Annotated in this window: 42 protein-coding genes, 1 tRNA gene and 1 pseudogene (1 of these 44 cut by a window edge); 17 read left to right on the top strand and 27 right to left on the bottom strand. The window is 68.7% G+C overall.

Annotated features, from left to right (window positions below; genetic code table 11):
- Positions 1-165 precede the first annotated feature (165 nt).
- The 3 genes from DEJ47_RS36485 to DEJ47_RS20790 are packed head-to-tail and all read left to right on the top strand — an operon-like array spanning position 166 to position 3094.
- Positions 166-588, top strand: coding sequence for a hypothetical protein (locus tag DEJ47_RS36485; protein ID WP_190415483.1), 423 nt, complete (start codon positions 166-168; stop codon positions 586-588).
- A complete protein-coding gene (locus DEJ47_RS20795; RefSeq protein ID WP_150170492.1) occupies positions 585-1694 on the top strand; it encodes a long-chain fatty acid--CoA ligase in 1110 nt (369 codons plus the stop codon). The genes DEJ47_RS36485 and DEJ47_RS20795 overlap by 4 nt, the downstream gene beginning before the upstream one ends.
- Positions 1694-3094 carry an aldehyde dehydrogenase family protein gene (locus tag DEJ47_RS20790; RefSeq protein ID WP_150170490.1) on the top strand — a complete coding sequence of 467 codons (1401 nt, stop codon included), beginning with the start codon at positions 1694-1696 and terminating at the stop codon, positions 3092-3094. Before DEJ47_RS20795 ends, DEJ47_RS20790 begins: the two co-directional genes overlap by 1 nt.
- A gap of 19 nt (positions 3095-3113) precedes the next feature.
- Here the strand turns inward: DEJ47_RS20790 and DEJ47_RS20785 are convergent, their stop codons facing one another.
- Positions 3114-4304 carry a ParB/RepB/Spo0J family partition protein gene (locus DEJ47_RS20785; RefSeq protein ID WP_150170488.1) on the bottom strand — a complete coding sequence of 397 codons (1191 nt, stop codon included), beginning with the start codon at positions 4302-4304 and terminating at the stop codon, positions 3114-3116.
- A gap of 334 nt (positions 4305-4638) precedes the next feature.
- Between DEJ47_RS20785 and DEJ47_RS20780 the strand changes: the two genes are divergently transcribed.
- The 4 genes from DEJ47_RS20780 to DEJ47_RS20765 all read left to right on the top strand — a co-directional run bounded on the left by DEJ47_RS20780 (position 4639) and on the right by DEJ47_RS20765 (position 7957).
- Complete coding sequence (locus DEJ47_RS20780) at positions 4639-5556, top strand: LysR family transcriptional regulator (protein ID WP_150170486.1); 918 nt, start codon at positions 4639-4641, stop codon at positions 5554-5556.
- Positions 5557-6000: 444 nt separating this feature from the next.
- Positions 6001-6210, top strand: a complete 210-nt coding sequence (locus DEJ47_RS20775; protein WP_150170484.1) for a hypothetical protein — start codon at positions 6001-6003, stop codon at positions 6208-6210.
- Positions 6211-6530: 320 nt separating this feature from the next.
- Complete coding sequence (locus DEJ47_RS20770; protein ID WP_150170481.1) at positions 6531-7466, top strand: DUF6192 family protein; 936 nt, start codon at positions 6531-6533, stop codon at positions 7464-7466.
- Positions 7467-7468: 2 nt separating this feature from the next.
- The gene (locus DEJ47_RS20765; RefSeq protein WP_150170479.1) at positions 7469-7957 is read left to right on the top strand and encodes a hypothetical protein; all 489 of its coding nucleotides are present in this window, start codon (positions 7469-7471) and stop codon (positions 7955-7957) included.
- A 174-nt stretch (positions 7958-8131) separates the two neighbouring features.
- On the opposite strand, the gene DEJ47_RS20760 is transcribed toward DEJ47_RS20765, so the two are convergent.
- Positions 8132-9196, bottom strand: coding sequence for a hypothetical protein (locus DEJ47_RS20760; RefSeq protein WP_150170477.1), 1065 nt, complete (start codon positions 9194-9196; stop codon positions 8132-8134).
- A gap of 1402 nt (positions 9197-10598) precedes the next feature.
- On the opposite strand from DEJ47_RS20760, the gene DEJ47_RS20755 reads away from it, so the two are divergent.
- From DEJ47_RS20755 to DEJ47_RS20740, 4 genes are all read left to right on the top strand, one after another.
- Positions 10599-12113: a type I restriction-modification system subunit M gene (locus DEJ47_RS20755; RefSeq protein ID WP_223828427.1), complete on the top strand. Its 1515-nt coding sequence runs from the start codon at positions 10599-10601 to the stop codon at positions 12111-12113.
- Positions 12106-13311: a restriction endonuclease subunit S gene (locus DEJ47_RS20750; RefSeq protein ID WP_150170473.1), complete on the top strand. Its 1206-nt coding sequence runs from the start codon at positions 12106-12108 to the stop codon at positions 13309-13311. The genes DEJ47_RS20755 and DEJ47_RS20750 overlap by 8 nt, the downstream gene beginning before the upstream one ends.
- Before the next feature lies 1 nt (position 13312).
- A complete protein-coding gene (locus tag DEJ47_RS20745; protein WP_150170472.1) occupies positions 13313-16387 on the top strand; it encodes a type I restriction endonuclease subunit R in 3075 nt (1024 codons plus the stop codon).
- 227 nt (positions 16388-16614) lie between these two features.
- Entirely contained in the window at positions 16615-17178 is a 564-nt protein-coding gene (locus DEJ47_RS20740) for an HD domain-containing protein (RefSeq protein ID WP_150170470.1), read from the top strand.
- Here DEJ47_RS20740 and DEJ47_RS20735 read toward each other — a convergent pair.
- From DEJ47_RS20735 to DEJ47_RS20720, 4 genes and pseudogenes are all read right to left on the bottom strand, one after another.
- Positions 17166-17633, bottom strand: coding sequence for an NUDIX hydrolase (locus tag DEJ47_RS20735; protein WP_150170468.1), 468 nt, complete (start codon positions 17631-17633; stop codon positions 17166-17168). The two genes, DEJ47_RS20740 and DEJ47_RS20735, sit on opposite strands and share 13 nt — an antisense overlap.
- A pseudogene (locus DEJ47_RS20730) lies at positions 17620-18032 on the bottom strand (XRE family transcriptional regulator); the annotation flags it as partial. The pseudogene DEJ47_RS20730 and the gene DEJ47_RS20735, both read right to left, overlap by 14 nt.
- Before the next feature lie 98 nt (positions 18033-18130).
- On the bottom strand, positions 18131-19147 hold the full coding sequence (locus DEJ47_RS20725; protein ID WP_150170466.1) for an NAD-dependent epimerase/dehydratase family protein: 1017 nt from the start codon (positions 19145-19147) through the stop codon (positions 18131-18133).
- A gap of 12 nt (positions 19148-19159) precedes the next feature.
- Complete coding sequence (locus DEJ47_RS20720; protein WP_150170464.1) at positions 19160-20455, bottom strand: nucleotide sugar dehydrogenase; 1296 nt, start codon at positions 20453-20455, stop codon at positions 19160-19162.
- Between the two features lie 341 nt (positions 20456-20796).
- Between DEJ47_RS20720 and metG the strand changes: the two genes are divergently transcribed.
- On the top strand, positions 20797-22518 hold the full coding sequence (gene metG / locus DEJ47_RS20715) for a methionine--tRNA ligase (RefSeq protein ID WP_150170462.1): 1722 nt from the start codon (positions 20797-20799) through the stop codon (positions 22516-22518).
- A 32-nt stretch (positions 22519-22550) separates the two neighbouring features.
- Here metG and DEJ47_RS20710 read toward each other — a convergent pair whose 3' ends face one another.
- Genes DEJ47_RS20710 through DEJ47_RS20685 form a run of 6 tightly spaced genes read right to left on the bottom strand, consistent with a single transcriptional unit; the run spans position 22551 to position 28352 of the window.
- The gene (locus tag DEJ47_RS20710) at positions 22551-23189 is read right to left on the bottom strand and encodes a histidine phosphatase family protein (RefSeq protein ID WP_150170460.1); all 639 of its coding nucleotides are present in this window, start codon (positions 23187-23189) and stop codon (positions 22551-22553) included.
- 20 nt (positions 23190-23209) lie between these two features.
- Positions 23210-23764 (bottom strand): FkbM family methyltransferase, encoded by a 555-nt coding sequence (locus tag DEJ47_RS20705; RefSeq protein WP_150170458.1) that lies wholly within the window; start codon positions 23762-23764, stop codon positions 23210-23212.
- Complete coding sequence (locus DEJ47_RS20700; RefSeq protein ID WP_150170456.1) at positions 23716-25308, bottom strand: hypothetical protein; 1593 nt, start codon at positions 25306-25308, stop codon at positions 23716-23718. Before DEJ47_RS20700 ends, DEJ47_RS20705 begins: the two co-directional genes overlap by 49 nt.
- Positions 25309-25312: 4 nt before the next feature.
- Complete coding sequence (locus DEJ47_RS20695) at positions 25313-26455, bottom strand: glycosyltransferase family protein (protein ID WP_223828426.1); 1143 nt, start codon at positions 26453-26455, stop codon at positions 25313-25315.
- Positions 26456-26469: 14 nt separating this feature from the next.
- A complete protein-coding gene (locus DEJ47_RS20690) occupies positions 26470-27786 on the bottom strand; it encodes a N,N-dimethylformamidase beta subunit family domain-containing protein (RefSeq protein WP_150170452.1) in 1317 nt (438 codons plus the stop codon).
- Positions 27783-28352 (bottom strand): class I SAM-dependent methyltransferase, encoded by a 570-nt coding sequence (locus tag DEJ47_RS20685; protein WP_150175762.1) that lies wholly within the window; start codon positions 28350-28352, stop codon positions 27783-27785. Before DEJ47_RS20685 ends, DEJ47_RS20690 begins: the two co-directional genes overlap by 4 nt.
- A gap of 375 nt (positions 28353-28727) precedes the next feature.
- Between DEJ47_RS20685 and DEJ47_RS20680 the strand changes: the two genes are divergently transcribed.
- The 3 genes from DEJ47_RS20680 (at position 28728) to DEJ47_RS20670 (ending at position 34831) form a co-directional block, all read left to right on the top strand.
- Positions 28728-32255, top strand: coding sequence for an NB-ARC domain-containing protein (locus DEJ47_RS20680; RefSeq protein ID WP_150170449.1), 3528 nt, complete (start codon positions 28728-28730; stop codon positions 32253-32255).
- A gap of 25 nt (positions 32256-32280) precedes the next feature.
- The gene (locus DEJ47_RS20675; protein WP_150170447.1) at positions 32281-33507 is read left to right on the top strand and encodes a damage-control phosphatase ARMT1 family protein; all 1227 of its coding nucleotides are present in this window, start codon (positions 32281-32283) and stop codon (positions 33505-33507) included.
- Between the two features lie 502 nt (positions 33508-34009).
- Complete coding sequence (locus DEJ47_RS20670) at positions 34010-34831, top strand: DUF317 domain-containing protein (RefSeq protein ID WP_150170445.1); 822 nt, start codon at positions 34010-34012, stop codon at positions 34829-34831.
- Between the two features lie 114 nt (positions 34832-34945).
- Here DEJ47_RS20670 and DEJ47_RS20665 read toward each other — a convergent pair whose 3' ends face one another.
- The 6 genes from DEJ47_RS20665 to DEJ47_RS20640 all read right to left on the bottom strand — a co-directional run bounded on the left by DEJ47_RS20665 (position 34946) and on the right by DEJ47_RS20640 (position 41431).
- Positions 34946-35326 (bottom strand): hypothetical protein, encoded by a 381-nt coding sequence (locus DEJ47_RS20665; protein WP_150170443.1) that lies wholly within the window; start codon positions 35324-35326, stop codon positions 34946-34948.
- Positions 35327-35638: 312 nt separating this feature from the next.
- Positions 35639-37345: a relaxase/mobilization nuclease domain-containing protein gene (locus tag DEJ47_RS20660; RefSeq protein ID WP_150170441.1), complete on the bottom strand. Its 1707-nt coding sequence runs from the start codon at positions 37343-37345 to the stop codon at positions 35639-35641.
- A complete protein-coding gene (locus tag DEJ47_RS20655) occupies positions 37345-37992 on the bottom strand; it encodes a plasmid mobilization relaxosome protein MobC (RefSeq protein WP_223828425.1) in 648 nt (215 codons plus the stop codon). Before DEJ47_RS20655 ends, DEJ47_RS20660 begins: the two co-directional genes overlap by 1 nt.
- A 358-nt stretch (positions 37993-38350) precedes the next feature.
- Positions 38351-39151, bottom strand: a complete 801-nt coding sequence (locus tag DEJ47_RS20650; RefSeq protein WP_150170439.1) for a DUF2637 domain-containing protein — start codon at positions 39149-39151, stop codon at positions 38351-38353.
- Positions 39152-39701: 550 nt separating this feature from the next.
- Positions 39702-40973, bottom strand: coding sequence for a DUF3631 domain-containing protein (locus DEJ47_RS20645; RefSeq protein WP_150170436.1), 1272 nt, complete (start codon positions 40971-40973; stop codon positions 39702-39704).
- 227 nt (positions 40974-41200) lie between these two features.
- Positions 41201-41431, bottom strand: coding sequence for a hypothetical protein (locus DEJ47_RS20640; protein WP_190415481.1), 231 nt, complete (start codon positions 41429-41431; stop codon positions 41201-41203).
- A gap of 95 nt (positions 41432-41526) precedes the next feature.
- Between DEJ47_RS20640 and DEJ47_RS20635 the strand changes: the two genes are divergently transcribed.
- Both DEJ47_RS20635 and DEJ47_RS20630 read left to right on the top strand, forming a co-directional pair.
- Complete coding sequence (locus tag DEJ47_RS20635; protein ID WP_150170434.1) at positions 41527-42213, top strand: helix-turn-helix domain-containing protein; 687 nt, start codon at positions 41527-41529, stop codon at positions 42211-42213.
- Positions 42210-43811 carry a tyrosine-type recombinase/integrase gene (locus tag DEJ47_RS20630; RefSeq protein ID WP_150170432.1) on the top strand — a complete coding sequence of 534 codons (1602 nt, stop codon included), beginning with the start codon at positions 42210-42212 and terminating at the stop codon, positions 43809-43811. Before DEJ47_RS20635 ends, DEJ47_RS20630 begins: the two co-directional genes overlap by 4 nt.
- 128 nt (positions 43812-43939) lie before the next feature.
- Here DEJ47_RS20630 and DEJ47_RS20625 read toward each other — a convergent pair.
- The 9 genes from DEJ47_RS20625 to DEJ47_RS20585 all read right to left on the bottom strand — a co-directional run.
- A tRNA-Thr gene (locus DEJ47_RS20625) sits at positions 43940-44013 on the bottom strand.
- A gap of 84 nt (positions 44014-44097) precedes the next feature.
- The gene (locus tag DEJ47_RS20620) at positions 44098-45705 is read right to left on the bottom strand and encodes an alpha/beta hydrolase (RefSeq protein WP_150170430.1); all 1608 of its coding nucleotides are present in this window, start codon (positions 45703-45705) and stop codon (positions 44098-44100) included.
- Between the two features lie 94 nt (positions 45706-45799).
- Complete coding sequence (locus DEJ47_RS20615; RefSeq protein ID WP_150170428.1) at positions 45800-47005, bottom strand: DNA polymerase III subunit delta'; 1206 nt, start codon at positions 47003-47005, stop codon at positions 45800-45802.
- Between the two features lie 196 nt (positions 47006-47201).
- Positions 47202-50453: a dTMP kinase gene (gene tmk, locus DEJ47_RS20610; RefSeq protein WP_150170426.1), complete on the bottom strand. Its 3252-nt coding sequence runs from the start codon at positions 50451-50453 to the stop codon at positions 47202-47204.
- 92 nt (positions 50454-50545) lie between these two features.
- Positions 50546-53368, bottom strand: a complete 2823-nt coding sequence (gene topA, locus DEJ47_RS20605; RefSeq protein ID WP_150170424.1) for a type I DNA topoisomerase — start codon at positions 53366-53368, stop codon at positions 50546-50548.
- 374 nt (positions 53369-53742) lie between these two features.
- The gene (locus DEJ47_RS20600; RefSeq protein WP_150170421.1) at positions 53743-53940 is read right to left on the bottom strand and encodes a hypothetical protein; all 198 of its coding nucleotides are present in this window, start codon (positions 53938-53940) and stop codon (positions 53743-53745) included.
- Positions 53941-54093: 153 nt separating this feature from the next.
- Entirely contained in the window at positions 54094-55608 is a 1515-nt protein-coding gene (locus tag DEJ47_RS20595; RefSeq protein WP_150170419.1) for a methyltransferase, read from the bottom strand.
- A gap of 124 nt (positions 55609-55732) precedes the next feature.
- Positions 55733-56320, bottom strand: a complete 588-nt coding sequence (locus tag DEJ47_RS20590; protein WP_150170417.1) for a small secreted protein — start codon at positions 56318-56320, stop codon at positions 55733-55735.
- A 239-nt stretch (positions 56321-56559) separates the two neighbouring features.
- Positions 56560-57671: the end of a sodium-translocating pyrophosphatase gene (locus tag DEJ47_RS20585; RefSeq protein ID WP_150170415.1), read on the bottom strand. Its footprint extends 1291 nt past the window's final position; the window shows 1112 of its 2403 coding nt (coding positions 1292-2403); its start codon lies off the right edge, out of view; it ends in the stop codon at positions 56560-56562.

The raw sequence follows: 57671 nt of genomic DNA, 5'->3' as shown, positions 1-57671 counted from the left end.
TCTCGGCCCGTGTCCTCACCGCGCCCCTCCCGACCACCCACCGCAGACGGAGGCACCCATGCACAGTCACGCACCGCGCACGAACCGTCACGTCCTGCGAGTGCTGCCATGAGGGTGGACGTCGCCTGGTGGCACCTGGACGGCACCCCGCAGACGATCGACTCCATGCGCGAGCACCTGCGCGACCACACCCTCGACCGGTGGACCCAAGTGCCGGGCCTGCGGCTGAAGATCTACTTCGCGGACCGGGAGCGGAACCGGTGGGGCGCGGTGATGCTCTGGGAAACGGACGAGCGCCCGCCGCTCGACGAGCTGCCCCCGAACGCCGCCCTCGCCCTGATCGGCAGGCAACCCGACGTACGCGCCACGTTCGAAGCGGAAGGAACGGTGGAGGGGCTGCACGATCTCGCCTCGCTGCAGGCGCTCGGCCCCGCGTTCGACGGGACGGCCGGAGCGGTGTTGACACCGCGGAAAGGCGCCGGTTCCAATGCGACGGTTATTCCGAGAGGGCCGGGAGAGACACGAGAGTCATCAGGTCTACGAGAGAAATCGCCGGGCGGCACGTCGGAAAGGAAAGCGACAACATGACGTCGAACACGTCGAATACCTGGGAAATCCTCGACCTCCCGCCCGGCGTCCGGCCCGACCCGGACGAATACATCAAGGCCGCGATGGAGTGGCACTTCGGCCCCGACACCGGCTCCCCCTACTGGCTGGAACGCGCGAAGTCCCTGGACTTCGACCCGCGGACCGAGATCACCTCGCTGGCGGCCCTCGTACGCTTCCCGAACGTCGCCTCCGAACTGCGCACCGTCCGCGCCGAGGACCTGATCCCGCGCGGCTACGGCGAAAACCCGGACGTACGCGGCGTGTTCGAGAGCGGCGGCACCACCGGCGCCCCCAAGCGAGTCGTCCTGCACGGCGACTGGCGCCGCCGGCTGCTCCACTGGACCGGCGAGCAACTGGACGCCCACGGCTTCCCGCGGGGCGCAAACTGGCTGGGAATCGTTCCCAGCGGCCCGCACATCGTCGGCGAGTTCTTCCGGGGTTCGGCAACGACGCACGGCCGCCACGGGTTCACCATCGACCTCGACCCGCGCTGGGTGAAGCGGCTGATATCCGGGGGCCGCGGCGGCGAGGCCGACGACTACGCCGAGCACGTCGTCGACCAGGCCGCCGACGTACTGCGCTCCCAGGACATCGGCATCCTCACCGTCACCCCGCCGATCCTGGACCGCATCGCGCGCCGCGACGAACTCGTCGAGCTCATCAACGACAAGGTCAGGGCGATCCGTTGGGGCGGCACGCAGCTCGACCCCGACTCCCGCCAGGTGTACCGGACGGAGATCTTCCCCGACACCGTCTTCTCCGGGAACTACGGCAGCACGATGATCCTCGGCTTCGCCGGTGAGCGCCCCGGCCTCGGCGACGACGACCCCTGCGTCTTCGACACGCTCAGCCCGTACGTCACCTTCTCCGTCGTCGACCCGGAAACGATGCGGCCGGTCCCGTACGGGGAGCGCGGCCGGGTCGTGGCCAGCCACGTCAGCAAGTCGTTCCTGCTCCCCAACAACCTCGAACGCGACCTCGCCACGCGCGTCGAACCGCTCGACGGCGGCCCCGGCGACTCCGTGGCGGACATCGCGCCGGTCAGCAGATTCGAGAACGAGGACGTGGTGGAGGGGGTGTACTGATGCCCGCCTCTGCCTCCGAGGAGCCGGTTCAGCAGCCCCTCCAGCTGGACGCCCTGGGGCCGCGCGGCGAGTTCCGCGCCAGGAACCGCCAGGTGGTCCCGGACGTGACGGGCGCACCCGCCGCCGAACTGAGCCTCGTACCACCGCCGTTCGTGAGCCGCGCCCACTCGGCGCTGCGCCGCGCGGAACCCGCTCCGCCGGACGAGCGCGTACGCCGGATCGCCGCCGCGGCCGGCCTCTTCGCGACCGGCACCGTCGCGGGGCTGGGCGTGGCGGAGTACCGCCTCCTCGTCAGCCGCGTCGGCGGCGTCCCCCTCACGGAGGTCGCCTCGGCGGTCGACCGCATCGCGGAACGGCTCCGTGACATCGGCACGGGCCTGGACCGGGCGCGGCCCGCGGGCGCGGTCACCGACTGGCGCGACCCGCTGGTCCGGAGCGGCCGGGCCGCCCACACGCGGCGTGGCGACGTCTTCGCCGTGCACGCGGCGGGCAACCATCCCGGCACCCACAGCCTGTGGCCCGAGGCGCTCGCGCTCGGCTTCCGCGTCGCCGTACGCCCCTCGCGCCGTGAACCGTTCACCCCGCACCGGCTCGTCTCGGCGCTGCGCCTCGCGGGCTTCGGGAACGACGAGATCGCGCTGCTGCCCACGGACCACGCGGGAGCCGACGCGGTCCTGCGGGGCGCCGACCTCGGCCTCGTGTACGGCGGCGAGGACGTGGTCCGCAAGTACGGCGCGGACCCGACCGTCCTGCTCCAGGGCCCCGGCCGCTCCAAGGTCCTCCTCACGGCCGACGTGGACTGGCGCGACCACCTCGACACGATCGTGGACTCCGTCGCCGGGCGCGGCGGCACGGGCTGCGTGAACGCGACGGCCGTGCTGGTGGAGGGCGACCCGACGCCGCTGTGCGAGGCGCTCGCGGAGCGGTTCTCGGCGCTGCCGAGCCTGCCGCCGGAGCACCCGAAGGCGGTGCTGCCGGTGCAGCCCGCGGCGGGCGCGCGGGCACTCGCCGAGTACGTGGGGCGCCGCGCCGAGGGGACCCGGCCGTGGCTGGGCGCGGACACGGTCGCCGACGAACTGGGTGACGGGAGCGCGGTCCTTCGCCCGGCCGTCCACCAGCTCGCCCGCGCCGACGCGCCGCAGCTCGGCGCGGAACTCCCCTTCCCCTGCGTATGGGTGGCGCCGTGGACACCGTCGGACGGCCTGACCCCCCTCCGCGACACCCTGGTCCTGACCGCCCTGACCCACCGGGAACCCCTACTGGACCGCCTCCTCGCCGATCCCACGATCGCGAACCTGTACGTCGGCGACCACCCGACGCACTGGATGCGCCCCGGGCTGCCGCACGACGGCTACCTGTCGGACTTCCTGATGCGCACGAAGACGCTGATACGCACCTGACGCCACGCGGCCGGCCCCGTCACCGCTGGGCGGCCCGACTGTCCACTTCCTGCGCGACGTTGAGCCAGACCTCTCCGCAGGCGCGCGCCACGTTCGCCACCATGTCGACGCAGTGGGCCGGCACGCTCTCGATGAGCCGGCTCCACTCGTCCGGCGGCAGCGTGGCGGCGTCGAGGAGCCGCAGGAGCAGCCGTCCGGAGTCGGTGAAGCGGATGGAGGGATCCCGCTTCAGGATGGGGATGAGGTCGGCGGCGCTGCCGGTTTCGGCGGGGGTGGTGGTCGTCGTCCGCGCCCCTGACGACACGGTCGCATCGGTCGTATGGGCAGTGTCGACCGCTGCGGCCGCGTCGGCCGTGACCCGGGCGGACACGGATACGGTGAGGGCGCTCCTGGCTGCTGTGGAAGCCCCCACCGGCGCCTCACCGACGACCGAGAGACCGGGTGCGCCGGACGCGTCGGGTGCGCCGGGCACACCCTTAGGCTGCCGCTGCGACTGCGGCTGCAAGTGCCGACCGGCACCGGCCCTCACCCCCGCCACAACGGCCGCCCCGTCCCCCGTCTCCCCCTCCGCCAGCCTCCTGCGCACGTCGCGCGCGGTGGACCGGGAGACTCCGGCGGCCCCGGCGATCTGCCGCAGGGTCGCGTCGGGATGGGTCCGGATGAACTCGCCGGTCGCGGCCCGCGCCACACTGCTGTCGACCGGCCGCGTACGTCCGTCACGCCCGATCCGCACCGGCGCGGCGGGCAGATCGTCGCCGAGCCGGCGCCGGATGCTCCCGACCGTCTTGGGCGAGAGCCCGGCGAACGAGGCGATCATGCGGTCGGACCACTGCGGATGGGACTGGATGATCCGCGTCGCCGCGGCGTTGCGGTCGGCCCGTGTCAGGGGCAGCCCGTGGGTGGTGTTGGCCTGAACGGCCACGACGAAGACGTCGGACTCGTACCCGTCGAGGAACCGGACGGCGATCTCGCGCTCGCCGCGCAGCACGGTGGCCCGCAGCCGGTGCATTCCGTCGATGACGCGCATGGTCGGCCGGTGGACGAGGATCGGCGGCAGATCGGATCCGGCCTCGGCCAGGACCCGTATGTGGTCGGCGTTCTCACCGACGAGACGCGGCGAGTCGGCCGACCACAACTGGTCGACGGCTATCCGCTCGACCGGCAGAGAATGCGGCCGAATTTCCCAAGGTTTCTTCTCTTTCGCATACATATGAACCCGTCGCCCCCTGTTCAGAGTTCGCCCGCACGCGGAGGTAATCCCTCGCCCCCGCAAAGCGGAATCAAAAATTCCCACCGCCGCACCCAGCCGTAAACGGAACTCGCAACGACACCGGAAACAGGAATAGTTGTTTACTTAAATTACCGCCCAGGTACCCCCTGGGGCCACTGTGACAGCGACCACGCACGCCAGACTCACACATGATCAAGCCAAATCCAGCAAAGAACTTGACACGCCGCTACTGGACGGATCCTCGACGCCCCCTCAACCGGAATTCAACCAGAAGCAACACACCTGACCGCCCGCCTTACTAGAATTAAGAGCCATGGAACTAAGGCAGCTCGAATACTTCGTGGCGGTGGCCGAAGAGGAGAACTTCACGCGCGCCGCGGAGCGCGTGCACATCAGCCAGTCCGGAGTGAGCGCCCAGATCCGGCAGTTGGAACACGATCTCGGCACGTCCCTTTTCGACCGCTCGGGCCGCAGCACGAAACTCACCCCGGCCGGCCGCGCCGCCCTGCGCCACGCCCGCTCGGCCCTGGCCGCCGTGGACGCCGTGCGACAGGCGGTGGACGAGGTGAACGGTCTGATCCGCGGCAGGCTCGTCGTCGGCATGGTGACGGCGTGCACGGTCACCCCGCTCTTCGACGCCCTGTCAGCCTTCCACCACCAGTACCCCGGCGTGGAGATCACCCTCCTCGAGGACACCTCCGACCGCCTCATGGAACGCCTGCGCGCGGGCACGGCCGACCTGGCCCTGATCAGCACCGCGGGCACACCCCCGCCGAGCCTGGAGTCCTACGAGATCATCCGCGAACCCCTGGTCGCGGCCATGCCCCCGGCCCACCCCCTCTGCGCCGAACCCGAGGTGACCCTCGCGGACCTGACCCAGCACTCGGTGGTGAGCCTCCCGACGGGCACCGGAGTGCGGAAGGTCTTCGACGAGGCGTGCGCGGCGGCGGGGGTCCACATGGAGATCGCGTTCCAGGCCGGCGCCCCCAGCGCGATCGCGGACCTGGCGATCCGTGGCCTCGGAGTGGCGATCCTCTCCGACTCCCTGGTGGCCCAGCACCGCCCCCACCTGACGACCCGCACGATCACCGACATCCCCACGGAGCCGGTCCTCTCCCTGTCCTGGTCCACCACGGACAACCCGGCCCTGCGCCAACTGATCCACCACTGCCACACGTCGTTCTCCCGCCCGGCCCCGATCCCGTCCCCGCTCCCGGAACCGGTCCTCTGACGACCTACCCCCCGAACACAGAAAACCCCAGGTCAGATTGGATCTGACCTGGGGTTCCAGATGAGCCGCCTTCGGGATTCGAACCCGAGACCTACGCATTACGAGGGCCCGCAAGATCATCCCGGCTGGTGCCGAGCCGTGCCCAAGAATCCCGTTCCCCCAGGTCAGAGGCATCCGACCATGATCATCGTGACGCCGGGTCCACCCTTGTGCCACCCAGTCCGCTCACGCAGCGCTCACGCAAGGTCGCTTCCGATCGGGCCGCCAAGGAAGCGGGGTACAGAGCCATGCCTGGCCGCCAAGCCACCCCTTGAGCGCTGGCACGACAAGGGAACGGCAGGAGCTCGAGATCTACCGACACCCAGCCCCCCGGCTGCTTCGGTGCCCAGCAACATAGCGGGGGCCGAAACGCCCGTATGCCAGTACTTCACTACCCTGCTGAACGTGGGGGCACCGGTGAGCGAAACGAACCTGCCAGCATGGCGGCACCCGCTGTTGCGTTTACACCACCACTGGGTTGAGAAGCACGTGGTTCCGGCCGAGAAGGCTGCAGCCGAGCTGGGCATCGACTTCAACGCTTCAGCGATCCGCAAGGCACTCGGCTACCAGCGGTGGACGTACCACCGCAGGCTGAGAGGGCTCGCGATTCTATGAGCGAGGCGGTGGAGGGTGTCGAACCCATGGAAGGTGATCACTTCCAGCACGTGCCAGCCGAGCTCCTGTCGGGCTTGATTGCGCAGTGCTACCAAGATGCGCCCCCGAGCGACCAGCAAGGCACGTTCTTCATAGGAGTAGTCGGCCGGATAGCTTCCGTGGGACACCCGGCACCCCCAATAGTCGCCCCCACCGCCTATAGGCGGCGATTCCGGCATTAGAGTTATTATCCACCTAAGCGGAGTAAATTGGGCTAGGTGTCACAGGAATGCGCCGACAGGTACGCATGGCCCCGTATCCGACACGCGAGGAGGCTCCTCGTGACGACCCTGACAGTCCCTGGCGGGTACACCAAGACCGCGTGGGAGAAGATCGTCCGCCGCGGGCGGAAGCTGATGAAGGAGAAGTCCGGGATCCAGTGGGCTCTCGGAGATCTCGTCATTGAGGCGCTTGATGGGCACAGCCGTGGACACGGCGAGGTGACGCAAGTGCTCAAGATGCTGTCACACCAGATCGGCGCCAATCCCGAGACGTTGCGCAGCTACTACGACGTGGCTCGGCAGTGGCCGAAAGCGAAGCGCCGGAAGGATGTGAGCTTCTCGGTGCACGCAACCCTGGCTTACGTACCTAGCCGGTACACCTTGATCCGTAAGGATCCCTACGACCCCTTCACCAAGGAACACCGCTGGACGGTGAACGAGGCCGAGAAGGTCGCGAACCGTGCCGTCCACACGCCGACCAACCAAGCGGAGCGTCTTGCCCACACCCGTCGCCTACTCCACACGGAGGAAGATGCGGCCAAGGCGGTCACCGAGATGCTCGGGCGCCCGGACGTCCGAGCCCGCCTCGCATCCGACCAGCACGCCCGGCACCTGATGCGCCAGGCACAGTACGAGCACTGGCGCGAAGTCGACGAGGCAACGGAAGCCGAAGCAGAGCTGGTCTCGGCGGACGACGCCGCAGAGGTGGAGGAGGAGTTCGACGAAGAAGCCGCTCCCCTGGGCGTTCAATACAGCGAAGCCCCGATGGAGATCCTGCGGTTGATCGGGGCGTTCGCCTCCTTCTCCGTCTCGCTCCAGCGGATCATCCCCGAGGTCCACACCCAGGACTACACCGAGGAAACCAAGCAGGCGGTCCTCGACAACGTGCACAAGGCGCGCATGCTGCTCGACTGGTGCGAGACCGCCATCAAGACCGGAAAGACTGACCCGGACAAGGCGCTCGCGCGCCTGATGAAGGACGAAGAAGGCGAGTAAGCATGACGACGACGCGCCGCCAAGCGGCGCACGACAGTGGAGAGGACATCTGGAGTCGGGTGGCAAAGGCCGGAGAGGACGGCCTCCCTCCGGAGCGGGCCATCGGCCGGAACACCCGGGGCCAGTTTGAGCGAGGCAAGAGCTGGATCCGAGACGTCAAGTGCGGAGCTGAAAAGAAAAGCTTCGTCAGGTACCGCGGCCACTACTCGGTCACCCTTAACCCCGACAAGTGCACGGCCTACGCGGCCGAGCGGCTTCAGTCCCTGTACAAGCAGGCCGTGCGCATCTACAAGTCCTCACTGAAGGAGCTGCCTCCCGAATCACAGGAACTCCTCACGGTGACACTGCTGACCAAGCAGTTGCAGTCCATCTTCGACGCGATGGATATCCTCAAGGCCGCCGGCTTCTCCCCAGAGACTGCGGCGGCGAAGGCCGCGGCAACAACCCCCGCGAAGAAGTCTCCGGCAACGTCCAGGAGCCGGAAGACCTGACCGCACAACCAACCGCGGGTCGAGACGAGGTGGGCCCACATCCAGGGTGGACCCACCCCGCCAGTTCGACGATCGCTGTGCCTGGGCCCGTCAGCAAGTTACGCCGGTCCATTTGAGGCCGGAGTCCGTTCGGGACGCGGGCAGCCGGGTCCGACCACCGGCCCAGGCGCGAAATCAGCCGCCGAAAGCCGCCTGGAACGCACTCTGGCCCGCCTGCACGAGCATGGCCAGCCCGGGAGTCGCCGTCCCGATGTCCGTGAGTGCTGTCTGCAGCCGTTCGTACGCGGCGCGGACCCTGCCCGGTTCGGGCTGGTCGGCGCTAGCTGCCTCCTCCAGCACCTCGGCGTCCAAGATGATCTGGCTCTGCTGGTCGTCAGCAGCGCCCAGGTTCGGCGCGAACTGCCTGACCATCTGGGCGAACTCCGCGAGCTTGGAGGTGTCCAGGCCGACGTGGTTGTTCTGGAGGACGTGCTGCTGAGAGCCGGCGACGAAGCCCTGCGAGTTGGTGATGTTGTAGGTGTCGCCGCCGTTCGGCCGACGGCTCAGGTAGTCGTTCACGCTTCCTCCGGCGAGTACGCAACGTGTGCCGTTGGCGGTGATCCGGACTATGGCACCGTTGTCCGTGGAATGGATCTGAACGAGGCCGTTTTCGGCCAGGTAATCCAGGGCGCTGAGGACCTCGTCCTCGGCCAGAAGATCCCCGGCGAAGCTGCACTGGGGATCGTCCGCGTACGACAGGACCGCGACGGCGTCGTCCCTGCCGCCGGTACGCAGTACCCACTGCAGTAGCACCTCGCAGGCGTGACGGAAACGAGCGACTGCGTCAGTCCGGAGGTCCAGCAACCGCTTGCCCTCCAACACACCGTCGTCCGAGGGATACACCTCCGAGTCGGTGCTGTCGAAGGTCTCTACCACCTGTACGAGCCCGAGCCTCTTCAGCCGGAGCGCCATCTCTGCGGCTTCGGTCGTCGGGAGCCCTTCAGATTCGAGGAAATCGGCTACGTCGACGAAGTGACCAGGGCTGCGGCGGGAGGCGTCGTACAGCCAGATCAGGAGCCGGGAGAGGTACGGGTCGCTCTCAATCCCGCTCGCGCTCGACAGCGCCAGTGTCCCGAGGCTCGGCCCCTCGACCTCGACGGGAACGCGCACGGGATGCTTGCGGTTCGCTCGCTCGAACTCCTTGGCGATCTCCCGCTGCATCTTCTCGATGGCGCGCCTGTTGATCTTGAATCCTGCCAACCCGGACCTCCTGGGGTCACTGATCCCACAAGGGTAGACGGCACCACTGACACCGCTGGTTTCTCAAACGCGTACGCACCCTGGATCGGGCCTTACCCGCCTGACGCGGCCCAGTGCACTCTCCGTCGCGAGACCCGACTATGACCTTCCCCCAGTCCAAACGATCTTTGGGAATGAATTAGGGGCCCGAACCACCTAGTGGATCAAGTCCCTGACCTGGCACTTCTCTGTCGGGGTGACGGGATTCGAACCCACAACCGCTTCGTCCCGAATGAGGTCCGGACAAGATCGACACCTCTGTTTCTGCTGAAAGTGCAGCTCAGAAGCTTGACCTGGACTGGTGTGGCGGGGTCTCGGTTGGCCTCTGAGGGGAGACCATCTCCCAAACTCCTCCCAGCGCCTGGTGCTGGGACGGTGGCCTGTCGGCGCGCTGTATCCGTGGGCGCCTCGCGGTAGCAAGTTCGCACGCGGGTCAGGGCAGCTCAGCTCGGGCGGCCCCTGCAGGGTGGCACGAAGGCCGGCAGGTTTACGTCGTGAACAATGACGACGAGGTCACATCGGAGAGGGGGGCGGCCGGCGATGCCGGAGGCGAGTGAGCTACGGACGACCCCAGTGGAAGCGGACAGCAGCTCGCGGATGCGGTCAGCAGGGCAGCTGGGAGCCGCCGGTTGGCGTCGGTCAGTTCGTCGCCTGCAGATCGGTCGAAGCCGACGGTGGGCACGTGCAGTCCTCCTGGGCTGGCGGTGCTGCGAGCGGGGGCGGGTGGCATCAGGAGGCGAGCGAGGAGCTTGGCCTTCGTGGCGGTCCAACACTCGCTCGCAACGCTGTCGCCGAGCGCGGTGTAGAGGCCGGCGAACACGTCGCAGACCCGGCCCTCGGGGAGGCGAGGCAGTAGACGGAGGGCCAAGTCACGAGTTGACTGGCCTTTTTTGGGGCCGCCTTCGGGATTCGAACCCGAGACTACGCATCACGAGGGCCTGCAAGATCATCCCGGCTCGTGGCGGAAGGCACCACGGATCCTCTCTCCCGAGGTCAGAGACCTACGGCTGCGAACCCAGGTGCCACCCAATCCACCCTGGCCCACCGCGTCCGCTCACGCACCGCTCACGCAGCGCCAGCCCGGTGACGGCCTACCCGAGCTCACCGAACAGACCACCTGCGGCTCCTCACCCTCCTTCTTGAGCCTCCTATGTTCAGCTCCGAGGAGATGGCCCGCTCGTTCCCTGTGACTCGGGCGCGGAGACGCGAGAAGAAGTCTCAGTGTGTCGGCGATCACGCTCGGTTCGAAGCATGGGTGGCTGGTCATCGCCTGGAGGGCATCACTGCCCCGTAGCGGACTCCCTCAATGTCGGTGCCCTCCTCCATAATCGAGGCACCGTCTTCAACGAAGGACCTCATCTCCGTGACGATCACCCAGCACGAGCTCGAATCCCGGCTGTGGGACGCCGCGAACGCGCTTCGCGGCCCCGTCGACCCCGCTGACTTCAAGACCTACGTCTTCCCGATGCTGTTCTGGAAGTGGATCAGCGACACCTGGGTTCACGAGCACGACGCGGCGTTCGATGCGTACGGCGACGACCTCGACGACGAGATCGAGGCTGACTTCCACAGGTTCGAGCTGCCCGAGGGCACGCTGTGGAGCGAGGTCACCGAGAGGGTCACCAACCTCGGTGCGGAGATCGCGAAGACCTTCCAGCGAATCGAAATGGCCAACCCCCGCTCGCTCGCCGGCGTCTTCGGCGACGCCTCGTGGGGCAACCAGGAGCGCATCCCAGAGTCGGCACTGCTGGGGCTCATCCGTGCATTCAACAAGATCAGGCTCGATCCGTCGACGGTCTCGCACGACCTGCTCGGCGCGGGCTACGAGTACTTGCTGAAGAACTTTGCCGACGAGTCGGGCAAGAAGGCTGGCGAGTTCTTCACGCCCCGTGAGGTCGTGAACCTGCTCGTCGGGATCCTCCAGCCTGAGCCCGGCGAGTCCGTCTACGACCCGTCCTGCGGCTCCGGCGGGATGCTGGTCGCAACGATCAACCAGCTGCGCGAGTCCGGCAAGGACCACCGCACACTCAGGGCGTACGGCCAGGAAATCAACCTGACGACGGCCTCGATCGCCCGGATGAACCTGTTCCTGCACGAGATCGAGGACTTCGACATCAAGCGCGGAGATACCCTCCGCGCTCCGGCGTTCAAGGCCCCCAGCGGTGCGGTCCGCCAGTTCGACGTCGTGATCGCCAACCCGCCCTTCTCGCTGGCGGATTGGGGAGCGGACCGCTGGTCCTCGGACCCGCGAGCAATCTGCGGCGTTCCGCCCGCGAAGAACGGCGACTACGCCTTCGTCCAGCACATGGTCTCGTCCATGAAGCCCGGATCCGGCCGCGTCGGTGTGGTGATGCCCCACGGCGTGCTATTCCGCGGAGGCGCGGAGGCGAAGATCCGCCAGGGCCTCATCGAGAAGGACGTCCTGGAAGCCGTCATCGGGCTGCCACCCAAGCTCTTCTACTCGACCGATATCCCAGCATGTCTGTTGATCTTCCGCGACCAGAAGCCAGCTGAGCGCAAGGATCACGTGCTCTTCATTGACGGCTCGGCGCGGTTTGCCAAGGGCAAGAAGCAGAACCTGATGTCCGAGGATGACGTCAGAGCTGTCATCGGGGCCTACCAGACAGGTAGCGACTCAGCGGGTGAAAGCGGTGCGAACGTCCGGCTAGTTCCGCTCGAGGAGATCGAGCAGAACGGCTTCGACCTGAACATCGGCCGCTACATCAAGGTCGCTGCAGAAGAGACGGCTGATCTGGGCACCGCGCTCGTGGCGTATGCCGACGCCCGACAGCATCGCATCGACACCGAGGCTGTCATGTTCGAGCGGCTCGCAGCGGCAGGCGTCGACCTGAGCGTGTTCGGGGTGTCCAGTGAGTGAGTGGGAGCGAGTCCGGCTCGACGAGGTCGTCGCGCTCGACGTCGACGCGGTCCCGGTCACGGCGACGGCCTCCTACAACATCGTCGGCGTCTTGAACCGCGGTCGGGGCCTGCTGCTCCGGGATCCGATTGCTGGCGATGAGACCTCGTACAAGACGCTGAATCGCATCCGGCCGAACCAGATCGTCTACAGCCGCTTGAAGGCGTTCGAAGGAGCGATCACCGTTGCTCCTAACAATCTGGGGGAGGTTTACGCGTCGCAAGAATTTCCCACGTTCACCTGCGGCGAACGAATGCTTCCCGAATACTTCCGTCTCCTTACGACCACAAAACGCCTGTGGGAGCAACTCCAGGCGTTGTCGACCGGCATGGGCGGCAGACGGGAACGGGTCAAGCCTGCCGATTTTCTGACGATTGAAGTTGCCCTCCCGTCCTTGCCGGAGCAACGCCGCATCGTCGACGTTATGGCATCGGTGGACACACAGATTTACGGGTTGGATGCAGAGAGGCAGAAAGCAGCCTCATTGCTGGCAGTCGTTCGCGACGCACATCCCGAAGGCGCCGAACGCGAACTACGCAGCGTCATTTCCGGAATTCAAGGCGGAAAGAGCGTTCAGACTTCGGACGAAAAGCCGCGAACCGGAGATCCGGCTGTCCTGAAACTGAGTGCAATCCAACTTGGCGCTTTCGTAGGCACCGAAGCAAAGCGGCTCGCTGATCTGACGGGTTACACCAACGCCCATCAAGTGACAGAGGGTGACCTTCTTATCACTAGAGCCAGCGGTTCATTCGATCGCGTCGGCTATGCCGCCATCGCGCGAAATGTAGCACCTCAGACCTACCTACCTGACCTTATCTGGCGAATTCAAACAAAGCCCGAGGTCTGCCAGACGCCGTTTCTAGCACATCTATTGTGCTCCCCGTCGGTGCGCTCAACTATCACAGCATCAGCGCGCGGGACCGCATCAATGAGGAAGATCAATAAGGCCCTGTTGGGTTCTCTGCGTCTACCGATTCCATCGCTTGAGGAACAAGCCAAGTACGTTCAGCACTGTGATGCTGTCGCGTTCGCAGTAGCAGACCTGGACCTGGAACTTGCCAATCTCCGCGCCTTCCGTTCGGCGCTGTTGGCCTCCCTCCTGAACCAGGAAATCGAGATCCCGGAAGCGTACGACGCTCTACTCGCGGAGGTGTCCTGACATGGGGTGGACGGAAGCGAGCACGATCCAGCGTTCACTGCTCGAGTGGGCGGAGGAGGCCGGCTGGGAGCGTCTCCAAGGGGACGATCTACCGCGCGATGAGCACGACGTCATCGTCGAGGACTGGGCGCGCGAAGCCTTGCTCACGCTGAACCCGGAGCTGGTCTACGACCCGGAGTCTGCGGACCTCGTTCTACATGAACTCAATCAGGCTGTCCTCGATGCGCACAACGGTCTCGTTGCAGCCAACGAGCGGCTGACCGTAATGCTTCGTGGCGACCACTCATTCACGACGATCGACGGTAGGCATGTGCCTCGTCGGCTGATCGACTTCAAAGACCTCGACAACAACCGCTTCACTGTCGCTGACGAGGTCACCGTCAACGGTGCGACCAAACCGCGCCGGTTCGACATCGTTTACTACGTCAACGGGTTCCCGCTGGTCGTAGCCGAGACCAAGACGCCTGTGAAGCACCAGATCTCGTGGGTCAACGCCGCGAAGGACCTTCACGATGTGTACGAGGAGGAGTACCCGAACTTCTTCGCGACGAACGTCTTCAACGTCGCCACCGAGGGCCTGGAGCTCCGCATGGCTCCGATCCGTGCAGTTCCGGACCCCGACTCCGAGATCTGGGCCCCGTGGGGATCTACTTCGGACGACCCGAAGACCGTCACGGGACCCGCTCGTGTCGAGCGGGCTGCGCGCTTGTTGCTGCGGCCGGAGACGATCCTGCCGATCCTCAAGGACCTGGTGATGTTCCGTCACGCTCGGGATGCCTCCGAGGTCGACATCAAGTTCTTGCCTCGTTACCCGCAGTTCGAGGCGGCTCTGGCGATCCAGGCCAAGGTGCTTGCCGGCCGTCCTGGCGGACTGATCTGGCATCACCAGGGGTCGGGCAAGACCGAGCTCATGGCGTTCGCCGCCGCCCGTTTGCTGCGCGATGACGCGGTGACGGAGAAATTCGGGAGCGCGCCGACAGTAATCGTGATCGCCGACCGCAAGGATCTGGTCCGGCAGACGGCGGAGATGTTCGAGACTGCCGGCATGCCGCGGATGTCGGTGCCCCGCAACCGGCGGGAGCTGCACGCTCTGCTGCGTAGCGGTGAGCCCGGTGTGGTCATCACGACGGTGCACAAGTTCGCTGAGGCCGGCCATCTGAACAACCGGTCGAACATCGTGGTCCTCGTTGACGAGGCGCACCGCTCGCAGGAGGGGAAGTTCGGCGATGCGTGGCGCGCGGCGGTGCCAAACGCGAAGTTCTTCGGTGCGACGGGTACTGCGATCGAGGACAAGGACCGTTCGACGTTCAAGCTGTTCGGCGACCCTGACGACCCCGACTTTGTGATGTCGCGGTATACGCCGGAGCAATCCATCGCTGATGGGTTCACCAAGCCAGTGATCGTGGAGGGCCGGTCTGTCGGGTTCAACCTCGACAAGGAAGCCTTGGACGAGGCATTCGACGAGCTGGCCGCGGAGGAGGGCCTGGACGAGGAGGAGAAGGTCTTCCTCTCGGGAAAGGCTTCTCACATCGAGACGATCCTCTCCAACCCCGAGCGCGTTACGGTTGTGTGTGCCGACATCGTCGACCACTTCCTTACCTATGTCGCGCCTCTGGGGCAGAAGGCCCAGGTCGTGGCCTACAACCAGCGCCTTGTGATCGCGTACACCCGGGCCATCGAGGCCGAGCTGGAGCGCCGTGCCGCAGTCATGCCGGACGGACGACTCCGTGAGGTCGGTGTGGTGATGCACGTCGCCGACAGCAAGGAGACCCCCAAGGAGCACAAGAAGTACCTGCTCACTCCGGAGCAGGAGGAGGCGCTTAAGCGCCGCTTCAAGAAGGTCGATGACCCGATGTCGTTCATCGTCGTCACCGCGAAGTGGATGACCGGCTTCAACGCACCCATCGAAGGCGTGCTGTATCTCGACAAGCCCGCCAAGGACACGAATCTCTTCCAGACGATCACGCGGCCCAACCGTCCGTGGAAAAACCCGGTCACCGGTCAGCGCAAGGACTTCGGGCGGGTCGTCGACTACATCGGTCTCGCGAGGGCCATCGGCAAGGCAGTCGTCGGCCCGAAGGTGAAGGACGACGAAGAGGACGAGCTCAACGTTACCGACGCCTCCAAGCTGGCGGGGAAATTCGTCACCGACCTCACGCGTCTACTCCATCTGTTCGACGGCATTGACACGAGTGACTCATCATTCGAGTCGCTCGCCGAGGCCCACGAGCGAATCCCCGAGGGCGGTGCGCAGCGCACCGAGTTCATCGAGACGTACGTCGCGTTGCAGACGGTGTGGGAGTTCCTCGACCCACACCCGATGCTCCGGCCATTCAAGGGGCAGTACTTCTGGCTCGCGAAGGTATACGAGTCGATCCGACCCAAGGATGTCTCCAAGACTTTCCTCTGGACACGTCTCGGCGCGAAGACCACCGACCTGATTCACGGCCACATGACCGATGTGGGAGTGAAGTCGATGCCGTCGAAGACAGTCACGCTCGACGCTGCCGGCCTAGCGTTGGTGAAGAAGATCGCCGAGCAGCTCAAGCTTTCCGAGCGACAAACTCCGGAGTCGAAATCCGACGACGTGTACCAGGAGGTCCTCGACTCCATCGAGGCGCGCCTCAGGCGTCGGCTGGCCGATACGGAGAGCCCGGCGTATCGGTCGCTGGCGGAGCGGATCGAGAAGCTCCGTGCCAAAGCGATCGAGAACGTCGAAGACTCGCTGGCCTTCCTCGAGGAAGCCCTGAAGATCGCTCAGGACGTGGTCGCCGCGGATCGGGCAGCGGAACAGGGCGACCAGGGAGCGCTCGACCGGCTGGCCGATCCCAAGCGTGGGGCGCTCACTCAGATCGTCGCGGAGAACACACCGCCTGGGCTGCATAAGATCGTCCCCGACATAGTCTCGCGGATCGACTCGATCGTCGTCGAGGTCGCCTATGCCGGTTGGAGCGCGAGCGACGCGGGCGACAAACGCGTTCGTCGCGAGTTGCGTTCCGTCTTGAAGGAGTACAGCTTGCCGATCAAGGGGGAGCTGTTCGACCGAACGTACGAGTATGTACGGGAGAACTACTGAACGACGTCGCGCGGAACTCCTTCAGATACGGCTTGGGCATTGCAACATCCTTCCAGTCGACGTCTCAGCGAGCCAGGGCAGGTGTCACCCAAATGCGGCAGACCCGACCGTCACTCGTGCGTGGCCACGCTGTTTGAGCTGGGGCCCCTGGCCGCAGATCGCCACCGCTGCGATGGCCCTGGGGCCACCACCGGTTTGCTGATAGGTCTCGGTGAAGGGGGCAGGGCGTGGGCGTTTCGATCTGGCAATGGGCAGAGCAGGTTGCGGAGAAGGAGCTCAGCTCGACGCTCCGACGGCGATGGGTGCATACGCAAGTAGTGGCTGCGCGGGCCGCTGAGCTTGCCCCGGTGCTGGGGAAGGACGGTGCCCTGCTGGCAGCCGCCGCGACGCTTCATGACGTCGGCTACGCACCCCGCCTCGCTCTGACAGGGTTCCATCCGCTCGACGGGGCCCGGTTCCTGCGTGACGAGCATGGTGCGGACGAGCGGTTGGTGCGGTTGGTCGCGAACCATTCGTTCGCGTTGCTGGAGGCCGAAGAGCGTGGGCTGAGGGCGGTTCTGGAGAGCGAGTTCCCCCTGCTGGAGGAGCCGCTGCTCGTGGATGCGCTCGTGTATTGCGACATGACGACCACGCCCGACGGCGGCCGGACCACCGCCGAGGAGCGCGTCGCGGAGATCCGAGGCCGCTACGGGGACGACAGCGTGGTCGGGCGGTTCATCCGCCGTGCGGCGCCGGAGATCTTCGGCGCCGTGGGACGGGTGAAGGCTGCGCTGGCGGCTCAGCCAAGGTAGGGATAGGTGCCTGCCAGGTAGTCGCCGATCTGCTGGCGCATGCTGGGGTGGATGTCGTACTGGTCGAGGTCGGCTGGCTGGACGAAGCGGACGCCGTCGGCCTCGTTGTTGATCGTGGGCTCGCCGCCGACGGGGCGTCCGATGTAGGTGTTCTCGTACTGCTGGCGGATCTCGCCGTCGGTGTACGCCACGATGTGGTTGGGGTTGGTGTAGACGCCGAGGAAGCCGGTGATCTCGGCGACGATCCCCGTCTCCTCCAGGCATTCACGTACCGCGCACTCGGCGGCGGTCTCGCCGATGTCCTGGGCGCCGCCGGGCAGCGCCCACTGGCCGGTGTCACGGCGGCGCTGGAGCAGGATGGCGCCGCTGTCGTCGACGACCAGCAGGTTGCTGGCGGGGATGAGGGTGTTGGCCTTGGGGGCGTTCGGGTCGTTGTAGTACTCAGTCCTGCCCATGTGCGGCGGCCCCCTCCTGGTCGGGTGTCCACGGCCGTGCGCCGGCCCAGACGGCGTCGAAGCTCTGAGCGTAGTTGTCGAACCAGCCGCCTTCGATGCCCTGTCTGAGGTGGAGCAGCGGGTTGGCGCTGGCTGGGCGTCCCCACACGTGAGGGTTGACCAGCAGGTTCTCGTCGTAGAGGAAGAGCGAGGTGTACAGGTGGTGTCGTGAAGGCGTACCTCGCACCCCGGCTTGCCCAGAAGGGGACGGTAGTAGGTCAGGGAGGCGCGGATCTTCGCTGCGAGCGTGTCGCCGATTCCTTCCTCCCGGCCCCGGACGGCGACCGCTCCGCCGGCGGAGTCGCCGAAGCACAGACGTACGCGGACGCCGACCTGCGCGCGCCCGGCGAGCATCCGGGCCGCGTCGGTTCTCGTAGCGTGAGAGGCGCACCGCTCGGAGCGGCGCCGACTTACGTCTCGGTCAATGCCGTAGTGCCGCCTCGCGGTTGGGGCCGCCCCTACAGAGGCCGCCCAAGAGCAGGGGCGAATTCCTGGTCGGCCTCGCCGTGCGCGGTCTGGTCCGGGGAGCCGCTGCGGCCGGGTGAGCCCGAGGCGCTGAGCCAGCGCGCTGTCGCGGAGATCCCTTCTTCAAGCCCTACAGGTGCCACCGTCGGGAAGAGTGCCCGCAGGCGGCTACTGTCGGCCTGGGAGTGGGGGACATCGCCGGTGCGGGCAGGGACGTGCGCCCGCCGAACGGGGTGACCAGTCGCCGCCTCGATCTCCGGAATCAGCTCCAGCAGGGACATGCGAGTCCCAAAGGCCAGATTCACAGGGCGAGGCTCGACGATCCGGCGGAGTAGGGCGTCAGTGAGGATGCGGCAGACGGTGCCCACGTACGTGAAGTCGCGGGTCTGGGTGCCGTCGCCGTACACGGTCACGGGCTCGCCAGTGAGTGTGGCGCTGATCCACTTCGGGATGACCGCGGCGTAGGCGTGGTCGGCGCGCTGTCCGGGACCGTAGACGTTGAAGAAGCGGAAGGGCAGCACCGGCAGGTCGAAACTGTGGTGGTAGGCGCCCAGGTACGCCTCCGTGGCGAGCTTGGTGACCGCGTACGGGCTCAGCGGGGCCGTGGTGAGGTCTTCGTGCTTCGGTAGGCGAGGGTTCGCGCCGTAGACCGAGGACGAGGAGGCGGCGATCACGTGCAGGCCGCCCGCGCGGCGTGCGGCTTCGAGGACCTGGAGGGTTCCGGTCGCGTTGGCGTGGTGGCTGGCCAAGGGGTCTCGGACCGAGCGCGGTACGGAGGGCAGCGCGGCGAGGTGGACGACGGCGTCCGCGCCGCGGAACACCTGGTCCAGGAGGTCGGCGTTCTGGATGTCGCCTTCGAAGAAGTCGACGCAGAGGCCGGCGATGTTGGCCTCGCGGCCGGTGGAGAGGTTGTCGACCACCCGGACCTGGGTGATCTTGGGGTGCTCGGTCAGGGCTCGGGCGAGGTTGCTGCCGATGAATCCGGCGCCGCCAGTGATCACGATCTTCACGTGGCTTGCCTTTCAGAGAGAGTCGACGTGTGCGCCGACGAGCCGGTGGCGGCAGTCGAGGATGTAGGGGGCGTGCGCGGTGATCAGGGGGTAGTCGAAGGCGTCGTGGTCGGCGAGTAGGACGACGGCGTCGGTCGCCGCGAGGCTGGCGGGGGTAACGTCGACTCGCTTGAGGTTCGCCAGGCCGTCGGCGCGAGGATGAGCGTCGTCGCTGACGTGGGGGTCGGCCGCCTGCACCTCCGCGCCCATGCCGATGAGCAGCTCCGCGATCCGCGCCGCCGGCGTCTCGCGGGCGTCCCCGGTGTTGGCCTTGTACGCGAGGCCGAGCAGCAGCACTCGGGAGCCGTTGACCGACTTCTTGCGTTTGTTGAGCCCGTCGACGAGGCGCCGGACCACGTAGTCGGGCATGTGGTTGTTGACGTCGTTCGCGAGCTCGACGAAGCGGAAGTTGCGGCCCACGGTCCGCTGGACGCGCCAGGACAGGTACGAGGGGTCAATGGGCAGGCAGTGGCCTCCGACTCCCGGTCCCGGAGTGAAGCGCATGAAGCCGAACGGCTTGGTGGACGCCGCGTCGATGGCGGCCCAGACATCGATGCCCAGCTCGTGGGCGAAGATGGTCAGCTCGTTAGCGAGCGCGATGTTCACGTGTCGGAAGGTGTTCTCTAGGAGCTTCGTCAGCTCGGCTTCCTTGCAGCTGGCCACCGGGACGACCTTGTCGACGAGGGACGCGTAGAAGCGGCGAACTGCTTCCCGGGACGCCGTGTCGATACCAGAGACGATCTTCGGGGTGTTCTCCAGTCTCCATTTGGGGTTGCCAGGGTCGATGCGCTCAGGGCTGTAGCCAAGGTGGAAGTCGGAGCCCGCCGTCAGGCCAGAGGTGCTTTCGAGGAGGGGGCCGAAGACTTCCTCCGTGGTGCCCGGGTATGTCGTCGACTCCAGGACGACGGTCGCCCCGCGAGTGAGGTGGTGGCCCAGCAGCAGCGCCGAGTCTTCGACATGCGACAGGTCCGGAGCTCCGTCGCGGAGCGGCGTGGGCACCGTGACGACCGCTACGTCGAATCCCGCGCAGTCGGAGGGGTCGATGGTGGGCCGGTAGGCGCCGGCAGCGAGGAGCGGCGCCAGACGCGCGTCGGTGACGTCCTCGATGTAGGACTCTCCGAGCATGAGCCGCTTGACCCGCCGCGCGTCCACGTCGAAGCCGACGACCTGGTGCCCGACCTCGGCGGCTCTCACCGCGAGCGGGAGCCCGACATACCCCTGCCCCACGACGACGACGCGGAGCCGCTGCGTCTCACGCTTCTCGATCATGCTCTCCACCTCGTTGTGTAAGCGTGCGGATGTGTACGGCGGGCGCGGACCCGTGGCCCGGCGGTGGCTTTAAGATGGAAAGCGCCTCGGCCGTACGAGACTCGCTTGGCCGCCTGTCTTGGACGGCCGAGTGCTTTTCGCGCTCCGCCCAGACCGGTCAGAAAACCCGTGGGATGGGGAAAGCCCCGGTTCGATACGATGGCGTTGGCTTGTAGACCCGTTCCGTCACCATGCGTGACACCAGCGTGCGATCCGAGTGATCGCATCGGCTGCAGCCTCCCGACTTGGGCCCGCCGTGGCACTGTCACCGGCGCCGTACGTACGAAATGGAGCATCCGAGGATGGCTCGACACCTGGTCACCAGCGCGCTTCCCTACATCAACGGGATCAAGCACCTGGGCAACATGGTCGGGTCGATGCTTCCGGCGGATGTGCACTCCCGGTACCTCCGCCAGCGCGGTCACGACGTCCTCTACATCTGCGCCACCGACGAGCACGGCACGCCGGCCGAGCTGGCCGCCAAGGAGGCCGGGCTCTCCGTCGCCGAGTTCTGCGCACAGGCCCACGACGCGCAGAAGGCCGTGTACGACGGCTTCGAGCTGGCCTTCGACTACTTCGGCCGGAGCTCCTCCCAGCAGAACGTCGAGATCACCCAGCACTTCGCGCGCAAGCTGCACGAGAACGGCTTCATCGAGGAGCGCGCGATCCGCCAGGTGTATTCGCCCGTCGACGGGCGCTTCCTGCCGGACCGGTACGTCGAGGGCACCTGCCCGCACTGTGGTTACGACAAGGCCCGCGGCGACCAGTGCGAGAACTGCACCCGCGTCCTGGACCCGACCGACCTGATCGACCCGCGCTCCGCGATCAGCGGCTCCACGGAGCTGGAGGTCCGCGAGACCAAGCACCTCTTCCTGCTGCAGTCCAAGCTCCAGCACGAGGTCGAGGCGTGGATCGACTCGGTGAGCGAGAAGTGGCCGCACCTGTCCTCGTCGATCGCTAGGAAGTGGCTGACCGAGGGCCTGCACGACCGCGCGATCACCCGCGACCTGGACTGGGGCGTGCCCGTCCCCGCCGACACCTGGCCGGAGCTGGCCGCCGAGGGCAAGGTCTTCTACGTCTGGTTCGACGCCCCGATCGCGTACATCGGCGCGACGAAGGAGTGGGCGGACGCCGCCACGGACGGCGAGACCCGCGACTGGAAGTCGTGGTGGTACGAGGCGGACGACGTCACCTACACCGAGTTCATGGCGAAGGACAACGTCCCCTTCCACACGGTGATGTTCCCGGCCACCGAGCTGGGTGTCCGTGAGCCGTGGAAGATGGTCGACTTCGTCAAGGGCTTCAACTGGCTGACGTACTACGGCGGCAAGTTCTCCACCTCCCAGAAGCGTGGCGTCTTCACCGACGCGGCCCTGGAGATCCTCCCCGCCGACTACTGGCGCTACTTCCTGATCGCCAACGCCCCCGAGTCGGACGACTCGTCGTTCACCTGGGAGCACTTCACCGCCACGGTCAACAAGGACCTGGCCGATACTCTCGGCAACTTCGTCAACCGCGTGCTGTCCTTCTCCCGGAAGCGGTTCGGCGACGAAGTCCCGGCCGGCCGCGCCGCTGGCGAGGTGGAGGCGAAGCTCGGCGAGGAGATCGCGCGCCTGCTGGCCGAGTACGAGGAGCACATGGAGGCGCTCCAGTTCCGTAAGGCGGCCGCCGCGCTGCGCGCCCTGTGGTCCGCGGGCAACTCCTACCTGGAGGAGAAGGCGCCCTGGCTGGAGATCAAGACCGATGCCGACGGCGCCGCGCTGACTCTCCGTACCGCGATGAACCTGATCCACCTGTACGCGGTCGTCTCTGAGCCGTTCATCCCGACCACCGCCGCCGCCATGCGCGGGGCCTTCGCCCTGGAGAACGACACCGCGACCTGGGTGACCGCCGAGCAGGCCAAGTCCCTGGACGCCGTCCCGGCTGGCACCGCGTTCACCGTGCCGCCCGTGCTCTTCGCGAAGATCACGGAGGAGGACCTGGAGTCCTACCGGGCGCGCTTCGGCGGTTCCCCGGACGCCTGACCGTGTCTCCCGAGCCCGTACCGTCCGTGCTCTCATCGGGCGGTACGGGGGTCGAGAAGGCTGGGCAGGCTCGCGGCCGGCACGTTCATCAGCCGGATGTGGGAAGCCGTGTCGTCTGCCTCGACCCACGTGACGCCGGCTGACCCAGGGACGTGCTGGAGGTAGCGATCGAAGCCGTTCCCCGTCAGCCACAGCAGCAGGCAGGCGATGCCCCCGCCGTGCCCGACGAGGACGGTCGTCCGATGCGGCCCGGTGTGGACCTGGTTCCACAGGTCCACATAGCGGGCCTGTACGTCCTCCGATGACTCGCCGCCCGGCGTGCGGAGCTGGTGGATGGGCACGCCATGGCGTGCTGCCTCAGAGGCGGCGAGCTCCCTGGGCCGGCCACCGAGGTGGCCGCTGTTCTTGGCGGCGAGGCGCTCGTCCACGCGTACGTCGGTCGGCCTTAGCACCGCGGTCAGCAGCGCCGCCGATTCGCGGCAGCGGGACATCGGGCTGACGAGCATCTGGTCCACGGTGATACCGGTTGCGGCGAGCCCGTTACCGACCGCGCGGATGTCGTTCCTGCCGCGTTCGCTCAGCCTGCCTCCGACGGCCTGGCCCTGGTGGATGCCCTGCAGGTTCTCTTCAGTCTCGCCGTGCTTGATCAGGTAGATGTGCTTGGTGCGCATGGCGTGGCCCCTTCCTCGTATCAGTCCCAGTCGCGGACGTCGACACAAGCGGAGACCGCCGCGGCGACGTGGTCGTGCTCGGCACGGCTCATGGTGGGAAAGCGGTCGTAGTGCCACTCGATGTAGAGGACGGAAATGAGGTTGATCGTCCCGTCGTCCAGCAGCTTGGTGAGGACGGGGTACTCGGCACCTTCGATGTCCATCTTCACGACGACGTGATCACCGGGACTGACCGTCCGCCGCAGCCAGGCGCTGAAGTCGATGGCCGGTACCGAGATCGGCGAGGTGTAGTCGATCTGCTGGTCGTACACTGGCGGCACCCGCTTGCCCGGCATGACGGTGGAACTCTCGTGGTGGCCGAGGAAGAGGTCGATCGTCCCGTCATGGGTCCACACCGCGCTCTGGGAGATCTCGATACGGGCGGAGCCCTGGGCCTGCTCGACGTGCCGGCGGATGGAAGGGACCAGCTCCGCGTTCGGCTCGAAGGCGTAGAAGTCGTGATCCGGAAGCTCGTGCATGAAGCGGTTCAGCACGACTCCGAGGTTGGCGCCGCAGTCGATGAAGATTTTGCGCATGAGGTGCTCCCGTGGTCGGGTTTCGGGGGTACGAGGTCGATCTCGTGCAGGACGTCGTCGGCGAGCAGGACGAAGTCGCCGGTCGCGGGGCGGTAGCAGCGCTCCTCGTACCGGATGGTGATGCGGCGGACGACTTCGTCGCCGCGGTAGGGCGGCAGGTAGCCCCACCGGTAGAGCTGGCCGCCGGGCGCTTTGAGCCAGCGCAGCGGTCGGGGCAACGGGCCTTTCGGGAAACCGTTGTTGAGGCGGCTGAACATCGTGGTCAGGAAGTCGACGTGCTCGTTCGCTTGCTGCTCGTCCTTATGCACGCGGCCGTAGGTCTTCTTGAGGTGGCGCAGCGTCTCTTGGTCCCCGTCCGCGTGGACGATGAGGTCGCGGAGCCGCCGGTCCCAGACGATGCCGAGGTGGTCGTGGAGGACCGGTTCGCTCGTCAGGAAGTAGCCCAGAACGCGGCCGAACTCCCGCTCGTACGGGCACATGAAGCCGTTGTAGAGGCCCTGCTGTTCGCCGGACGCGGTCTCCACCTGCCAGTGGACACGGGCCGTGAAAGGAGAGTCCCACCACCCCAGGTGCCAGGGCTGCCACAGCAGGTCGGCGGCGCTGAGCACGAGCACCGCGAGTGCCAGCAGCGCGGCTGGCCAACCGAAGGCCGCGTCGTACTCCGCAGCGGGGAGTAACCCGACGGTGATCGCGAGAGCGATGTTGGTGCCGATGTTCTCCCAGAAGAGGATGCCGGAGGCTAGAGCGACGGCGACATTGAAGACGGCCGTCGCTGCGAGGACCGCGAGCAGGAGACGGCGATCGAGGAACGCGATCAGCCCCGCTGCCTCGATCACCATCGCGAGGACGTTGACCGGCCGATCGAGGCCGCGTGCGCGGCGCAATACGCGGGACACGGTCTCGGGGCGCAGGAAGCGTGCCCAGCCCCAGGAGTACGCCGAAGTGATGAGGTAGTGGGTGCGGTTGTGCCAGGCCCATGACCAGGGTCGCGGCCCGAGTCGGGCCTTGCTCCAGGCCGGCTTCACGTAGTGGGAGAGTGAGACGCAGCCAAGGACGAGCAGGAGTGCCGCCGGGGAGCCCGGGGTCTCGAAGAACGTCGCCACGAGAAACCAGGCGAGGTATGCCTTGAGCAGCCGCAACGGCATCATCGCGTGGTGCTTCCAGCCTCGGAGCTTGCCGCAGTACACGCCCATCCAGGCGAGGAGAGCCGGGGGCCAGAAGCACGAGGCGGCACCCAGCACGAGAAGGAGCCGCTTGTCCAGGCGTTGCGGTCCGATCGGCTCCGTCACGTCGTAGTCGCTCGTCGCGCCTTGCCACGTGAGCAGCGCGATCACGACCATGGCGAACCACCGGAACGGCCCGGGATCGGGTGAGGACTGGAAGGCGAGCGGTACGGCGGGTGTGATGCTCGCGATGAGGATCAACCGGCTTGGGCGGCGCGCTATGGCCCGCACGGTGGGCGAGATCGCGAAGCGGTAGCAGGCCGCGACGGCGGAGACGGTCACGGCGGTGTGCAGGTACGTGGCGAGCAGTGGCGTCCCCATGGGCCTACCGCCTGGACGGCGCGAGGATCGCCGAAGCGGCTGTGGGCAGACTCTCCAGGTAGGAGGCGATCCGCTCCCGAGGGTCGACCGCGAGGTGCTCGTCCCGGTGGCGTGCGACGTTCGCGCGGAGTTCCCGGCTTCGGTTGAGGAAGTCGAGCACCGCTCCGCCGTCGATGCGGGGCGCCGATGTGCCCAGTTCCGCCTCGTGGACGACCTTGGCGCACCAGTGCTGGTCGTACGTGGGCAGCGGGATCAGATGGACCGGTTTGCCGAGGACGAAGGCTTCGCTGATGAGGTTGAAGCCGGCGTTGGAGAAGACAGCCTCGGACCGCGCCATGTCCCTGATGAACGCCTCGCGGTCGAACGTGCGGATCTCGATCTTGCCATCGGCGTACTGACGCAGGTTTCCGATTTCGGTCGGCTGCACGTAGATCCGCAGACCGCGGTCCGGGACGTACTGGCGGAAGACCCTGGTCAGCGTTCGGACGGACTCTTCCGGCCCGTGGTCGAAGTAGCGAGAGAAGTAGGCCGTGGCGAGGGGCTCGATCGTGACCGGCATGGAACGCACTGAGTCGGGGATGACCGGGGCGATGAACTCCAGCCTTCGGTCGTCCGCCTCCAGTGGGACGTACGAGCAGATGAAGGACCGGTCGACGCGGGGCGCGAAGTAGCGGAGACGCTGCTCGTCGGCGGTCCGGGCGTAACGGCCAACGGCCGGTAGGTCGAGGTGCCGGTACTTGCTCTGCTGATCGACGGAGATCAGGGGTCTGTTGAAGTGGTACGCGAGGCGGGGAGTGTTGGGCTCGTAGTCGGTGATGAACACGTCGGGGACGCCGGTCTCGCGAACGATCCGGCGCAGGCGCATGTGCTTGGCAAGGCCGGCGGGGGCCTGCCAGATGTTCGCGCGTACGGCGTCACTCGCGGATATGCGGTCCGCGCGGGCGAGGAGCGTCGGCATCCACGCGTCCCAAGCGGGGAAGCCGAGGTCCCGGAAGTACTCCACGCGGGCGCCGCCGTTGGTGACGATGCGCACCTCGTGCCCGCGGTCGCGGAGGTACTGGGCGATCACGCTCTGTCTGACCGAGTGGCCCATGCCGATGCCGTTGACGCCGATGATCACATTGAGCGGCCGTACGTTTCCAGACACGACGATCCCTTCGGTCAGGAGAGACGGGTGAAGATGTTGCGGGTGATGGCCGAGACCTGTGTGTCGGTGGCCAGAAGGCGGGCCCAGTCGGTCGTGGCGGCGGTGAAGACTGTGCCGTTCGCCGTGTAGAGGCCGAGGGTCGCCGCCCGAGGGCTGTCAATCGCCTCCCGAGCCGCGAAGTTCCAATCGCCGGGCAGCGGCGCGATGCCGAGAATCTCGAAGTCCTTGGGAGTCCCGTCTCGGCCTGTCGGGCGCGGTCGGCCGGACGTGTCGAGCTCGTACGCCGCCCCGTCGCATTCGTAGCCGACCAGCGCGCCGTCGCGGCCGACGACGTCGCCCGTCCGCAGGCCCGTGCCGGAGAAGAGCCAGTGGTTCGCATCCGTGACGGTGAACCCGAGGGGAGTGCGCGGGCCGTCCCAGTGGCCACCACCGTTTCGGTAGCTCACCCCGAGAAGGGAGTTCTCGGGCTCCGACTCCCACCAGTGATCCGGGCAGCCGTACGAGCTGTCCGGGTCCTTCCCGGCCGAGGCTCCGGGCGGGAACTTGTGGCAGCGCAGCCCGGCTCCGTCCGGCGCCACGTGTACTCGCCACCAGCAGGTGTTGGCACCGAAGTTGGCGATGTTTCCTCCGCTGTCCCGGAACGCGGTGACGTTTCGGCGGATCTCGGCGCTCCAGTACTCGTCGTGGCCGGCGGCGACCAGGAGGCGGTATCCGTCATGGAGGTGTTGGCCTTCGTGAAGGTCCAGGTCGGTGCAGAAGTCGCTCTCGATCCGGTTCTCCTCCATCCACGCGATGAAGGGGGCGTCCCAGTGAGCGAAGGTCTGCCGCGGGGAGGCGGTGTCGTACGGGTCGGGCAGGCCCTTGACGGGGCCGCCGACGCCGCCTCCGGGGCGGAGCATCGTGACCTGGGCGGCGCTGTAGAGGCTGCCTCCCCCTGCCGTGTTGTAGGCGTGGTAGGTGAAGGTCGGGATCTTGAAGAGGACCTTGCGGCCAGACGGCGCGGAGGGTGTGACCACGAAGAGGATCCGCGCCTCACGGGAGTCCATCGGCGGCATGTCCGATGTCGGCTCCGTGCTTAGCGTCGCGATGTAGACCCCGGACCTCCACTCGGGGGGCACGAGGAACTCGTAGGCGGGCCACCGCCAGTCCGCGTCGAACGTGCCGGACTCTGCGGTGCCGCCGGGCCACTCGACATGGCCGGCGTGGTGGGGCGTCGCGCCCCAGCGGTAGAAGTCGACGTGGAAGTGCGAGGTCGATGCGGCGATGTGCAGCCGGAGCACTTCGCCGGCGCGGACGCTCGGCCGGGCGGGGTAGCCGCTGATGCTCGTCATGCGCTCGTCCAGGGGCGCGCGACACCAGCGATGTGGTACTGGTCGACCGGCTCGATCTGGGCTTCCCACTCCAGGTCGCACAGCTGCGAGGTGAGGTCGGCGGCGTCACGCAGCACCTTCACGGCCTGGTGGTGGGATCCGTCGGCGAGCCTGCGGCGCACAGTGGGCACCTGGGCCTCGGCGACGGCCTCCTCGATCCCCGCCTTGGCAGGTGCGTCGTCGAGGAACACCACGTGGCCGCCCGGCGCCAGCGTCCACCTCAGGAGGTCCCAGAAGGCTTCCATCTCCACGGGCGGCACGTGGCTCAGCCAGAAGGCGAAGAAGATGGTGTCGTACTGGCGATCCGGCTCCCAGCTGAAGACGTCCGCCTCGATGAAGCGAGTCGCGGCCCCGTGCATCCGCTCACGGGCCGCGGACAGCATCTCCGGCGCGGCGTCCAGGGCGGTCAGGCTGCGTACGCGGTCGGAGATCAGTCGGGTCCACTGGCCGGTACCGCACGCCAGCTCCAGGACGTCGCCGCGGATCGGCAGGTCGTCGAGGACGTTCGCGAGCTGGGGCATGTGCATGCGGTCGCTGTAGGAGTCGTCGTACTCGTCGGCTCGCGCTCGGTAGTAGGCGATCTGCCTCTCGGACCATCCGCCCGCACCGCCATGCTGCTTTGCTTCGATCACCTGAGACCCACCCCTTCGTCGTCCACGCGGAGCGGCAGCGCTCCGTGGTGAGCAGACTGCCGAGCGGTGCGGGACAGCGGGCTGCCGTCGTGCCGCACTCGCGTGGCAACGCCGTCGCTCGCGTGGGCGATCGTGGGACCGCCGGTTACGTCGGCCGGGACGGCCCGGGTGTCGAACCGGTGCTGAACTCCTGTCGCAGCGAAGGCCCTACGCCCCTGGTCAGACCGCCCTACGCTGTTACCGTCGTTGGTGTCGGTCGGAGGAGCTTCGGTGGCCACAGTGCAGCGCTGGACCGGAAGGGAGGCGCGCGCTCTGCGGCTCGCGACGCGTCGGAGCGTGCGTCGCTTCGCCGCCTACCTCGGCGTCAGCGACCGGACGGTGTCCAATTGGGAGGCCCGAGGCGAGGAGATCGTTCTCACCCCGGATTCCCAGGCGTTATTGGATACGGCGCTGGAGCGGAGCGACGCGGAGGTGCGGCAGCGCTTCTGGGACACGGTTGGTGCTCCGATGTCCTCAGCCGCGCCCGCACCGGACAGATACCTCCCGATACCCGTCCCGGAGCCCGGCTTGGTGCACAGGTCAGATGATTTCGAGGGGCTCGTCTCCGTCCTGCGGGAGGCGTCGACGGACGACAGCGCCTCCACAGTCGCCCTTTGCGGTCCCGGCGGGTTCGGGAAGACGACGCTCGCGACGCAGGTGTGCCAAGACCCTCGTGTACGGAACTCCTTCTCGGAGTTCCTGTGGGTGGAGACCGGCGAGGAGTGCACGGCGGCGAGGGTTGTCGAGCTGATCTCCGACCTGTGCGTTCATCTGGACGGCAGCCGCCCTTCTTTCGCGGATCCGGAGCAGGCCGGCTTCCACCTGGCTCGTCTGCTCCAAGGACGGCGTGCGCTCCTCGTCATCGACAACGTCTGGTCCGCGGCCGACCTCAGCCCTTTCCTGCTAGGTGGGGAGGACTGCGTACGGCTTGTCACCACCAGGAACGTGCGCGTGTGCCCCAGCGCCGCCAGGGTCGTACGGCTGGGTCCCATGGCGTCGGGCGAGATCAGAGAGCTGCTCGTCCGCAATGTCGGCAACCTGGACGAGGCCGAAGCCGCGCGCCTCGCCGGCGCGTGTGGAGGATGGCCCCTGCTGGCGTCGATCGTCGGGGCGAACGTCGCACAGGAGGTCGTCTCTGGTGCCCCGGCCGGTCGTGTGGTCGCCGAGACGAGCGCGGCGATCCGTGCGTACGGCCCCCAGGCATTCGACGTCTGGGACTCGGACCAGCGGAAGAACGCTATCGGGCAGGCACTCGCGTCCAGTCTCCGCAGCCTTGAGGAGAGCGTCTCGATCGCGGGGCACTCGGACCTGCGGGACCGGTACCTCTCGCTCGCGGTCTTCCCGCCGTCGCTGCCGATCCCCGTGTCGGTGCTCACCCACTGGTGGCGAACAGCGCACGGATGGGCGCCTCACGTGGTGAGGCAGTTCTGCCGACTGCTGTCCGACCGGTCCCTGATCAGCGCCTATCTCGCGGACCGGGACGCCATCGTGCTGCACGATGTGTTCCGGTCCTACCTGCGCCACCTGATCGGCGATCGTTGGGCGGCCCTTCACCGGTCCCTGATCGAGTCATACCGGCACGGCACCGAGGGCGCGTGGGAGACGCTGGACGAGACCGAGGGCTATCTGTGGCGCCATCTTCCCTACCACCTGCGTGAAGCCGAGCTCGACGCCGAGCTCGTCAGCCTCCTGGCGTCCCCGTCGTACGTGATCCGCAAGGTCGCGATCGTCGGACACCAGCACCTGACCGCGGACGCCGCCGTCCTCGACGCTCTGCCCGGGCGGCACGAGGCCGGCCACCCCCAGCGTCAGGAGTGGCTGACCGCCCGCGCCCTGACCGGCGCCGGGTACCTGCTGAACGGACTGGAAAGCCCGGCTGACATCGCCTCGACGCTTTCCATCGTGCTGCGGCGCTCACCCCAGCCCCAGGCCACGCGAACCCCCGAACGCGTCACTGGTGCGGAGGCCGTGCTCGCCCCGAAGTGGCTACTGCCTCCCGAGGACGACACCACGGAAGCGGCGGCCCCCGGCCACATTGGTGCGATTGTCAGCGTCTCCGCCGCTCGCGACATGGTCGCGTCGGGTGGTGAGGACGGAGTGGTCAGGCTCTGGAACGTCAACACCGGCCGGCTGCTCCGAGCCCACCAGGCGCACATCGGGTGGGTGTTCGCCACCGCGCTCTCCTCAGACGGGCTGGTCCTCGCTTCGGCGGGAGACGACGGAGCGATCCGACTGTGGCGCACCGACACCGGAGACCCCATCGGCGTGTTGCCCGGGCACAATCGCCGCATCCGCAGCCTCGCCTTCTCCCCCTCCGGCCCGTTCCTGCTCTCCGGGGCCGAGGACGGAGCTGTGCACGTGTGGGACGTGGACAGGCTCGTGCTCGTGCGATCGATGCGTACCGTCGGCACTCCCGTCTGGTCCGTGGCGATCGGAGGAGATTCCCAGTCGCTTGTGGCCGTGGCCGGCGAGGACGAGTTCGTCCGCCTCTTCGACCTGCGTACAGGTCGTCTCCTGGAGGAACGCGCTGCTCACCGCGACTGGGTACGTTCCGTGGCCTTCGCCCCCGGCTCCTCTCTGTTGGCCTCCGGATCAGGTGACCGCTCCATCACCGTGTGGGACGCGGCGGACGGTCAACTGGCTCTCGTTCGTCGGATCGCCGATCTCAAGGCGCGCGTGCGTGCCATTGCTCTGTCCTCGCACGACGATGTCATCGTCGCTGCCACCGAAGAGCCGAGGATCCAAGCCTTCTCGGCGGAAGGTCCGGCGGGTGAGGCTCAGCCCCCACCGGGAGTCGACTGGGTGCGTTCACTCGCCAGAACAGACGACGGCACCGTGATAGCGGGATGCGAAGACGGGGCTGTTCGCATCTGGACGGTGGGCAGGAGCAGGCTCAGGACGCTGGCCAGCGGCTCGAACACCGTGTGGTCCACGCAGTTCGCCGCCGACGGCCGTACCGCCGTGGTCGGCGACGGTGCCGGCGGCATCGGCGTCATCGACACCTCGACCGGGACGGTCAGCAGGAGGCTCGCGGCGGCCCATGGGCGTGTTTGGTCCCTGGCAGGCGGCGGTGAGCACGTCGCGGCGGCCTGCGGCGACGGGGCGGTCAGGGTCTGGTCGCTGCTCGACACAGAGTGGTCCCTCACCCTGAACCAGGACACCCCGCGTACGTGGGCCGTGGCGATGGCTCGCTCGGCATCCCGCCTTGCCGCGAGTACGGGCGACGGACACATCCGGGTTTGGGACTTCTCCACCAGGGCCCTGCTGTGGAGCCAGGATGTTCACGCTGGCCGACTGCGCTCGCTCGCCTTCGACGACAGCGGAGACCTTCTAGCCGCCTGTGGCGGCGACGGCTCCGTACGCGTGTGGCACGCCCTCACCGGCGAGTTCAAGGGCCGGTTCTCCAGCCCCAGCGGGTGGGCCCGCGCCGTCACGGTCGACGGACCGGGACATCGCGTCGCGGTCGGGGCGGGAACCGGTGATATCGCGGTACGGCACCTGGCTGCGGACAGGTTCACCTCCCACCTCTCCGGGCACACCGGTCGCATCCTCATGCTGGGCTTCCTCGACGACGGGGACCGCCTGGTGTCGGCCGCGGCGGATGGAACGGTGCGCCTGTGGTCACTCAGCGAGCAGCACCAGATCGCCAAGGTCAGGGTGGATGCCTCCTTGCACTGCGCGGCCTTCGAACCTCGTACGGGCGAGGTGTTGATCGGCAGTGCGGCGGGGGTCGTGTCCCTGGAGATCAAGGACTCATGAGCGACAAGCGAAGGGCTTGCACACCATGACAGAGAAGATTCCCAGCACCTCGGACGGAAGGGCCGACAGCAGCTCCGGCCCGGCCGCCGACCGCGACGCGCCGGTCATCCTGAGCAACGAGCCCGGCTCGTTCGCCTGGGGCGTCCTGGCCAAACGCCACCCGGCCCTGATCCAGCAGGTGCGAGACGCCTTTCCGTACGGCCGCCGACAGCACGAGGCCCTCGATGCCCTGCTGGACGAGATCACCGCCGGCGTCGTCGAACCGCTCGCCCCAGCGGAGCACGATCACGAGCAGTGGGCGGATTGGGGGCGGAAGCACTTCGGGCGATCGTGGTTCGACGCCCCGTTCCTGTGGGCGGAGAGCTACTTCTACCGCAGGCTGCTTGGCGCCATCGAGTACTTCGGTACCGGCCCGTGGCAGGGAGTCGATCCCTTCGCCCCGTTCAAGCAGGCCGAACTGCGCGGCGAGGCGGTGGAGGAGGAGCTGCGGGCCCTGGACGCGCTCGCCGACGCACCTGCCGACGTGCGGGCCACGGCGCTGCTCCACGCCTCGCTCTGGGGCAACCGCGCGGACCTCGGCTTCCGCGTCTCGGCGGGGAAGCCAGCGGCGGGCGAAGCTGCCTCCGCGCTGGTCGCCGACGACAGCGGCGTGCTTTGGCAGCTCCTGCCCGCCGGTGCCCCCTCGACCGTCGCCGTGGTGGCGGACAACGCCGGACGCGAGCTGATCCCGGACCTGATCCTCATCGACCACCTCCTCGAATGCCAGCATGCCGAACGGGTCGTGCTCCATGTAAAGCCCAGCCCGTACTACGTGTCCGACGCGATGACGGCAGACGTCGTCGACTGCCTCCGCCGCCTCACCGAGGCACCCGGCGAAGCCGGCACGATCGGCGGCCGACTGTGGAAGGCCATGGCGTCAGGGCGCCTGGAGGTCCGTACCCATCCCTTCTTCTGCGCTCCGCTGCCGTACGAGGAGATGCCCGAGGACCTCCGGAGCGAGTTCGAGGCGGCCACGATCACCCTCCTGAAGGGCGACCTCAACTACCGCCGCCTGGTGGGCGACCGGCTCTGGGACGCCACGGCGCCGTTCGCCGACCTCACCGCGTACTTCCCAGGGGCCGTCGCAGCCCTCCGCACCCTGAAGTCCGACGTCATTGTCGGCCTGGACCGCGGAACACTGGACACCCTCGAGCAGTCCGGTGTGGCGTGGCGTACGAGCGGCACTCACGCTCTCATCCAGGTTCGGCCGTAGCCGGGCCATGCGCCGAGCGGCCGGGCAGGCGCCGCCTGCCCGGCCGCTCGGTCATACATCGGCTGCTCTAGTGGACCAGGGGCCTACAGGGCCGAAGTGCGCTGGCGAGTACGGGCATGTGTTTGGGGCTGAGGCCGCCGACGGCCCCTTGGGTGTAGGGGGACCGGCGGCCCGCGAGGTCCTGGATTGCGATTAGGACTCCGCGATCTGCTCGATCCCGATGGGCATGCCCAAGGCAGGAAACCGTCGCGCACTGATCAAGCCGCTAAACGGGTCCGCAGCGGCGACGTGAGCTGTTCAGGGGTAGCGACCGGGCCGCATCGCCGCATGTGCTATCCGTGGGACTGGAGTTCGCCCGGGGCAGACAGGAACGCACCGGAAAGGGCTGGCCACGGTGGGCAGTGCATGTCAACGTAGACGACCTTCCCGAAGATCCCACGGCAAGGCAACACGATTCGGAGTAAGACGAGGATGGCTCCGGTCAGTACTGAACCCCATGCTCTTGGAGGCGCTCCTGAACCCGCACTTCCCGCTCGACCCGTCCCTTCCGCGCGGCGCCTTGTCCGCGTACTGGGTCGGCCCCCGGCACCTGGCCGGCGACGACGGGCGTCTCTACGACGCCGTCGCAGACACTCTCGCCGGCCTTGGCTGGACGAGCCTGACGATCGCCCGCGGGCGGCGCGAGCTCGACGAGCCGCTGGAGGACAGGGAGGTGTTGCGCAGCACCGTCCTCCACATCAGCCCTGATGCCCTCCGGTGGGCCCAGTGGGTGCTGCCGGACGAGCCATTTCAACTCGGTGGGCTGCCGATAGCCTGGCAGGTTTCCGCCCGCTCCGACGCGAGCAGTCCGCTCGCCGAATGGTCCGCCTACTTCACCGCCGGCATCCCGGGTGAGGTCCTCACCGACTTCCTTCTCGCGTTCGATGAATGCGGCCACCCCACCGCCGCGTTGACCGGTCCCGAGGTGGTTCTCGATGCGGTCACCACGCAGGGCTGGCTCCGCGACGCCGACGAGCCTCACTCGACGGCGATGCATGCCACCTTCACCTCCCGCCTCAGCTTCGGCGAGGTCCCGCCCCTCATCCAGGACGCCGACCCCCGCGCCCTGACCACCGAGCCGGATGAGACAGGGCCGTTCGGATGGCAGGCGTGGGCTGAGCCGGCGATGGGCGCCCCGTATGTGTGGGCTGCGTCGTTCGGTGCCAGCGTGCCGCACAACCTCGTCGCCGCATTCGCGGCGTCACTCAGCTCTAACGCACCGGTGCTGCGCCGGGTTCTACCGGAGAGCACGCGGGACCGGCTCTTGCGCGCCCCGGCCATCTGAGACCGGCTCCACGTTCTGAAGCCGGGCCTCCCATTCGGGAGGCCCGGCTTCAGCGTTGCTGTGCTCTGGCGTCTCTCACACGTCACCCCTGTCATTGAGTGACGCTGGCCTTCATTAGAAGGTGTAGGGGGTGAAGGGACGAATCGGTTCGGCGATGAGGCGGAGCAGTCGATCGAACTCGGTCCGGTCGTGCTCGTTCATGAGTCGAACGGCGTTGCCGAGGTTCTTCGCGGTGAGCTGCTCCATGAACGGGGCGAGGAAGCGCTGCAGAGTCTCCGGTGCTTCGTCCACCGTGCGCAGGTACTCCCGGTACCGCGCGAGCTGTTCGCTCACCTCTCCGAGCTCGACGCGGGTGGCCCTGAAGACGAGGGCCTGCTCCTCCTTACTGAACGGGCGTCCGTCGCGATGGGTCCAGGTGTTGGTGTCAGGCCGGTACTTGAAGTCTGCGTCGCAGAGCAGGGCGACGATCTCGGGGCGGGCTGTGGTCGTGGGCATACGGGTGCTCCTCACAGGAGTCGGGCGGGTGGAGGCACCAATGGTCCGGAGGATCGCCGGTTTGCCCAACCGGCGATCGTCGGCTATGTTTCGCCCGCTTCGAGCCGATGAGCCTCCCCCGTCGCGAGGTCGAGGCCGCCTGAAGCGCCCCGTCTCATTTGCCCCCTTACGGATGATGCCGTCGGCAGACCGCAGGTCTCCCGTGATGGGCGGGCCTCGTAAAGAGCGGGGCCTCCCCACGACTGCGGGCTCTGACCTCTCCTATGGGAGGTCAGAGCCCGCAGTGGGTTGGCGACGTTCCGCGTGCGGCGGTCAGCGACGACTGTGTCCCCGTGTCGTGGCTGGCTGCGGCGCAGGGAGTGGCTGAACCTGGGCAGTGAGGTCCGTTCGGGCGCCTGTGACCGTCCGGTATTGGGCGGCTCGTGCTCGGCCGCCAGGGGTGGGGTGCTGGGTGAGGCGTTGGACGCGCCAGGTGAGGGCGCGTGCCGGGGAGCGGGCGTCGTCCAGTGGCCGCTGGTCGACTGCCTGCTTCAGTAGCGTGGCGGGTTCGTGTCCAGCCGCTTCGGCGTCGACGAGGGCGGTGGCGAGTGCCGCCCAGGCGTGGTCGTCGAGGACCTGCTGGGCGTGTGCGGGTACGGCCTCGTAGACGAAGGCGACGAGCCGTTCGACCGTGGGGGCCGGCGGCTTGCGATGGACGAGGGCGGCCAGCGGGACCGCGGCGGCTTGGTCGTAGGCGGCCTGCAGGTGCACCAGCGCTTGGCGGGCGGCGATGACCTGCTGGTCGTGCTGGCGGAGCCGATGCCAGCGTCCGGCAGCGATGACCGCCAGGATTGCCACGTCGAGGAACATGGCCAGCAGGGCACCGTCGCGCGGTGCCGGCTGGCTGCGCATGGCCCGGATGGCGCCGCGCAGGGCGCGGGCGTGCTCATGCTCGGCCCGGATGCGGGAGCGGGTGGCACGTGCGAAGGCGGCGGCGGCCTCATGTAGGTGGGGCCGGATTTCCTTGGGGGCCAGGAGGGGCAGGGCGTCGAGGGCTTCGCCGAAGGCGGCGATGTGGGCCTGGGCGACTGCGTCGTTGCCCTGGTCGAGGCGGTCGGGGATGTGCTCGGTGGCGGCGATCGCCTGGTGCCATGTATTGGGTTGGTGTTGCCCCGCCGTCTGGGTGGGCTGGTCGGTGGCGGTGAGGCGGTCGCGGATCTGGGGGAAGGACAGGTCGGGGGCGAGCTTGGAGCCGGAGTACCAGATGGGCTCGCCAGCGGCGTTGGTGTCGCTTTCGATGGCGATCTTGTATCCGCGGATGTCGCCGGAGGGGAAGCGCTGGATCTCGATTAGGACGCTGTCGGTGGCGGCGAGGATGCCGAGGAACTCCTCGGTGCTGGTGGCGACCGAGACCGCGGTGCGGACAGTGAAGCGCAGGCGTTCGCGAGCGGTCATCTCGTGGCCGGCTCGCTGGGCCTTCTCCTTCTCGGCGCGGGTGGGCCGCTTGGCGGCGGTGCGGTCGCCACGTACGACCTGCTGGAGGCCGTACTCCTTCTCGATGGCGACGAGTTCCTTGTCGGCGGTCAGGTAGTCGTTCCAGTGGCGGGCTGGGCGGAGGTCGCCTCGGACCTTTGTGGCGGCGATGTGGATGTGGTCGTCGGCGTGCCGGACGGCAACCCAGCGGCACCCGTCAGGGTCCCCCTCGGGGGCGATGCCGGTGGCCGCCACTATGCGGCGGGCGATGTCGGCCCACTCCTCGTCGCTGAGGTGGCGGTCGGTCTCAGCGGCGCGGATGGAGCAGTGCCACACGTGCCGCTCGGGCGCACGGCCGAGGCGCCTGGCCTGCTTCACGTGCAGGTCGAGGTCCTCCACGAGGAGCTTCTTTGTGGCGGCGGGGTCGTCCGTGCGGCCGGGGTCGGGTGCAAAGCCGTCGAAGGAAGCGACCAGGTGCGGGTCGGTGTGCTCGTTGGCCCGGCCGGGGCCGTACAGGTAGCGGATGAGGCCGGCGGTGTCCTTGCCACTGCTGATCTTCGCGATCATCAGGCCGCCTTGCTGGTGACGGCCTGGTTGGCGGCAGCCGCGATGTGGCTGACGGCCGTGCCCACCGCGGCCAGGGTGCGTTCGGCCTGGACCACGATGGTGGTGTCCCCAGGGTGTGGATGGCCGCCGGAGTTTAGCTTCTTGGCGACCTGGTTGACGAGGTGGCCGATCTTGGCGACCCGCTGGCGCAGGGCGGTCAGCTCATCGATGTAGTCATCGAGCGGGGTGCGCTGGCCGGGCAGGGTGAGGTCGCCGTGGACGTGGGCCATGACGACAGCGCCGACGTAGTGGGCGCCGGCGATGTTCAGCGACCGGGCCTTGGCGAGGATCTCGGTTTTCTCGTCGACGCTGTAGCGCACGTCGACACGCTCTTTGCGCTGCTCGTCTTTGCGCTTGCGGCGGCGGGCGGCACGACGCAGCGCGGCGGCGTCGGCGGCACGCGGCAGCGGCACGGCGGCGTCGGTGGCGTCGGTGGGCTTCTCCTGCTCGGGCACCCCCTGGTGCCCGAGAGCCTCCGCCACCCCCGGGGCGGAGGCATCTGCGTTGGACCGGCCCTTGGACGGTCCAACGCCATACCTTGCTGCGCTGGTGGCGGTGGTGGTCATCTCCTGCTGGCCGGTGCGGGGTTCGTCTTGCTGGTGGTGCATGTGCGCGTTCTCCATGGCGTGTTCTGGCGGGGTAGCTGGCTAGCGAAGGGCATCAATTTGCGCTCGGGGTTGGGGACCGTGAGCTGGTCCCAGGCAGCGATGGCAGGTGGCGGGGCCGGTCCGGAGGCTTTCCGGACCGGCGCCGCGACACGAGTCCCGAGCACTGTCGCTCGTGGCTATATCCGCGATCGGGTTGACCGGATCTGTGGGGCGGACCCAGGGCCCGACTCTTGGGGTGGTCCGCTGACCATTTCTGGCGCCGGTCACTGCAGTTGCTCTGCAGTTCCGTCCGGCCCACCGGCTTCGGTGCCGATACCGCCCTGATCTATAAGGGGCTGTGACCTGCGGACACTTCCGGTCAGCGCCTGTCGGCGGTTCCGGTCGTACCCGCCGGCTGCGGGCGCAGGGCGGTCATGACCTGGGTGAGCCGGTCTTGTCCGATGCTGTGTCCGGCGGCGCGGATGGTCTTGCGGACCGCCTCGCGGGTGGGGGTTTCGTCCGCTGTGAACAGCGGCCGTGCGATATCGACCAGCTCGTCGAGGTTGGTGGCCGGTCGGCCGACGCGACGGGGACGTTTCGCTTCGCCGTGGTCATCGGGCGCTTCGAGCTCAGCCCGAACCTCGCCGTCGTCCTCGTCCTGCTCGTCTCGCACGGACTCCGTCCGAGACTCCTCGGCTGCTGGAGGCTCGGCCTCGGCTCGCTCGGTGCCTGGCATGGGGGCACCGCCTCCAGGGGTGGGCTCGGCGACGAGCTGGTGGATCTGTCGCATCAGAACGCCGAAGGCCAGCAGCGCGGCGGTCGGGGGTACGGCGGCGACCACGTAGTCGAGGAGCGGCACGGTGTCTGCTTGGCGCGTGCCGTAGACCCCGGCCACGTTGAGCACGATGGACCCGACCGATCCGGTGGCCGTGAGAGCGATGGCCCATCCGTCGGTGACCCGGCGCAGGCCCGCGCGGAGCATCAATAGTTCGCCCGCGACGATGAACGCGTCCAAGGTCGCAGGCCAGGCCCACTGGCGGGCTGGGGACCGGCCCAGACCGTGCTGCCCTGCGACCTCGGCGAGGTGTGCGTAGGAGAGCCAGAATCCGCCGGCGGTGAGGGCGACGATGACCGCTCCGGCAGCGGCAAGCGCGTACCGTTCGGCAGCCTCCTTGGTCATCACTTGCCGCCGTTCGCGGGGAGGTGCTTCGTCATCGTCTGCACGATGGCTCGGCTGTGGTCTGGCTGCGGCGGGGGTGGGTATCGCGGGGGTGACCATGGCGATGGTGGGGCTCCTGCGGTGTGTGCGAGGGGGGTGTTGGCGTAGTCCGTCTTTGCCGTCTTGGCCGTTGCAAGCGCAGGTCAGGGCCGGTACGGCAACCGCGTCGGTTGCCGTCTTAGCGGCGCGCTCTCGCGTTTCCGCCTGCGGCGGGCGCCGGACCAGGGCGTGCCTGGTGCCGGTGCCCGCCCTCACGTGTGGGTCAGGGCTGGGACGTTGCCGTTCCGTGTGCCGTCCCGGCTGGAAGGGCTGTGACCTGCGGTGATACGGCGGGGACGTCCAGGACGGCACAAGACGGATGCGGGCGGTGTCCTGACCGGCGGTCGTGCGGCGTTCTTGATCGCGTTGCCGTCTTGACCCCCGGTTGCCGTCTTGCGCGCATGGGCGTTGACCTGCGCTTTTACGGCAGGGACGGCAAGGACGGCAACCGGGGGATGCGGGCCCGGGGGCGCTAGCTGGCTGTGGGGTCGGCGCCGACCGGGTGAACGGTCGGGCAGTAGCGCCGCCATGCGTCGAGGAACTTGTTGCGCGTGTAGCCCTTGCGCTGGGTTCCGTCGGCGAGGCGGACGTTGCTGGGCCGGATGTCGAACTCCCGCAGTATGCGGCCGAGCTCACGCGGGCTCAGGCCGCTTCGCCCCCACTCTGCCCAGGGACTCTCCGGGTCCAGGCGCAGCTGATGGAGCAGTTCCTCGGTGGGGAGACTGTCGGCCTCGCGCTGGGCGACGAAGACGCGGCGGATGTCGGCGAGGATCCGCGCTCCGCTGGGGTGGTCCTCTTCCGCCGCCACTTCGGCAGCCACCATTCGCGCGCAAGCGGCGCGCGCGAGCCGGGGCCAGGGGCCGGCGGCGAGGTCGGCGACGATCACGAGCGGCTCCCAGGTGTCGGCGGCGCGGTCCTCCACCGGCATCTCCGGTTCCAGGTCGGCTGCCTCGTCGAGCAGCGGCCTCGCCCACGCGGCGATCCGGTCGCGCAGGTCGTGCAGGGCCGGGGTGTCGCGGCGGGAGCGGAAGGGCTTGACGCTCTCGCCCTCCGCTCGGCGGCGCATGCGGATGACCACCGACCGGTCCATGATCGTGTCGGGCAGGTCGCCGATCCCGGCCAGGGCGGCCATGGCGAAGGTGGCGAACTTGTGGGGCGTGTGGTCGTTGCCGACCACGCGGGTGACGAACCGGTTGCGCTGGTGACCTGCGTTGAGCAGGCCGCGCATCTCCTCGTTTTTCTCCGCCATCTTCGGGGTGCCGAAGATGGTGTCCGCCTCGTCCACCAGCAGGGTGGGCGGCTCGTCGCTGATCGAGCGGAAGACCGCCGCCGGCGTGGTGTTGATGGTGAGCATCGGCTCGTGGACCGTCTCGGTGAGTACGTCCAGGAGCCGCGACTTGCCGCACCGCTTCGCCGGTCCCACCACTGCCAGGCGCGGGGCGTGCTGCCACGCGGGTTGCAGATGCGTCGCCGCCACCCACAGCGTGACCGCGTCCAGCGCCTGCTCGGAGGGCAGGATCACGAACCGCGCTATCTGGGCACGCAGTTCATCCAGCAGCCCAGAGCCGTACGTCGGCTCCGGATCCGGCACCACTTCCTCGGCGGGCTGATTCGCCGGGGCCAGCGCCCTGTCGTCGGCCGGTTCTGTGGCTTCGGGTAGGCGGCGCGGCTGGCCGGGTGCGGCTGCCGTTGGCCATACCGCTTTGCTGGGTGCGGAATAGGGCTCGGGTGTCGTAGGTTGCACAGGGCAGCTCCTCATCCGGTGATCTCGGGCATGCAGGCCCGGGTCACGCAGGTCGTTCGTTGGAATGCGGGCAGTGGAGTGTGTTGAGCCTCCGGCGTTGGTGCGCCGGGGGCTCTCTCGCTTCCTTGGCCATCGCGAGGGAACACGGACAGTACGTCCACGCCTGGCAACAGTCCAGCGTTTCTGTGTCAGCTCCGCGCAGAATCGTCTGCTACGCGCACGCGCGGTCATGCTGCCAGGCCGAGCAGGTCCAGCAGGTCGGCGGTCACCACCCGGTACGCCTTGCCCAGCCGCAGGACCTTGCACGGGTACTCGCCGCGCTTGGCCAGGGCGTAGCCCTTACTCCGCCCCAGGCCCAGGGCTCGGTTGCCAGTGTCCAGGTCAACGGCGGCGGGCAGGGCCAGCAGCTCCTCCCGCGTCATGCCCTTCGACTGCTCGACCGACTCGGTGTTGCGCATCCGGTGCTCCGTTCATGACTGAGCCCTCGGCGAACGCGTCATCACGTCCGGCTCCAGGCCCTCACTAACCAGCATCGCCAAGCTAATGTGTCTCTATGACACAACACGGTTTCGATCCTGGAGATGACGAGGACGACGTCCCTGAGTGGGCGGACCAGGTCTTGGCCACCGTGGCCGCCGAGGTCCGCAGAAGGAGGAAGGAGCTGCGCATGAGCGCCCAGGACTTGGCCGACAGGTGTGAGGAGATCGGCTATCCGATCCCGCGCAACGTGATCGCCAACATGGAGTCCGGCCGGCGCTCCACGATTCCCCTGGTCGAGGTCATGGTCCTGGCCGAAGCCCTGCGCACCTACCCGATCTGCCTGCTCTACCCCGTCGGCTACGTCGACCGCGTCCAGCGGCTTCCGCTCCGCGACCCAGAACCGGCCTGGGAGGCCATGCGCTGGTTCACCGGCGACATGGAGAGCTTCGACGTCGAGGACGAGATGCTCCGCGCCTTCCGTGCCCACGCCAGCCACGAACGCGCCGCTCTGGCCGCCCTGAAAGGCGAGAAGCACGAGCGCTGGAAGGTTGAGACGGCTCCCAACCAGGCCGAACGCGAGGAAGCCGCCCATGCCCGGGACGACTACGCCGAAAGGGCCGAGAGGGCCAAGTACCGGCTTCGCAGCGCCCGCGCCTTCATCCGCGACGGCGGCGGCACACCACCACTTCTGCCGCCCGAACTTGCCGACGCCGACCCACACGGCACCTACCCCAGCACCACCGAGGAGAACGGCCTTTGAAGGGCTCCACCCACCGCCGCTGCTACTGCCGCGACCCCAAGACCGGCAGGCCGCTCGGCAAGTCCTGCCCCAAGCTCACCAGCCGCAAGCACGGCTCGTACTCCATACGCCAGGAACTCCCGCCCCGCGAAGACGGCACCCGCCGCTCCTTCAGCCGCGCCGGCTACGAGAGCCTCAAGGCCGCCCAGGCCGACCTCGACCATGTCAGGTCCCTACTGGCCCTCACCGACTCCGATGACCCGGAGGGCATGGAGCTGATCGCGGCCATGCTGGAGGAGGTCGGTGACGAGAAGGCGCCGCTGCCTGATGTGGAGGAGACGCGGCGGCGTCTGAGGTCCGGTCAGGACCTCATCGGCCGTCTGACCGTCGAGGAATGGCTCGACCAGTGGCTCGCCGGGAAGCGCATCCGCAAGTCGGGGCTGAGCCGGTACGAGACCGATGTCCGCGTCCACCTCAAGCCACGCATCGGGCATCACCGTCTCGACCGTCTCCGCGTGAGCCACCTCAGCGACATGTTCACGGCCATCGCGGATGCCAACGCCGAGATCCTGGAGCAGAACGCCCAGCGACGTGCGGCAGTGGATGAGTTGGCAACTGTCCCGTGGAAGGGCCCGGACAACCGTGCCCGCCGTAAGGCGATGAAGGCGGCGATCGAGGCTATGCCGCCGTTCCGGCGCGTGACCGGGCCCGCGACCAGGCTGCACATCAAGGCCACCCTCCGGGCCGCGCTGAACGACGCGATCGGCCAGCAGATCCTCATCTTCAACCCGGCGGCGCACGTCGAACTCGACCCCGTGCGCAAGCCCAAGGCTCTGGTGTGGACGGACGAGCGGGTGGCCAGGTGGCGCAGGACCGGCGAGAAGCCCTCACCGGTCATGGTCTGGACGCCAGAACAGACCGGCGCCTTCCTCGACTTCGTCGCCGAGGACCGGCTGTACGCGATGTGGCACCTGATCGCTTTTCGTGGTCTGCGGCGAGGCGAGGCGTGTGGGCAGCCGTGGTCGGAGACCAATCTCGACACCCATTCCCTCACCGTCTCCTCCCAGCTCGTACAGGACGGGTGGGATGTCGAGACGTCCGAGCCGAAGACGGACAGCGGCTTCCGCGTGGTCGCGCTCGACGACGACACCGTCGGGGTCCTGAAGCGACACCGCGAACGCCAGGACGCGGCACGTGAGGAGTGGGGATCGGCTTGGGTGGAAACCGGCATGGTCTTCACCCAGGAAGACGGCTCCTGGCTTCACCCCGGCAAGGTGACCGACCTCTTCGAACGGCTCGTCGTCGCATCGGGTCTTCCTCCGGTCCGGCTGCATGATCTGCGCCACGGAGCGGCGACGTTGATGCTCGCCGCCGGCGTCGACGTGAAGGTCGTTTCCGACACCCTCGGGCACAGCGACACCCGGATCACGCGGGACATCTACCAGAGCGTCCTGCCCCAAGTAGGCAAGAGCGCCGCCGAGGCCACCGCCAAGCTGGTCCCCCTCCAGCGGAAGACCGAGGCGGAGAAGGCCCGCAAGGCCGCCAAGAAGGCGAAGGACGAAGCGAAAGCCCAGGCCAAGGCCAAGAAGAAGGCCAAGCGGAAGAAGCCCAAGAAGTAGTGCACCAGGCGGCTCCGCTCACGCATCGCTCACGCAAGCAAATCCATGATGCTTCGGCCGTGTGACGCGTCATGCCCCGAGCAACAGAAAAGGCCAGGTCAGCTGGTATCTGACCTGGCCTTTCTCTGAGCCGCCTTCGGGATTCGAACCCGAGACCTACGCATTACGAGTGCGTTGCTCTGGCCATCTGAGCTAAGGCGGCGCGCCGTCCGCACCATCGTGCGATCAGCAACGCGGCCAAGTCTACACAGTTTTTCGGGGTGGTCCGCACACCCCCCGCGTAGGGCTATGAGCAGCGCTTTCCGTCCTCGGGGACGGTCCCCTCAAGGAGGTAGGCGTTGATCGTCGAGTCGACGCACTCGCTGCCGCGGCCGTACGCCGTGTGGCCGTCGCCCTCGTAGGTGAGGAGGCGGCCGGAGGAGAGCTGGGAGGCGAGGGCCTTGGCCCAGCGGTAGGGGGTCGCCGGGTCGCGGGTCGTGCCGGCGACCAGGATCGGCGCCGCGCCCTTCGCCTCGATGCGGTGGGCCTCGCCCGTGGCGCGGACCGGCCAGTACGCGCAGTTCAGCGAGGACCATGCCAGGCCCTCGCCGAAGACCGGGGACGCCTCGCGGAAGGAGGCGACGCCCTTGCGCACCTCCGCGGGGGAGGCGAACGCGGGCGGGAGGTCCAGGCAGTTCACGGCCGCGTTCGCGAACATCAGGTTCGCGTACTTCCCGTCGCCGTCCCGCTCGTAGTAGCCGTCGGAGAGGGCGAGCAGGCCCGAGCCGTCCTTGTTCTTCATCGCCGAGGTGAGCGCGTCCCGCAGCTGGGGCCAGCCCGCCTCGTCGTACATCGCCGCGATCACGCCCGTCGTGGCGAGCGCCTCGCCGAGCCGCCGGCCGCCGCTCCCCCCGACGAGCAGCGGCTGCCGGTCAAGCTCGCCGAAGAACGCCTTGAGGCGCTTTCCCGCGTCCTCGGGGCTGCCCGCGCCCAGGGGGCACTCCTCGCCTTTCGTCGCGCAGTCCTTCGCGAAGGACCGGAACGCCGTCTCGAACCCGGCGGTCTGGTCGCGGTTCATGCGGCGCGCGGGCAGCGACGGGTCCATCGCGCCGTCCAGGACAAGACGGCCCACGCGCTCCGGGTACAGCTCGGCGTACGTCGCGCCGAGGAACGTCCCGTACGAGGCACCCACGTAGGTCAGCTTGTCGTCGCCGAGGACCGACCGCAGGACGTCCATGTCGCGGGCCGTCTCGACCGTGGAGACATGCGGCAGGACCTTCGCCGACCGCTCCTCACAACCGGACGCGAACGACTGGAAGGCGGTGCGCAGCGCGTCGGCCTCGCGACGGTCGTCCGGCGTGACGTCGGTCTGCGTCCACGCGTCCATGCGCTCGCCCTCGAGGCACGTCACGGGCTCGCTGCGGGCGACGCCGCGCGGGTCGACGGCCACCATGTCGTAGCGGGCCCGGACCGACGCGGGGTAGCCGAGGGCCGCGTACGACTGGAGGTATCCGATCGCCGAGCCGCCGGGGCCGCCCGGGTTGACCAGGAGTGAGCCGAGGCGGCCCTTCTTCTTCGTGGCCTGCTTGCGTGAGACCGCCAGCCGGATGTCGCCCGCCGCGGGCTTCGCGTAGTCGAGCGGGACCTTCAGCGACGCGCACTGGAACCCGGGCGCACCGCAGTCGCGCCAGCTCAGCTTCTGCCCGTAGAACGGGGCGAGTTCCGCCGGTGTCGAGCGGGACAGCGACGCCAGGGAGGCATCCGCGGGTGAACTCCCGTTCGAGCAGCCTGAGATGAGCAGCCCCGCCGCCACGAGCAGGATGCCGCCCGTACGGAGCGGGAGCTGACGGCTGCGGAGACGGTTACGGGGGCTACGGCTGCGGCGACCGCCACGACCGCGACTGCTGTTGTCCATCCCGCGAGAGTAACTCTCCGCGCCCGGACGGTCACACAACGCGCTCGTACGAGTGAAGGCGGCAGTCGTCAACCCACAGCCGACGTGCGACCGTTCAGCCCGCCCGCAGCGCCACCGTCATCGCCTCCACCGCGAGCAGCGGCGCCACATTGCGGTCGAGGGCGGTCCGGCAGGCGCTGATCGCCTCGATGCGGCGGAGCGTGGCCTCGGGCGAGGCGGCCAGGGCGAGGCGTTGCAGCATGTCCTGGACCTCCGTGTTGGCGATGGCCACCTGCGAGCCGAGCTGCAGGGCGAGCACGTCTCTGTAGAGCGCGGTCAGGTCGGTGAGCGCGAGGTCGAGGCTGTCGCGCTGCGTACGCGTCCTGCGCCGCTTCTGCTTGTCCTCCAGCTCCTTCATCGCACCGGCCGTACCCCGCGGCATCCGTCCGCCCTGCGCCGCCCCGAGCGCCGCCTTCAGCTCGTCGGTCTCCTTGACGTCGACTTCCTCGGCGACCTGCTTCGCGTCCTCGGTCGCCGTGTCGATGAGTTCCTGCGCGGCCTTCAGACAGCCGCCGATCTCCTCCACCCGCAGCGGCAGCTTCAGGACGGCGTTCCTGCGCTCACGCGCGCGTGGGTCGGTCGCAAGGCGTCGGGCGCGGTCGATGTGCCCCTGGGTGGCGCGTGCCGCGGCCGCCGCCACGTCCGGCTCGATGCCGTCCCTGCGTACGAGCATGTCGGCGACCGCGTCCACGGGAGGCGTACGCAGCGTCAGGTGCCGGCAGCGCGAACGGATCGTCGGCAGCACGTCCTCCAGGGAGGGCGCGCAGAGCAGCCACACGGTGCGCGGGGCGGGCTCTTCGACGGCCTTGAGGAGGACGTTTCCCGCGCCTTCGGTGAGGCGGTCGGCGTCCTCCAGGACGATGACCTGCCACCGGCCGACGGCGGGCGACAGCTGTGCGCGCCGGACGAGTTCGCGGGTCTCCTTCACACCGATGGAGAGCATGTCCGTGCGGACCACTTCCACGTCGGCGTGGGTGCCGATCAGGGCGGTGTGGCAGCCGTCGCAGAACCCGCAGCCCGGGGCGCCGCCGAGCGCGCGGTCCGGGCTGGTGCACTGCAGGGCGGCGGCGAAGGCACGCGCGGCGGTGGCCCGCCCGGAGCCGGGCGGGCCTGTGAACAGCCAGGCGTGCGTCATCTTCGACGACTCCGGCGGCGGTGTGTCCGTCCCGGCGGCGGTCACGAGCGCGTCGGCGTCCCGGGCGGCGGCACCCAGCTGCTCGCTCACCCGCTCCTGCCCCACCAGGTCGTCCCACACGCTCATGGGATCACCGCCTCACGCTGCGCTCTGATGCTGTTCTGCCGAACCGACCCGGACCGGACCGACCTGAACCCGTCCGCCCGACCGACCGGTCCGCCCGACCGATCCGTCCGCCCGAGCGACCGGTCCGCCCAACCGACCGATCTGCCGGACTGCCATTGTGAGGGACGCCTCTGACAATCCGGCCCGGCCGCGGTGCTCAGCGGCCTCGTCGGCCGCCACGCCGCTTCCGTCGGCCGCCGTCGTCGTCACCCGCGTCGTCCTCGTCCTCGTGCGACCCGAGCAGTTCGTCGGCGAGCGACGGCAGGTCGTCCAGCGGCGTCTCCTCGGCCCAGTCGGAGGCCTCGTGCCGGGGCACGCCCCGCTCGTCGACCTGCGGCAGCTCACGCGTCCGGTCGTTGGCGCCGTCGAGCGAGGAAGCGGACCCGGCGGCGGGCCGCTCGTCCCGGAAGTACCCCGGCGGCACCTTGTCCTGCCCCACGGCGGGCAGCACGGCCGTCTCGTCCGCCGCACCCGCGGGCTCGGGCGGCTGCGGCAGCACGGCGGTGTCCTCCGCGCTCGGCCCCTCGGCACCGATCGCGGGCAGCACGGCGGTCTCGTCGGCGGCACCGGCCGGAGGCTGGGGCTTCACCACGGGCGTCGGCACGGTGGTCTCGTTGTCGGGCACGGACGGCGCGGCCGGAGCCTTCTTTTCAGGAGCGGGGGCCTTGTGCTCAGGAGCGGGGGCCTTCTGCTCAGGAGCAGGCGCCTTCTGCTCAGGAGCAGGCGCCTTCTGCTCAGAGGCAGGGCCCGTCTTGGCGGGAGCCGCCGACGTCTTGCGTGCGGGAGCCGCCGGAGCCACCGGAGCCGCAGCCGCCGTAGCCGCGGCCGCGGAAGCCGCCGCGGCCAGCCGCCGCGCCTCCTCCGCCCGAAGCAGCGCCTCCTCGGCCTTCCGCTGCTTCTCGAGCCGCCGCTCCTCCGCCTCGGCGCGCCGCCGCGCCTCTTCCTCGGCCTCGCGCTTGCGCCGCGCCTCTTCGGCCGCCCGCAGCTTCTCCTCGGCGAGGAGCCTGGCCTTCTCCTCCTCGGCCTTGCGCCGTGCCTCCTCGGCACGCTTCCTGGCCTCCTCGGCCTGCCGCTCGGCCTCGCGACGCTGGGCCTCCTCCAGCTCGCGCCGCTTGCGCTCCTCCTCCTCGGCACGGAGCTTGGCGAGCTGCTCCTGGCGCTCGCGCTCCAGACGCTCCTCCTCGGCCTTGCGCGCGGCCTCTTCCTCGGCCTTGCGCCTGGCTTCCTCCTCGGCGGCCTTGCGGGCCTCCTCCTGCGCCTTCACCTCGGCTTCGGAGAGCGGCAGCACGAGGTCGAGCCGGTGCCGGATCACGGTCGTGACCGCCTCCGGCTCCTGGGACGCGTCGACGATCAGGTACCGCCCCGGGTCGGCGGCGGCCAGCGTGAGGAATCCGGAGCGCACACGCGCGTGGAACTCGGCGGGCTCGGACTCCAGGCGGTCGGGCGCCTCCGTGAACCGCTCGCGGGCCGCCTCGGGCGACACGTCGAGCAGGCACGTCAGGTTCGGTACGAGGCCGCCGGTCGCCCAGCGGTTGATGCGGGCGATCTCGGTCGGCGACAGGTCACGTCCCGCGCCCTGGTAGGCGACGGACGAGTCGATGTAGCGGTCGGAGATGACCACGGCGCCGCGTTCGAGGGCGGGGCGCACGACGGTGTCGACGTGCTCCGCGCGGTCGGCTGCGTACAGGAGTGCTTCGGAGCGGTGCGACAGACCGGCCGACGAGACGTCGAGGAGGATCGAGCGCAGCCGCTTGCCGACGGGCGTGGCGCCCGGCTCGCGCGTGACGACGACCTCGTGGCCCTTGGCGCGGATCCACTCGGCGAGCGCCTCGGCCTGCGTGGACTTGCCGGCGCCGTCGCCGCCCTCCAGGGCGATGAAGAAGCCGGTGGCGCAGGGCGCCTGCGCCGGGTCGTCCCCGCCGCGCAGCGCGTCGAGCAGGTCGTGCCGGAGCGGGACGCCCTGCCGGTCGTCGGCCTTGGCCAGGACGAGCGCGGCCACCGGCAGGAGCAGCGCGCCGACCAGCATGAGCGTGAACGCGGCGCCGCCGTGGTCGAAGACGAACTTGCCGTTGACCATGCGGTGCGGCCCGATGAGGGCGGCCACGACGGGGGCGATCAGCGCGCCGAGCGCGAGGGTGAGGCGTACGACCGCGTGGAGGTGTTCCGTCGTACGGGCCCTGCGGTAGTCCTCGACCTCCTGGTCGAGCAGCGCGTGGCCGATGTTCGCGGTGACGCCCGCGCTGACCCCGGAGAGTGCCAGGAGCAGCAGCACGGTCGTCACGTCGGGCACGAGTCCCGCGGCGAGCAGCGCGATGCCGGTGAGGGCGATGGCCAGCGCGAGGAGCCTGCGGCGCGACAGCGTGGGGAGCAGGGACGGCGCGGTGCGGATGCCGACGGCGGTGCCGCCGGTCAGGGCGAGCACGATCAGGCCGTACGTGACGGGTCCGCCGCCGAGGTCCTTGGCGTGCAGCACGGCGACGGCGACGGCCGCCGCGACGGCCCCGGAGACGGCGGCGCAGGCCGCGACGAACAGCGGGATGCCGCCGGTGCGGCCCTTGTCGGTGCCGGTGCCGGTTCGCGGCCTGCGCAGGCCTTCGAGCGGGCTGCGCGCGCGGGGCGTCTGCGTACGGGGAAGTTCGAGGAAGTACAGGATCGACAGGGACGCGGCGAAGAGCCCGGCGGCCACGAAGGAGGTGAGTCCGGCCTGGTGCAGCTCGAACCAGTCGAGACCGGCGCCGAGCAGGTTGCCGATGAGGGTGATGGCGACAAGGGTCGCGGCCGCGAGGGGCAGCGACAGGAATCCCGTACGCAGGGACAGGCGCCGCAGCGCGTCCATGTGGTCCGGCAGCGGCCGTACCGTCGCGCCCTCCAGGGGCGGCGCGGGCAGCAGCGCGGGCGCCGCGCTCTCCTTGGCGACGGTCCAGAAGCGCTCGGCGACGCCGACCACGAAGGACGTCACCAGGATCATCGCGAGGGCGTTGTCCGGGGTCCAGTCGATCCACAGGGGTGCGACGACGAGGAGCGCGGCACGCACTCCGTCGGCGCCGACCATGGTCCAGCGGCGGTCGAGCGGCCCGCCCGGTGAGGTGAGCGAGGTGAGCGGTCCCAGCAGCACCGCTCCGAAGAGCAGCGTCGCGAGGACGCGTGCTCCGAAGACGGCGGTCACGGCGAGGGCGACACCTCGATAGCCGCCCCCGAAGGCGGCTTCGGCGATGGCCGACTGGAGCGCGAGGATCACCAGGACGAGGAGCGCGAGCGCGTCGCCGACACTGCCGACGAGATGGGCGCTCCACAACCTCTTCAGCTGCGGTACGCGCAGCAAGGCGCGGACGGCACGCTCTCGGGAATCTGCGACCAGGGCGTCGTCGGGGGCCGGGTTTCCGGCCGTTGGCTGCTCGGCACGCGTCATCCGTCCAGCCTATCTGGACGGACCGACTCCCCGCGGAGCCACCCGAACAAACGACCGTCAGGTCCGGGTGGCGCCCGCTTCGGGAGACGCTGTCACTCCTCCGAAACAGCGGCCTTCGAAGCGGCCGTCTTCTTGGCGGCAGTCTTCTTGGTGGCCGTTTTCTTCGCGGCGGTGGTCTTCTTGGCCGCCGTCTTCTTGGCGGCGGTCTTCTTCGCGGGCGCCTTCTTGGCCGCCTTCTTCGCGGTCTTCTTGGCGGGGCCCTTGGCCCGCTTCTCCGCGAGGAGCTCGTAGCCCCGCTCGGGGGTGATGTCCTCGACGGAGTCGGCCGCCCGCAGCGTCGCGTTCGTCTCGCCGTCCGTGACGTACGCCCCGAAGCGGCCGTCCTTGACGACGACAGGCTTCCCGCTGACCGGGTCCTCGCCGAGCTCCTTCAGCGGCGGCTTCGCGGCGGCGCGGCCACGCTGCTTCGGCTTGGAGTAGATCTCCAGGGCCTCTTCCAGCGTGATGGTGAAGAGCTGCTCCTCGGTGTCGATGGAGCGCGAGTCGGTGCCCTTCTTCAGGTACGGCCCGTACCGCCCGTTCTGCGCGGTGATCTCGACGCCTTCGGCGTCGGTGCCCACCACGCGCGGGAGGGACATCAGCTTGAGGGCGTCCTCCAGAGTGACCGTGTCGAGGGACATGGTCTTGAAGAGGGAGGCCGTACGCGGCTTGACCGCGTTCTTGCCGGTCTTCGGGGTGCCCTCGGGGAGCACCTCGGTGACGTACGGCCCGTAGCGCCCGTCCTTGGCGATGATCTGGCGGCCGGTCTCGGGGTCGGCGCCGAGCTCGAAGTCGCCGCTCGGCTTGGCGAGCAGCTCCTCCGCGTACTCGACGGTCAGCTCGTCGGGCGCCAGGTCGTCGGGGACGTCGGCGCGCTGGTGGTTCTCGGAGTCGCGCTCGCCGCGCTCGATGTAGGGGCCGTAGCGCCCGACGCGCAGCACGATGTCGTTGCCGACGGGGAAGGACGACACCTCGCGGGCGTCGATCGCGCCGAGGTCGGTGACGAGCTCCTTGAGGCCCCCGAGGTGGTCGCCGTCGCCGTTGCCCGCGTCGGCGGCGCCGCCGGAGCCCTCGCCCTCACCGAAGTAGAAGCGCCGCAGCCACGGCACGGCCTGCGCCTCGCCCCGCGCGATGCGGTCGAGGTCGTCCTCCATCTTGGCGGTGAAGTCGTAGTCGACGAGGCGCCCGAAGTGCTTCTCGAGCAGGTTGACCACGGCGAACGACAGGAAGGAGGGCACGAGGGCCGTCCCCTTCTTGAAGACGTATCCGCGGTCGAGGATCGTGCCGAGGATCGACGCGTACGTCGACGGGCGGCCGATCTCGCGCTCTTCGAGCTCCTTGACGAGGCTGGCCTCGGTGTAGCGGGCCGGGGGCTTGGTCGCGTGACCGTCGACGGAGATCTCGTCGGCGGAGAGCGCGTCGCCCTCGTTGACCTGCGGCAGCCTGCGCTCGCGGTCGTCCAGCTCGGCGTTCGGGTCGTCGGCGCCTTCGACGTACGCCTTGAGGAAGCCGTGGAAGGTGATGGTCTTGCCGGACGCGCTGAACTCGGCGTCGCGGCCGTCGGAGGCGCGGCCACCGATCTTGACCGTGACGGAGTTGCCCGTCGCGTCCTTCATCTGGGAGGCGACGGTCCGCTTCCAGATGAGCTCGTAGAGCCGGAACTGGTCACCGGTCAGGCCGGTCTCGGCGGGCGTGCGGAAACGATCACCCGAAGGTCGGATCGCCTCGTGCGCCTCCTGCGCGTTCTTGACCTTCCCGGCGTACGTGCGCGGCTTGTCCGGCAGGTAGTCGCTGCCGTAGAGCTGCGTGACCTGCGAGCGCGCGGCGGCGACCGCCGTGTCCGACAGGGTCGTGGAGTCCGTACGCATGTACGTGATGAAGCCGTTCTCGTACAGCTTCTGGGCCACCTGCATGGTGGCCTTCGCGCCGAAGCCCAGCTTGCGCGAGGCCTCCTGCTGCATCGTCGTCGTACGGAACGGGGCGTACGGCGAGCGGCGGTACGGCTTGGACTCGACCGACCGCACGGAGAAGGCGGTGTCCTGGAGGGCGGCGGCCAGCGCGCGGGCGTTGGCCTCGTCCAGGTGGAGGGTGCCCGCGCTGTTGGCCTTCAGCTGTCCGACGGAGTTGAAGTCGCGGCCCTGCGCGATGCGCTTGCCGTCGACCGTGGTGAGGCGGGCGACGAGCTGCGACGGGTCGGAGGCGTCACCGGCGCGGCCGGTGCCGAAGGTGCCGGTCAGGTCCCAGTACTCGGCGGAGCGGAAGGCGATGCGCTCGCGTTCGCGCTCGACGACGAGGCGGGTGGCCACGGACTGCACACGGCCGGCCGACAGGCGCGGCATGACCTTCTTCCAGAGGACCGGCGAGACCTCGTAGCCGTAGAGGCGGTCGAGGATGCGGCGGGTCTCCTGGGCGTCGACCATGCGCTTGTTGAGCTCGCGCGGGTTGGCGACGGCGCTGCGGATCGCGTCCTTGGTGATCTCGTGGAACACCATGCGGTGGACGGGGACCTTGGGCTTCAGGACCTCGAGGAGGTGCCACGCGATGGCTTCGCCCTCGCGGTCCTCATCGGTGGCGAGGAAGAGTTCGTCGGACTCCTTCAGGAGGTCCTTGAGCTTCTTGACCTGCGCCTTTTTGTCGGCGTTGACGACATAGATGGGCTGGAAGTCGTGTTCGACGTCCACGCCGAGGCGGCGCACCTCGCCGGTGTACTTCTCGGGCACCTCCGCGGCGCCGTTGGGGAGGTCGCGGATGTGCCCGACGCTGGCCTCGACTACGTAGCCGGGGCCGAGGTAGCTCTTGATCGTCTTCGCCTTGGCAGGCGACTCGACGATGACGAGTCGGCGGCCGCCCTGTGCGGTCTCGCTGGTCGGGGACAACTTCGCTCTTCTCTCCGGTCGGCGCTCGGTGGCAGTGCGCGGCAGCAGTGCTCGGTCGCACTGCCGCTTCGCACCCCTCACTCGCATTGCGCGACGGCAATGCTCGTGGCAGTGCGGTGACAGTGCCCGCATGGCTTGCGTTGCGCTGTCGCTGCGGAGTGTGACGGTACATCCCGCCCCCGTGTCAAACGGGAAAAGCCCGCAACGGCCACTCGAACGGTAACCCGACTACCGCCATTCCTGCCGCCCGGAGTGGCGACCCGCTGTTTCAGCACCTCGCACGGCCGGAGCCCGTACGAGGCCTGTGTGATCACTGGGAGGCGTGCGCCGCCGGGGGCGCGTCGCGGCCGTTCTCCAGCCGCTTTGCCTCCGCTTCACAGCCGCGTGAAGCACCACACTCCGAGGAGCAGGGCGACCGCTCCCGCGAGCGTCGCGAACGTCACCGATGCGACGGGGTTCACACCCTGGGCGACGGGGGCGCGGTGCGCGGCACGCACACCCGTCCACATCAGCAGTCCTGCGCCGAACAGTGCGAACACCGTTCCGGCGAAGATCGCTGGCCCGCTCTCCATGGTCCTGCCTCCCCGTGCCGAGTTCCCCTGCGGGGAGGCTGACACGCACGGGAAGCGGGAGAACGAAATCGGGGTGAACGGCGGGCGGGGATGTTGGCCTGATCGAACCCCGACCGGCCCCCGCCAGCCTCCGTCGGCCCCTGCCCTCGGCGCCTACTCCGACGCGGGCAGCAGGAAGCCCTGCTCCACGAGGAGCCTGATCTGCGCGGGCGTACGGTCCCGCAGCAACACCGGGTCCTCGCCGACCAGTTGCGCGATGGCGTCCAGGATGCGCCCGGCACTCAGCGAGCCGTCGCAGACGCCCGCGAACCCGGCGCCCACGGTGTCGACCTTGGTGGCCCTGCGCATCCCGCGGTTCTGGCGCAGCACGACGTGCTCGGGGTCCTCGGCGCCCGGCAGTCCGACCTGCTCCTGCACGACCTCGTCGGCGAGCTTGAAATGCGCGGCGAGCAGCGCGGCGTCGTCGTGCGCGCGCAGGTACTCCTGCCGTTCGAAGAACTCCCGCACCGTGTCGCCGAGCGGCTGCTCGACGGGGTGCGGCCACTCCTCGACGGTGACGGACGGCTCGGCGGCGACCGTCTTCCTGAGCGTGATCCAGCCGAATCCGACGGCACGCGTGCCCCGCGCCTCGAACTCGTCCAGCCACGCGTCGTACCGCGCGGCGTACTCCGCGGAGTCCGTGCGGTGGTCCCCCGCGTCGCGCAGCCACAGTTCCGCGTACTGCGTGATGTCCTGCACCTCGCGCTGCACGATCCAGGCGTCGCAGTCGCGCGGCACCCAGGACCGCAGCCGGTCCTGCCACTCCTCGCCCTCCACGTGCTGCCAGTTGGCCAGGAAGTGCGCGTACCCCCCTTCGTTCAACCGCTCCCCCGCCTCCTGAACGAGCGACCGGCACAGATCGTCCCCGCCCATGCCGCCGTCCCGGTACGTGAGCCGGGCACCCGGCGAGATCACGAAGGGCGGGTTGGAGACGATCAGGTCGTACGTCTCGTCGCCCACCGGTTCGAAGAGCGAGCCCTCCCGCAGGTCCGCCTCCGGGGCCCCGGACAGCGCCAGGGTGAGCCGGGTGAACCGCAGGGCACGGGGGTTGAGGTCGGTGGCGGTCACGCGCGTGGCGTGCTGCGCGGCGTGCAGGGCCTGGATGCCGGAGCCCGTGCCGAGGTCGAGGGCGCTCGCGACGGGCAGGCGCACCGTGATGCCGGCCAGCGTGGTGGACGCGCCGCCCACGCCGAGGACGACGCCCTCCTCGTGCTTGCCGATGCCGCCGGCGCCGCCGACCGCGCACCCCAGGTCGGACACGATGAACCAGTCCTCGCCGCCCGGTCCGCCGTACGGCCGCACGTCCACCGTCGCCCACAGCTCGCCGTCCCGCTCGGCCAGCCAGTGGCTCTCCAGGAGTACGTCGACGGGGAGAACGTCGGCCACGCGCGCGTGGGGCACCGATTCCTGCAGCAGGAAGAGGCGTACGAGCGCCGAGAGGGCCCCGTCCCCGCGGGTGGCCCGCAGCGCGGGCACGGTCTCGCTGCGCGCCAGTGCGGCGTAGGCGGGGGCCCCGAGCAGCTCGAGCAGCCCGTCGGCGGTGAAGTCGGCGGCGAGCAGGGCGTCGCGCAGGGCGGCGGCGACGTCGGCGCGGTCGGACGAGGGCAGGGGAAGGGTGGCGTTACTCACCCCTCCATTGTGGCCCGCCCGGCGCGCCGATGCCCTCGGCGCCGCGTGGGCGCCGAGGGCATCACGAACGTCGGGGAGCGTACGGAACGTAGGGCCGGAAGAGCGGCGCCTACGGCCGGAAGGGTCAGCTCTTGCCGGAAGGCGTGGCGGACGCGCTCTTGCAGCTGTCCTGCTTGCCCATCGCCTTGCCGACCTCGCCCTCCTGCAGTTTCTCCAGGGCCTCGTTGCCGCTCTTGCTGAGCTTGTCCAGCTCGCCCGCGACGTCCTTGAGGCCGTCGGCGAAGTCGGCCTGGTTCTTGGTGTCCAAGCCGTCGACCTGCTTCTTCAGGTCGCCGTACGACTTGGAGATGGCGTTGAGTTCCTTGACGGCGTCGTCCGTCTTCTTCTTGCCGTCGTCGACCGGGGGCGCGCCCGCGTTCTTCACGGAGTCGCCCATCGACTTGTAGGCGTCGGACATGTCCTTGAACGCCTTGGAGTCGGTCTTCTGGACGTCACCCGGCGAGCTGTTGTCGGAGGTCTCCTTCTGGATCGCGGCGTTGGCGTCCGCGATCTTCTTCGACTGCGGCTGCACCGAGTCGCAGACCTTCTTGGCCCAGTCGTCCAGCTTCTTGTTGCCGTCGTCGCTGCTGCACCCTGACAAAGCGAGTACCAGTACCGCACCGCCGGACAGTGCGGCTGCAAGCTTCTTGTTCACCGGATTGGTCCCTTCCATGGCTCTCGGCCCCGGAACTTACACGCCAACTGGGCGACATCCGCATGCCGGGGGCTCCGTACCTCCCCTATTGCAGCCATTTGCACCAAGCGGTGTACGGGAACGGGGCGCGAGAGAAGGCTCACGGATCTCTCTGCGGACACACGTCGGGCGGACAGCGCATCAAAAAGCGCCGTCCGCCCGCGTGTTGGGCAGAGCCCGACTCGGAGTCACCGAGCCGGGTCACGGAACCCCGGTCGCTACGAGACGACCGCCGGGTCGGCCGGTTTGGCCACCCGCTCGGAGTTGCCCTCGTCCCCGACGGCGATGCCGCGCCGCTTGGAGAGGTAGACCGCGCCGATGATGACCGCGATGGAGAGCGCCGCGATCAGCACCCGCATCGCGACGCTGGCGTCGTCCCCGTAGCTGAACTTGATGACCGCGGGCGCGATGAGCAGCGCCACCAGGTTCATCACCTTCAGCAGGGGGTTGATCGCGGGACCCGCGGTGTCCTTGAACGGGTCGCCCACCGTGTCGCCGATGACGGTCGCGGCATGCGCCTCGCTGCCCTTGCCGCCGTGGTGCCCGTCCTCGACGAGCTTCTTGGCGTTGTCCCAGGCACCGCCGGAGTTGGCGAGGAAGACCGCCATGAGCGTGCCCGTGCCGATGGCGCCCGCGAGGAACGAGCCGAGTGCGCCGACGCCGAGCGAGAAGCCGACCGCGATCGGCGTGAGCACGGCGAGCAGCCCCGGCGTGGCCAGCTCGCGCAGCGCGTCCTTGGTGCAGATGTCGACGACGCGCCCGTACTCGGGCTGCTCGGTGTAGTCCATGATCCCGGGCTTCTCACGGAACTGCCGCCGCACCTCGTAGACCACGGCGCCCGCCGACCGCGACACCGCGTTGATCGCGAGCCCCGAGAAGAGGAAGACGACCGCGGCGCCGAGGATCAGGCCCACCAGGTTGTTGGGCTGTGAGATGTCCATCACGAGGTTCATCGGGGCGCCGTCGCCGAGTTTCTCGCCGACGTCCTTGGCCGCTTCCGCGATGGCGTCGCGGTACGACCCGAAGAGCGCCGAGGCCGCGAGGACCGCGGTCGCGATGGCGATGCCCTTGGTGATGGCCTTGGTGGTGTTGCCGACGGCGTCCAGGTCGGTGAGGACCTGCGCGCCCGCGCCCTCGACGTCACCGGACATCTCGGCGATGCCCTGCGCGTTGTCGGAGACGGGACCGAACGTGTCCATGGCGACGATCACGCCGACCGTGGTCAGCAGTCCCGTACCGGCGAGTGCGACCGCGAAGAGGGCGAGCATGATCGACGTGCCGCCGAGCAGGAACGCCCCGTACACGCCGAGCCCGATCAGCAGCGCGGTGT

Source organism: Streptomyces venezuelae (genome assembly GCF_008642355.1).
GTDB lineage: Bacteria > Actinomycetota > Actinomycetes > Streptomycetales > Streptomycetaceae > Streptomyces > Streptomyces venezuelae_B.
Note: the sequence above shows the minus strand (reverse complement) of the source record. Positions and strands in the feature narration are given on the sequence as shown.

What these genes read in the sequence shown, in the direction of transcription:
- DEJ47_RS20665 (WP_150170443.1), bottom strand. Translation starts at nt 35,326, where the DNA reads ATGCCCACGACCACAGCCCGCCCCGAGATCGTCGCCCTGCTCTGCGAC.
- DEJ47_RS20705 (WP_150170458.1), bottom strand. Translation starts at nt 23,764, where the DNA reads ATGCGCAAAATCTTCATCGACTGCGGCGCCAACCTCGGAGTCGTGCTG.
- DEJ47_RS20710 (WP_150170460.1), bottom strand. Translation starts at nt 23,189, where the DNA reads ATGCGCACCAAGCACATCTACCTGATCAAGCACGGCGAGACTGAAGAG.
- DEJ47_RS20780 (WP_150170486.1), top strand. Translation starts at nt 4,639, where the DNA reads ATGGAACTAAGGCAGCTCGAATACTTCGTGGCGGTGGCCGAAGAGGAG.
- DEJ47_RS20785 (WP_150170488.1), bottom strand. Translation starts at nt 4,304, where the DNA reads ATGTATGCGAAAGAGAAGAAACCTTGGGAAATTCGGCCGCATTCTCTG.
- DEJ47_RS20790 (WP_150170490.1), top strand. Translation starts at nt 1,694, where the DNA reads ATGCCCGCCTCTGCCTCCGAGGAGCCGGTTCAGCAGCCCCTCCAGCTG.
- DEJ47_RS20655 (WP_223828425.1), bottom strand. Translation starts at nt 37,992, where the DNA reads ATGCACCACCAGCAAGACGAACCCCGCACCGGCCAGCAGGAGATGACC.
- DEJ47_RS20620 (WP_150170430.1), bottom strand. Translation starts at nt 45,705, where the DNA reads ATGGACAACAGCAGTCGCGGTCGTGGCGGTCGCCGCAGCCGTAGCCCC.
- DEJ47_RS20590 (WP_150170417.1), bottom strand. Translation starts at nt 56,320, where the DNA reads ATGGAAGGGACCAATCCGGTGAACAAGAAGCTTGCAGCCGCACTGTCC.
- DEJ47_RS20765 (WP_150170479.1), top strand. Translation starts at nt 7,469, where the DNA reads ATGACGACGACGCGCCGCCAAGCGGCGCACGACAGTGGAGAGGACATC.
- DEJ47_RS20660 (WP_150170441.1), bottom strand. Translation starts at nt 37,345, where the DNA reads ATGATCGCGAAGATCAGCAGTGGCAAGGACACCGCCGGCCTCATCCGC.
- DEJ47_RS20720 (WP_150170464.1), bottom strand. Translation starts at nt 20,455, where the DNA reads ATGATCGAGAAGCGTGAGACGCAGCGGCTCCGCGTCGTCGTCGTGGGG.
- DEJ47_RS20700 (WP_150170456.1), bottom strand. Translation starts at nt 25,308, where the DNA reads ATGGGGACGCCACTGCTCGCCACGTACCTGCACACCGCCGTGACCGTC.
- DEJ47_RS20635 (WP_150170434.1), top strand. Translation starts at nt 41,527, where the DNA reads ATGACACAACACGGTTTCGATCCTGGAGATGACGAGGACGACGTCCCT.
- DEJ47_RS20685 (WP_150175762.1), bottom strand. Translation starts at nt 28,352, where the DNA reads ATGCACATGCCCCAGCTCGCGAACGTCCTCGACGACCTGCCGATCCGC.
- tmk (WP_150170426.1), bottom strand. Translation starts at nt 50,453, where the DNA reads ATGACGCGTGCCGAGCAGCCAACGGCCGGAAACCCGGCCCCCGACGAC.
- metG (WP_150170462.1), top strand. Translation starts at nt 20,797, where the DNA reads ATGGCTCGACACCTGGTCACCAGCGCGCTTCCCTACATCAACGGGATC.
- DEJ47_RS20690 (WP_150170452.1), bottom strand. Translation starts at nt 27,786, where the DNA reads ATGACGAGCATCAGCGGCTACCCCGCCCGGCCGAGCGTCCGCGCCGGC.
- DEJ47_RS36485 (WP_190415483.1), top strand. Translation starts at nt 166, where the DNA reads ATGCGCGAGCACCTGCGCGACCACACCCTCGACCGGTGGACCCAAGTG.
- DEJ47_RS20650 (WP_150170439.1), bottom strand. Translation starts at nt 39,151, where the DNA reads ATGACCAAGGAGGCTGCCGAACGGTACGCGCTTGCCGCTGCCGGAGCG.
- DEJ47_RS20600 (WP_150170421.1), bottom strand. Translation starts at nt 53,940, where the DNA reads ATGGAGAGCGGGCCAGCGATCTTCGCCGGAACGGTGTTCGCACTGTTC.
- DEJ47_RS20735 (WP_150170468.1), bottom strand. Translation starts at nt 17,633, where the DNA reads ATGGGCAGGACTGAGTACTACAACGACCCGAACGCCCCCAAGGCCAAC.
- DEJ47_RS20745 (WP_150170472.1), top strand. Translation starts at nt 13,313, where the DNA reads ATGGGGTGGACGGAAGCGAGCACGATCCAGCGTTCACTGCTCGAGTGG.
- DEJ47_RS20795 (WP_150170492.1), top strand. Translation starts at nt 585, where the DNA reads ATGACGTCGAACACGTCGAATACCTGGGAAATCCTCGACCTCCCGCCC.
- DEJ47_RS20640 (WP_190415481.1), bottom strand. Translation starts at nt 41,431, where the DNA reads ATGCGCAACACCGAGTCGGTCGAGCAGTCGAAGGGCATGACGCGGGAG.
- DEJ47_RS20615 (WP_150170428.1), bottom strand. Translation starts at nt 47,005, where the DNA reads ATGAGCGTGTGGGACGACCTGGTGGGGCAGGAGCGGGTGAGCGAGCAG.
- DEJ47_RS20675 (WP_150170447.1), top strand. Translation starts at nt 32,281, where the DNA reads ATGACAGAGAAGATTCCCAGCACCTCGGACGGAAGGGCCGACAGCAGC.